52 protein-coding genes and 1 pseudogene are annotated in these 56,425 nt (G+C 65.5%); 26 read left to right on the top strand and 27 right to left on the bottom strand.

Annotated features, from left to right (window positions below):
• Nucleotides 1-161: 161 nt before the first annotated feature.
• Nucleotides 162-548 (bottom strand): annotated as a pseudogene (locus tag BI49514_RS11085) (CoA transferase); the annotation flags it as partial.
• Nucleotides 549-765: 217 nt separating this feature from the next.
• Between BI49514_RS11085 and BI49514_RS11090 the strand changes: the two are divergent.
• Together BI49514_RS11090 and BI49514_RS11095 are read left to right on the top strand one after the other, a co-directional pair.
• On the top strand, nucleotides 766-1,800 hold the full coding sequence (locus BI49514_RS11090) for an agmatine deiminase family protein (RefSeq protein WP_101546601.1): 1,035 nt from the start codon (nucleotides 766-768) through the stop codon (nucleotides 1,798-1,800).
• Between the two features lie 185 nt (nucleotides 1,801-1,985).
• On the top strand, nucleotides 1,986-2,426 hold the full coding sequence (locus tag BI49514_RS11095) for a hypothetical protein (protein ID WP_101546602.1): 441 nt from the start codon (nucleotides 1,986-1,988) through the stop codon (nucleotides 2,424-2,426).
• Nucleotides 2,427-2,633: 207 nt separating this feature from the next.
• Here BI49514_RS11095 and cls read toward each other — a convergent pair whose 3' ends face one another.
• On the bottom strand, nucleotides 2,634-4,130 hold the full coding sequence (gene cls, locus BI49514_RS11100; RefSeq protein WP_101546603.1) for a cardiolipin synthase: 1,497 nt from the start codon (nucleotides 4,128-4,130) through the stop codon (nucleotides 2,634-2,636).
• A 188-nt stretch (nucleotides 4,131-4,318) separates the two neighbouring features.
• On the opposite strand from cls, the gene BI49514_RS11105 reads away from it, so the two are divergent.
• Entirely contained in the window at nucleotides 4,319-5,020 is a 702-nt protein-coding gene (locus BI49514_RS11105) for an NUDIX hydrolase (protein ID WP_101546668.1), read from the top strand.
• 83 nt (nucleotides 5,021-5,103) lie between these two features.
• Here BI49514_RS11105 and BI49514_RS11110 read toward each other — a convergent pair whose 3' ends face one another.
• Both BI49514_RS11110 and BI49514_RS11115 read right to left on the bottom strand, forming a co-directional pair.
• Nucleotides 5,104-5,988 (bottom strand): enoyl-CoA hydratase-related protein, encoded by an 885-nt coding sequence (locus BI49514_RS11110; protein WP_101546604.1) that lies wholly within the window; start codon nucleotides 5,986-5,988, stop codon nucleotides 5,104-5,106.
• Nucleotides 5,989-6,095: 107 nt separating this feature from the next.
• Entirely contained in the window at nucleotides 6,096-7,487 is a 1,392-nt protein-coding gene (locus BI49514_RS11115; RefSeq protein WP_101546605.1) for an MFS transporter, read from the bottom strand.
• Between the two features lie 186 nt (nucleotides 7,488-7,673).
• Between BI49514_RS11115 and BI49514_RS11120 the strand changes: the two genes are divergently transcribed.
• The 3 genes from BI49514_RS11120 (at nucleotide 7,674) to BI49514_RS11130 (ending at nucleotide 10,467) form a co-directional block, all read left to right on the top strand.
• Nucleotides 7,674-8,153: a TM2 domain-containing protein gene (locus tag BI49514_RS11120; RefSeq protein WP_167443988.1), complete on the top strand. Its 480-nt coding sequence runs from the start codon at nucleotides 7,674-7,676 to the stop codon at nucleotides 8,151-8,153.
• Between the two features lie 146 nt (nucleotides 8,154-8,299).
• A complete protein-coding gene (locus BI49514_RS11125; protein ID WP_101546607.1) occupies nucleotides 8,300-9,883 on the top strand; it encodes an FMN-binding glutamate synthase family protein in 1,584 nt (527 codons plus the stop codon).
• Between the two features lie 14 nt (nucleotides 9,884-9,897).
• On the top strand, nucleotides 9,898-10,467 hold the full coding sequence (locus BI49514_RS11130; RefSeq protein ID WP_101546608.1) for a dienelactone hydrolase family protein: 570 nt from the start codon (nucleotides 9,898-9,900) through the stop codon (nucleotides 10,465-10,467).
• A gap of 104 nt (nucleotides 10,468-10,571) precedes the next feature.
• Here the strand turns inward: BI49514_RS11130 and BI49514_RS11135 are convergent, their stop codons facing one another.
• Nucleotides 10,572-11,375 (bottom strand): 3-oxoacyl-ACP reductase, encoded by an 804-nt coding sequence (locus tag BI49514_RS11135; protein WP_173155608.1) that lies wholly within the window; start codon nucleotides 11,373-11,375, stop codon nucleotides 10,572-10,574.
• Between the two features lie 344 nt (nucleotides 11,376-11,719).
• Between BI49514_RS11135 and BI49514_RS11140 the strand changes: the two genes are divergently transcribed.
• The 4 genes from BI49514_RS11140 to BI49514_RS11155 all read left to right on the top strand — a co-directional run bounded on the left by BI49514_RS11140 (nucleotide 11,720) and on the right by BI49514_RS11155 (nucleotide 17,759).
• On the top strand, nucleotides 11,720-12,742 hold the full coding sequence (locus BI49514_RS11140) for a hypothetical protein (protein ID WP_101546609.1): 1,023 nt from the start codon (nucleotides 11,720-11,722) through the stop codon (nucleotides 12,740-12,742).
• A gap of 124 nt (nucleotides 12,743-12,866) precedes the next feature.
• Nucleotides 12,867-13,895 carry a 3-oxoacyl-ACP synthase III gene (locus BI49514_RS11145; protein ID WP_101546610.1) on the top strand — a complete coding sequence of 343 codons (1,029 nt, stop codon included), beginning with the start codon at nucleotides 12,867-12,869 and terminating at the stop codon, nucleotides 13,893-13,895.
• A gap of 7 nt (nucleotides 13,896-13,902) precedes the next feature.
• On the top strand, nucleotides 13,903-16,731 hold the full coding sequence (locus BI49514_RS11150) for an alpha/beta fold hydrolase (protein WP_101546611.1): 2,829 nt from the start codon (nucleotides 13,903-13,905) through the stop codon (nucleotides 16,729-16,731).
• Between the two features lie 62 nt (nucleotides 16,732-16,793).
• Nucleotides 16,794-17,759: an NAD-dependent epimerase/dehydratase family protein gene (locus tag BI49514_RS11155; protein ID WP_101546612.1), complete on the top strand. Its 966-nt coding sequence runs from the start codon at nucleotides 16,794-16,796 to the stop codon at nucleotides 17,757-17,759.
• A 12-nt stretch (nucleotides 17,760-17,771) separates the two neighbouring features.
• On the opposite strand, the gene BI49514_RS11160 is transcribed toward BI49514_RS11155, so the two are convergent.
• Nucleotides 17,772-19,214 carry a hypothetical protein gene (locus tag BI49514_RS11160; RefSeq protein WP_101546613.1) on the bottom strand — a complete coding sequence of 481 codons (1,443 nt, stop codon included), beginning with the start codon at nucleotides 19,212-19,214 and terminating at the stop codon, nucleotides 17,772-17,774.
• Between the two features lie 122 nt (nucleotides 19,215-19,336).
• Here BI49514_RS11160 and BI49514_RS11165 point away from each other — a divergent pair, with 122 nt between their 5' ends.
• A complete protein-coding gene (locus BI49514_RS11165) occupies nucleotides 19,337-21,268 on the top strand; it encodes an acetate--CoA ligase (protein ID WP_101546614.1) in 1,932 nt (643 codons plus the stop codon).
• Nucleotides 21,269-21,478: 210 nt separating this feature from the next.
• On the opposite strand, the gene BI49514_RS11170 is transcribed toward BI49514_RS11165, so the two are convergent.
• On the bottom strand, nucleotides 21,479-22,426 hold the full coding sequence (locus tag BI49514_RS11170; protein ID WP_101546615.1) for a hypothetical protein: 948 nt from the start codon (nucleotides 22,424-22,426) through the stop codon (nucleotides 21,479-21,481).
• Between the two features lie 85 nt (nucleotides 22,427-22,511).
• Here BI49514_RS11170 and BI49514_RS17000 point away from each other — a divergent pair, with 85 nt between their 5' ends.
• Nucleotides 22,512-23,099: a MarR family winged helix-turn-helix transcriptional regulator gene (locus BI49514_RS17000; protein WP_244195247.1), complete on the top strand. Its 588-nt coding sequence runs from the start codon at nucleotides 22,512-22,514 to the stop codon at nucleotides 23,097-23,099.
• A gap of 101 nt (nucleotides 23,100-23,200) precedes the next feature.
• Here the strand turns inward: BI49514_RS17000 and BI49514_RS11180 are convergent, their stop codons facing one another.
• From BI49514_RS11180 to BI49514_RS17010, 4 genes are all read right to left on the bottom strand, one after another.
• A complete protein-coding gene (locus BI49514_RS11180; RefSeq protein ID WP_101546616.1) occupies nucleotides 23,201-23,686 on the bottom strand; it encodes an SRPBCC family protein in 486 nt (161 codons plus the stop codon).
• A 119-nt stretch (nucleotides 23,687-23,805) separates the two neighbouring features.
• On the bottom strand, nucleotides 23,806-24,696 hold the full coding sequence (locus BI49514_RS11185) for a MerR family transcriptional regulator (protein ID WP_101546617.1): 891 nt from the start codon (nucleotides 24,694-24,696) through the stop codon (nucleotides 23,806-23,808).
• Between the two features lie 176 nt (nucleotides 24,697-24,872).
• The gene (locus BI49514_RS17005) at nucleotides 24,873-25,079 is read right to left on the bottom strand and encodes a hypothetical protein (RefSeq protein ID WP_244195248.1); all 207 of its coding nucleotides are present in this window, start codon (nucleotides 25,077-25,079) and stop codon (nucleotides 24,873-24,875) included.
• Nucleotides 25,080-25,137: 58 nt separating this feature from the next.
• Nucleotides 25,138-25,506 carry a HEAT repeat domain-containing protein gene (locus BI49514_RS17010; RefSeq protein ID WP_244195249.1) on the bottom strand — a complete coding sequence of 123 codons (369 nt, stop codon included), beginning with the start codon at nucleotides 25,504-25,506 and terminating at the stop codon, nucleotides 25,138-25,140.
• A 98-nt stretch (nucleotides 25,507-25,604) separates the two neighbouring features.
• Between BI49514_RS17010 and BI49514_RS11195 the strand changes: the two genes are divergently transcribed.
• A complete protein-coding gene (locus BI49514_RS11195; RefSeq protein WP_101546618.1) occupies nucleotides 25,605-26,012 on the top strand; it encodes a GyrI-like domain-containing protein in 408 nt (135 codons plus the stop codon).
• A gap of 76 nt (nucleotides 26,013-26,088) precedes the next feature.
• Here BI49514_RS11195 and BI49514_RS11200 read toward each other — a convergent pair whose 3' ends face one another.
• The gene (locus BI49514_RS11200) at nucleotides 26,089-26,355 is read right to left on the bottom strand and encodes a hypothetical protein (protein ID WP_139469017.1); all 267 of its coding nucleotides are present in this window, start codon (nucleotides 26,353-26,355) and stop codon (nucleotides 26,089-26,091) included.
• 151 nt (nucleotides 26,356-26,506) lie between these two features.
• Here BI49514_RS11200 and BI49514_RS11205 point away from each other — a divergent pair, with 151 nt between their 5' ends.
• The gene (locus BI49514_RS11205; protein ID WP_244195250.1) at nucleotides 26,507-27,094 is read left to right on the top strand and encodes a peptidoglycan-binding protein; all 588 of its coding nucleotides are present in this window, start codon (nucleotides 26,507-26,509) and stop codon (nucleotides 27,092-27,094) included.
• 100 nt (nucleotides 27,095-27,194) lie between these two features.
• A complete protein-coding gene (locus tag BI49514_RS11210) occupies nucleotides 27,195-27,554 on the top strand; it encodes an ArsR/SmtB family transcription factor (protein ID WP_101546621.1) in 360 nt (119 codons plus the stop codon).
• A 97-nt stretch (nucleotides 27,555-27,651) separates the two neighbouring features.
• On the opposite strand, the gene BI49514_RS11215 is transcribed toward BI49514_RS11210, so the two are convergent.
• The 3 genes from BI49514_RS11215 to BI49514_RS11225 form a co-directional block, all read right to left on the bottom strand.
• Nucleotides 27,652-28,587 carry a DMT family transporter gene (locus BI49514_RS11215; protein WP_101546622.1) on the bottom strand — a complete coding sequence of 312 codons (936 nt, stop codon included), beginning with the start codon at nucleotides 28,585-28,587 and terminating at the stop codon, nucleotides 27,652-27,654.
• A gap of 40 nt (nucleotides 28,588-28,627) precedes the next feature.
• The gene (locus BI49514_RS11220) at nucleotides 28,628-29,761 is read right to left on the bottom strand and encodes a pyridoxal phosphate-dependent aminotransferase (protein WP_244195353.1); all 1,134 of its coding nucleotides are present in this window, start codon (nucleotides 29,759-29,761) and stop codon (nucleotides 28,628-28,630) included.
• Between the two features lie 133 nt (nucleotides 29,762-29,894).
• A complete protein-coding gene (locus BI49514_RS11225; protein ID WP_101546624.1) occupies nucleotides 29,895-30,467 on the bottom strand; it encodes a peroxidase-related enzyme in 573 nt (190 codons plus the stop codon).
• A 129-nt stretch (nucleotides 30,468-30,596) separates the two neighbouring features.
• Between BI49514_RS11225 and BI49514_RS11230 the strand changes: the two genes are divergently transcribed.
• Nucleotides 30,597-30,902 carry a cupin domain-containing protein gene (locus tag BI49514_RS11230; protein WP_101546625.1) on the top strand — a complete coding sequence of 102 codons (306 nt, stop codon included), beginning with the start codon at nucleotides 30,597-30,599 and terminating at the stop codon, nucleotides 30,900-30,902.
• Between the two features lie 141 nt (nucleotides 30,903-31,043).
• Here the strand turns inward: BI49514_RS11230 and BI49514_RS11235 are convergent, their stop codons facing one another.
• Nucleotides 31,044-32,525, bottom strand: a complete 1,482-nt coding sequence (locus BI49514_RS11235; protein ID WP_101546626.1) for a glutamate-cysteine ligase family protein — start codon at nucleotides 32,523-32,525, stop codon at nucleotides 31,044-31,046.
• Between the two features lie 104 nt (nucleotides 32,526-32,629).
• Here BI49514_RS11235 and BI49514_RS11240 point away from each other — a divergent pair, with 104 nt between their 5' ends.
• Nucleotides 32,630-33,802 carry a M20 family metallopeptidase gene (locus BI49514_RS11240; RefSeq protein ID WP_101546627.1) on the top strand — a complete coding sequence of 391 codons (1,173 nt, stop codon included), beginning with the start codon at nucleotides 32,630-32,632 and terminating at the stop codon, nucleotides 33,800-33,802.
• Nucleotides 33,803-33,978: 176 nt separating this feature from the next.
• Here the strand turns inward: BI49514_RS11240 and BI49514_RS11245 are convergent, their stop codons facing one another.
• Nucleotides 33,979-34,989 (bottom strand): FkbM family methyltransferase, encoded by a 1,011-nt coding sequence (locus BI49514_RS11245; RefSeq protein ID WP_244195251.1) that lies wholly within the window; start codon nucleotides 34,987-34,989, stop codon nucleotides 33,979-33,981.
• 172 nt (nucleotides 34,990-35,161) lie between these two features.
• On the opposite strand from BI49514_RS11245, the gene menC reads away from it, so the two are divergent.
• A complete protein-coding gene (gene menC, locus BI49514_RS11250; protein ID WP_101546628.1) occupies nucleotides 35,162-36,286 on the top strand; it encodes an o-succinylbenzoate synthase in 1,125 nt (374 codons plus the stop codon).
• Nucleotides 36,287-36,347: 61 nt separating this feature from the next.
• Here the strand turns inward: menC and BI49514_RS11255 are convergent, their stop codons facing one another.
• The 4 genes from BI49514_RS11255 to BI49514_RS11275 form a co-directional block, all read right to left on the bottom strand.
• Complete coding sequence (locus tag BI49514_RS11255) at nucleotides 36,348-37,256, bottom strand: cation diffusion facilitator family transporter (protein ID WP_101546629.1); 909 nt, start codon at nucleotides 37,254-37,256, stop codon at nucleotides 36,348-36,350.
• A gap of 276 nt (nucleotides 37,257-37,532) precedes the next feature.
• Nucleotides 37,533-39,374 (bottom strand): flotillin family protein, encoded by a 1,842-nt coding sequence (locus tag BI49514_RS11265; protein ID WP_101546631.1) that lies wholly within the window; start codon nucleotides 39,372-39,374, stop codon nucleotides 37,533-37,535.
• A gap of 196 nt (nucleotides 39,375-39,570) precedes the next feature.
• Nucleotides 39,571-40,032: a DUF3817 domain-containing protein gene (locus tag BI49514_RS11270; protein ID WP_101546632.1), complete on the bottom strand. Its 462-nt coding sequence runs from the start codon at nucleotides 40,030-40,032 to the stop codon at nucleotides 39,571-39,573.
• Between the two features lie 246 nt (nucleotides 40,033-40,278).
• Nucleotides 40,279-42,396, bottom strand: coding sequence for a M28 family peptidase (locus BI49514_RS11275; protein ID WP_101546633.1), 2,118 nt, complete (start codon nucleotides 42,394-42,396; stop codon nucleotides 40,279-40,281).
• 480 nt (nucleotides 42,397-42,876) lie between these two features.
• On the opposite strand from BI49514_RS11275, the gene BI49514_RS11280 reads away from it, so the two are divergent.
• A complete protein-coding gene (locus BI49514_RS11280) occupies nucleotides 42,877-43,980 on the top strand; it encodes a VIT1/CCC1 transporter family protein (protein WP_101546634.1) in 1,104 nt (367 codons plus the stop codon).
• Nucleotides 43,977-44,864 (top strand): aminotransferase class IV, encoded by an 888-nt coding sequence (locus BI49514_RS11285; protein ID WP_101546635.1) that lies wholly within the window; start codon nucleotides 43,977-43,979, stop codon nucleotides 44,862-44,864. The genes BI49514_RS11280 and BI49514_RS11285 overlap by 4 nt, the downstream gene beginning before the upstream one ends.
• 105 nt (nucleotides 44,865-44,969) lie before the next feature.
• Here BI49514_RS11285 and BI49514_RS11290 read toward each other — a convergent pair whose 3' ends face one another.
• Complete coding sequence (locus BI49514_RS11290; protein ID WP_101546636.1) at nucleotides 44,970-45,170, bottom strand: hypothetical protein; 201 nt, start codon at nucleotides 45,168-45,170, stop codon at nucleotides 44,970-44,972.
• Between the two features lie 247 nt (nucleotides 45,171-45,417).
• Between BI49514_RS11290 and BI49514_RS11295 the strand changes: the two genes are divergently transcribed.
• Entirely contained in the window at nucleotides 45,418-45,717 is a 300-nt protein-coding gene (locus BI49514_RS11295) for a DUF4235 domain-containing protein (protein ID WP_101546637.1), read from the top strand.
• Nucleotides 45,718-45,788: 71 nt separating this feature from the next.
• Here BI49514_RS11295 and BI49514_RS11300 read toward each other — a convergent pair whose 3' ends face one another.
• Nucleotides 45,789-46,691 carry a type I 3-dehydroquinate dehydratase gene (locus BI49514_RS11300; RefSeq protein ID WP_101546638.1) on the bottom strand — a complete coding sequence of 301 codons (903 nt, stop codon included), beginning with the start codon at nucleotides 46,689-46,691 and terminating at the stop codon, nucleotides 45,789-45,791.
• Between the two features lie 57 nt (nucleotides 46,692-46,748).
• On the opposite strand from BI49514_RS11300, the gene BI49514_RS11305 reads away from it, so the two are divergent.
• The 5 genes from BI49514_RS11305 to BI49514_RS11325 all read left to right on the top strand — a co-directional run bounded on the left by BI49514_RS11305 (nucleotide 46,749) and on the right by BI49514_RS11325 (nucleotide 52,388).
• A complete protein-coding gene (locus tag BI49514_RS11305; protein ID WP_101546672.1) occupies nucleotides 46,749-47,549 on the top strand; it encodes an alpha/beta fold hydrolase in 801 nt (266 codons plus the stop codon).
• Nucleotides 47,550-47,900: 351 nt separating this feature from the next.
• Nucleotides 47,901-49,319: a quaternary amine ABC transporter ATP-binding protein gene (locus tag BI49514_RS11310; protein WP_101546639.1), complete on the top strand. Its 1,419-nt coding sequence runs from the start codon at nucleotides 47,901-47,903 to the stop codon at nucleotides 49,317-49,319.
• Complete coding sequence (locus tag BI49514_RS11315) at nucleotides 49,319-50,185, top strand: ABC transporter permease (protein WP_101546640.1); 867 nt, start codon at nucleotides 49,319-49,321, stop codon at nucleotides 50,183-50,185. The genes BI49514_RS11310 and BI49514_RS11315 overlap by 1 nt, the downstream gene beginning before the upstream one ends.
• 38 nt (nucleotides 50,186-50,223) lie before the next feature.
• Complete coding sequence (locus tag BI49514_RS11320; RefSeq protein ID WP_101546641.1) at nucleotides 50,224-51,222, top strand: glycine betaine ABC transporter substrate-binding protein; 999 nt, start codon at nucleotides 50,224-50,226, stop codon at nucleotides 51,220-51,222.
• Nucleotides 51,223-51,392: 170 nt separating this feature from the next.
• A complete protein-coding gene (locus tag BI49514_RS11325) occupies nucleotides 51,393-52,388 on the top strand; it encodes a glycine betaine ABC transporter substrate-binding protein (protein WP_101546642.1) in 996 nt (331 codons plus the stop codon).
• Nucleotides 52,389-52,614: 226 nt separating this feature from the next.
• Here the strand turns inward: BI49514_RS11325 and BI49514_RS11330 are convergent, their stop codons facing one another.
• The 4 genes from BI49514_RS11330 to BI49514_RS11345 all read right to left on the bottom strand — a co-directional run bounded on the left by BI49514_RS11330 (nucleotide 52,615) and on the right by BI49514_RS11345 (nucleotide 56,258).
• A complete protein-coding gene (locus BI49514_RS11330) occupies nucleotides 52,615-53,925 on the bottom strand; it encodes a Dyp-type peroxidase (RefSeq protein WP_244195253.1) in 1,311 nt (436 codons plus the stop codon).
• Nucleotides 53,915-54,583: a copper chaperone PCu(A)C gene (locus BI49514_RS11335; protein WP_101546644.1), complete on the bottom strand. Its 669-nt coding sequence runs from the start codon at nucleotides 54,581-54,583 to the stop codon at nucleotides 53,915-53,917. The genes BI49514_RS11330 and BI49514_RS11335 overlap by 11 nt, the downstream gene beginning before the upstream one ends.
• A gap of 429 nt (nucleotides 54,584-55,012) precedes the next feature.
• A complete protein-coding gene (locus BI49514_RS11340) occupies nucleotides 55,013-55,708 on the bottom strand; it encodes a hypothetical protein (RefSeq protein ID WP_101546645.1) in 696 nt (231 codons plus the stop codon).
• 67 nt (nucleotides 55,709-55,775) lie between these two features.
• A complete protein-coding gene (locus BI49514_RS11345; protein WP_101546646.1) occupies nucleotides 55,776-56,258 on the bottom strand; it encodes a ferredoxin reductase domain-containing protein in 483 nt (160 codons plus the stop codon).
• Nucleotides 56,259-56,425: the final 167 nt, after the last annotated feature.

The raw sequence follows: 56,425 nt of genomic DNA on the forward strand, positions 1-56,425 counted from the left end.
CGGCAGAATGTCGTGAGGTCAGGGGTCGAGAAAGTAGGCTTGGCCACGTCGAGGTCTTTCGGATGGATTGTGTGAGAACTTCCATCATCGGAAGACCTCGACGTCTATCCGCGCAGCGACTCGCCGTGTCCTGGAATCACCGATCTACACTCTCAATTACGAAGAGCCGGATTGACGGCGCTGACCGTCTCATAGTCGAGGCCGTACTTCGCCAGTCCCCCGGCCTTGAAGTTCTCCACGAGCACGTCCGCGCGAGCCGCGAGCTGCTGAGCGAAGGCGAGGTCGTCGGAGTCCTTGAAATCGAGGACGACGGAGTGCTTGTTCCGGTTCGCCGTGAGGAAATACGTCGCATCTTCCCCTCGCCGAGGCGGCGCCCAGTGACGTGTATCGTCCCCGGTCTTCCCCTCCACCTTGATGACCGTGGCACCCAGATCCGCAAGCATCATCGTCGCGTAGGGGCCGGCGAGGACTCGGGAGAAGTCGGCCACGATGGTTCCGGCCAGAGGCCCCGTCCCCTGCCGTCCGAATGCTGCGTCTGCTGCTGACACTTGATGCCTCCTTTGGCACGTTCTACTTGCCTGTTCTTCCTACTTGCCTGTTCTTCGCCTGACTATACGGAATCGACATGGCCGCCCTGGCCTGTGGGGTGAGCGTCCGCGGAAACGAGCCGAGAGCCGGGCGGGCGGCAACGAAATCCGTCGACCGCCCCGGCGAGATTCTGGCTACACTCGGCTCAGCGACAGTCCACCAGCGAAGGGACGAACGATGACGTTGCACATGCCGCCGGAGACCGCCGCCCAGGACCGAGTCTGGATGGCGTTCCCATCCTCCGGCTACTCGCTCGGCGACACGGGACCCGAGGCCGAGGCGGCGCGCGCCACGTGGGCCGCCGTTGCCCGCGCCACCAGCGAATTCACCCCTGTCACGGTCGTCGTGACCGGTGCACAGACTGATCATGCCAAGCGCCACCTCGGCGAGGGGACCAACCACGCGATCACGATCGTCAACGCCGAACTCGACGATGCGTGGATGCGCGATATCGGGCCGAGCTTCGTCGTCGACGACGGCGGTGCCCTGCATGCGGTGGACTGGGTGTTCAACGGGTGGGGCGCCCAGGAGTGGGCGAGCTGGGATCACGATGAGCACATCGGAGAATTCGTCGCGGGCCTCGCCGGGACTCCCGTGGTGTCCTCGGATCTGCGCAACGAAGGCGGCGGATTCCACGTCGACGGTCGAGGCACGGTGCTCGCAACGCGCAGCGTCCAGCTCGATCCCGGCCGCAATCCGGGACTGACCGAAGCCGACGTGGAAGCCGAATTCGCGCGCACGATCGGGGCGAAGAAGGTCATCTGGCTCGACCGCGGACTCCACCGGGACAATCAGACTTTCGGCACCCGGGGACACGTCGACATCGTCGCCGCGATGCCGAGCCCCGGGGTCGTCCTCGTCCACGATCAACGCAATCCCGAACATCCGGACTACGAATTCAGTCGTGCGCTCAAGGAGCAGTTCGCGGCCGAGACCGCCGCCGACGGCACGCCCTTCGAAGTGGTGCCGATCCCGGCTCCCGAGGTGCTGCGCGACGAGGAAGGGTGGGTCGACTATTCGTATGTCAATCACCTTGTCACCAACGGCGGGGTCATCGCCTGCACCTTCGACGATCCGATGGACGCCGAGGCGGCAGCCGTGCTCGAGCGCGTCTACCCGGGGCGGAAGGTCGTCGGAGTCGACGCGCGTGAGCTCTTCGCCCGCGGCGGCGGAATCCACTGCATCACCCAGCAGCAGCCGAGTCTCGACTGAGCCGAGCCGCTGCCGTCGAGAATCTGCGATGACGGCGCGGGTGAATCCATACCCGTAAGAGCCCGACTCGGTATAAGCTGGATCTTGAGGGCACAGTGCCCGTGCGCTGCCACATCGCTGCTCGGACCTGTGCCGCACAGCAGAGCCGAATACGGTGACGTCGAGTTGCGAAGAGGAGCAAGACCATGAAGAAGAGATTGATTCTCCTGGCCGGTCTCGGAGTCGGATTCATTCTGGGATCACGCACCGGGCGTCAGAGCTACGAACGGCTGAAGGCCCAGGCTCAGGATCTGTGGACCGACCCGCGCGTCCAGGACACCGTTGAGAAGGCCAACCAGTCCATCCGCGACAAGTCGCCGGCCGTCGCCGATGCCGTTCAGACCGCGGCCGACAAGGTCAATGCCGCCGCTGCCACGAACACTCCAGTCTCCGAATTCGACGGTGACGAGGATTCGGCTGGTGCGAAGGCAGACACGACGGCGAAGAGCACCACGGCCGCGCAGGAAACAGCGAAGTCGAACACCACGGCGAAGCACAAGTCCTCGCCGAAGGCCCAGGACTCGATCACCGATCCCGAGCGTCACCTCGAGGACGAAGGTCCGGCCGGAGTCACCGACGACCACTGAGAGTCGGCGGACTGGCTGAGTCGCCGCGCACTTCGGTCAGCGCGACCCCGACCTAGTTCGCTACGGCCCAGAAATAGGCGTATAGCCCAGTTTTGAAACTGGGCTATACGCCTATTTCTGTGCTGTTCGCGGATCCCACCGCCTTCGACGTCCGCGGCTTCCACCCGCTCCCACCGGCAGCCACGACGACAGCGTCCCCTCGCGCCCTTACAGCAGCGAGCTCGTCAGGCGGGCGACGTTCTCCAGATACTTCTTCAGCAGCGGCCGCGCCTGCCACTCCTCCGCATTGAGCTCGACCGAATTCGGTGCATAGCGTTCGGCCTCGAGGTCGTACATGCGCTGCGTGAATTCCTTGTTGACGATGAAGAGCGTGACCTCGAGGTTCATCGCGAAGGACCGTTCGTCCATATTCGACGAGCCGATGATCGAGACGTCGTCATCGATGATGAGGAACTTCGAATGCAGCACCGTCGGCGCGTGGTACATGAAGATCCGCACTCCGGCCCGCACCAGGTCGTCGTAGTAGGACTGCTGTGCTTTGTGAGTGAGCGAATGGTCGCTCGTCTCACCGACGTAGAGGCGCACGTCGACACCCGAGCGCGCTTCGGTCGTCAGCGCATGCAGCAGGGACTCGTCGGGCACGAAATACGGCGAGCACACGACGATGCTCCGGTTCGCGTTGTAGATGAGGTGGTTGAACAGCCGCAGATTGTTCTCGTCTTCGAAGCCCGGACCCGAGGGCACGACCTGGGCTTGGATCCCGCCGGATTCGGGGGCGTCGAGTTCGAACCTGTCGGGTTCGTCGAGGATTTCGTCGGTCTCCGAATACCAGTCGGTGATGAACACCGCATCGAGCTCTTCGACGACCGGTCCACGACATTCGAGCGAGAGGTCCTTCCACTGGAAGCCCTTCCGCCGGTTGCGTGCTTTGTTGTAGGAGCGATCGATGATGTTCTGGGAACCGGTGAACGCGACGTCGCCGTCGACGATGAGGATCTTACGGTGATTGCGCAGGTCAGGCCGCTGGTACTCGCCCCTCCACGGCCGGATCGGCAGCGCCCTGCGCCAGCTCACCCCCGAGGAGTCGAGCCGCTTGACGAGTTCCGAATACCCGGGATAGCCGAGCGATCCGACGTGGTCGATGAGGATGCGCACACTCACACCGCGCCGGTGCGCAGCCAGCAGCGATTCGAGCAGCCGCCTCGTCGTGTCATCGATGGCGACGATGTAGAACTCGAAGTGCACGAACCGCTGTGCCCGGTCGACGGCCACGGCCATCGCATCCATGCAAGCATGGTTATCGACGTGGAGATCGAAGGAGTTGCCATGGGTCATCGGCAGGGCGCCGAGGTCGAAGTTGAGCTTCGCGGCGGTGCTCAGCGGTTCGGGCATATGGTCGTAGCGCCCGACGATCGCCTGCTGGCGGATCTGATCGCGGAAGAGGTCGTTCATCTTCGCCTGTTTGTCTCGCCGCCGCTTCGGCAGCTTCGATGACCCCAGCAGCAGGAACGCCGCAATGCCCACATACGGGATGAGGAAGATCGCGAGCAGCCACCCGAGTGCGACCGACGGCTTGCGGTTGTGCGGGATCCAGCCGAGCGCGATGATGCGGATGATCATGTCGACCAACAGCAGGATGATGATCAGCCAGTTCGGCCAAGCCTGGTTGATGTTGAAGAACGGATAGATCCCGAAACTGCTCATATAGTGCCCGTTCAGCCCCGCCCTGTTCGTCACCGGTTGGGTTAGCGGTCTCAGATGGAGGATGTCAGATTGTCACCCATCGTATCCTGCCCGCCCCGCGCGCACCCGCCCCACCCCCCGTCGGCCCTCTGCCCGAGCCCGGGCATACTGGAAGCAGACATCAATTGCTGAGAGCGAAGGTGCTGAACGTGATTCGAGACATCAACCCCGAAGGCTCCGACCGTTCGGATACCGCCGACAGCGCGAGCCGCGGTCCCGATATCGCCGACGCCGAGGCGGTCCCGATCAGGCCCGCCGTCAGCGTGCTCATGCTCCGTGACGGGGACGAGGGTATCGAGGTGTTCGTCCAGCACCGGGTGTCGACTATGGATTTCGCGGCCGGCGTCGTCGTCTTCCCCGGCGGTCGCGTCGACCCTGTCGATGCGACGACCGCACCGACCATCGCCGTTCCCGATCCGCAGGTGCACACCTCCGCTTGGTCCGATTCGACCATCGCCGAGGATGCCGAGGGTTGGCGCGTCCTGCTCGCCACCGCTGTGCGCGAAGTCGAGGAGGAGACGGGCGCGGTCCTCGACCCGGCCGGACTCAAGCCGTGGGCGAACTGGGTGACGCCGTTGGGTCGGCCCAAACGCTTCGATACGTACTTCTATACGATCGCGGCTCCCGAACTCGCCGCCGCCCAGCACCAGACGACGGAGGCGCACACGAGCGAGTGGCGCTCGGTGACCGGGATCCTCGCAGAGGAGGGAGCCGGACGGCTGAAGCTCATGCGCCCGACGTTCGTGCTGCTGCGTGAGCTCTCCGAATTCTCCACCGTCGCCGAGGCGATCACCGCAGACCGGATCATCGACCCCGTCCGCCCGGAGTTCCCCTCCAACCGCGGTTCTTAGGTCTCCTCATTCGACTGCGTCCTACTTCCCGCGCCTGAGTCCAGCATCCCGCTGTTCGCAGCAGGACCCCGGCGATCTCGACCTCAGCCTTTGGCACGTGCCTTCATCGCGGCCAGGCGAGTGGCGACGACCTGCTTCTGCTCGTCGGTGCCCAACAGCGCGGCGAGCGCTTCCTGTTCGGCGTCGAGACCGATGCTGAAATCGGAGTCATAGGACAGGTCGACGAGCCGCTTCGCCCACACCAGCGCCGACCGAGACTGGCCCGCGATCTGCCCGGCCAGTTCGAGAGCACGAGCCAGAGGGTCCTCGACGACCTCTTCGACGAGGCCGATGCGCAGAGCTTCTTCGGCACCGATCGTATCGGCGGTGACGATGAGCTTCTTCGCCTGAGCCGGTCCCACGAGTCGTGGCAGCAGCTGGGTGCCGCACATATCGGGGATGATCCCCCAATTGAGTTCCATGAGTGAGAGCTTCGCATCGGGTCCGGCCACACGCATGTCCGCGCCGAGTGCGATCTGCAGCCCCCCGCCGAGCGCCGCCCCACGCACCGCTGCGATGACCGGAACTTCGACGAGCGACCACACATGCACGGCTTTCTGCGCCAGTGCCCGGGCCGAACCGAGTCGCTCACCGATATCGACGGCGGTGGCCACGGAGTCCCCCGCTTCCGTTTCACCAGCACCGGCGTCCCGCTCGGCCGCTTCCTCAGCGGATGAGCGGGTCGCTGCTCCGGCCTCGGCGATCCGGGCCATCTCGGTGAAGTCGAGCCCGGCGCTGAAGGCACGACCGCGACCGGACAGGACCACGGCCTTGACTTCGCTCGAATCCTTCAGTGCCAGCCCCGCCTGAACGAGGTCTTCGAATACCTCGCGGGTGAGCGAATTGAGCTTGTCGGCACGGTCGATCTCGACGTGGGCGACGCCGTCGGTGATCGCGTAGACGACGGTCGAGTTGGTGGTCTCGGACATGAACTGGCCTTTCGACGACGATACCGGCGCGGAAGTCACCGGCGGATGAGGAGCACGACGCAGCCGCAGGCGACAGGCCGCCGACGCCGGCGACACTGAACGAGCGATCAGCTGCGTTTCCTGAAGCCTAGCGGAGCACCGGTCAAGGTCAAGACGAAGACCACGATGAGGGAGCTCGCGCACATGGCGACGACTCCCGGCCAAGCGAAGTCGGCGAAGAGGACCGCCGAGAGCCAGGCGCCGAGGCTCGTACCCAGGTAGTAGACGGTGAGGTAGATGGCTGCGGAACGGGTCGAGTCGACTCCCGGCCGGGCGGCACTCGCCGCCGCGGAAGCACCCGTATGTCCGAGGAAGAATCCGGCGGTGAGCAGCGACATGCCGATGATGATCACCACGAGCGCATCGACCAGAGTCAGCCCCGCACCGGCGAGCGCGATGACCATCCCCGCCAGGGTGATCCGAGTGCGTGCGTACTTCGTGGCCAAGCGGCCGTAATACGTGGTGACGACGGTGCCGACGAGGTAGATGAGGAAGAACAGGGCGACCGCGCCCTCGCTCAGGTGCCACGGATCCTGCTGCAGGCGGGTGCCGAGCATCGTGAACGATCCGCCGAAGACGATCATGCACAGGAACCCGGTGAGGTAGATCCGCCACAGACCTCCGCGCAGCGGAATCGCTCGCCGAGGCGGCTGCGCGCTCCCAGCCCCACCGACGTCGGCGGCGTCGCCGGCAGAGTCGGCATCGTCGTCGACGGACCCATCGGTGGCGGCCGCGACGTCATCACCGTCGGCGAGAGCATTGCTGGCACTGCCGTCACCTGCGGCGACAGCGTCAGGGTCGGCCGTCTCGGTGAGGGAGGGATCCGTATCGGACGGAGCGGAATCGTCCGAATCGAGGACGGCCCGGCTGCGGGCGGTGGAGAAGAGATCGTGGCGCAGCAGCCAGACGACGATGAGCCCGAAGATCAGTGACACGACCGCGGTGAACGCAAGCCCGCCGTGCCAGCCGAGGAATTCCGACGCCAGCCCGGTGAGCAGCCTCGAGCAGAGCCCGCCGATCGTGTTTCCGGCGATGTAGACCCCGATCGCTCCGGGCAGCGCGGCCGGCGGCAGACGCAAAGAGAGATAGGCCATGGCCGTGGCCGGCACCGAGGCGATCGCCAGGCCCTGGAGGAACCGGACGACGATGAGCAGCTCCGGGGTCGGAGTGAAAGGAAGGACGAGCGCGAGGATCGCTGCGACGATCACCCCCGCGCCGATCTGGCGGGCGTGGCCGATGCGCGGGGCGAGCATCGAGAACGGAATGAGGAAACAGGCCATGGCCACGTTCGTCGCGGACACGGTCAGGCTCGCCGTCGGACCGTCGATTCCGTAGGCGTCCCGGATCGCCGGCAGCAGGCCCTGGGTCTCGTAGAGGACGAGAAAGACGGAGACTCCCGCGAGGAAGACCGCGGCTACGGTACGCCGAGTGCTCGTCGGACTCGGCTCACCTGTGCTCATGAGCCCTACGCTATGCCTGACGACATTCGCGGCTCAAACGATTCCGGGACTCGGACCGTGTGAGTCCGGACACCGCGAGCGGCGGTGGGCGCGGGGATGCGGAGGATAACCCCATCGCCGAGGCGGCCCACCGCCTTCTAGGCTGAAGACCAGAAGTTCGACGAGCAGTGAATGGACGTGCCAGCGATGACGGCGACCAGCGAGATTCCCGCACTCAGCGCAGACCCCGCGAACCGCCGGGCCGCGCCCTCTGCCTCGCCCATTGCTCTACAGAACCCAGCAGCGCCCTCCCCCGGTGTCACCACCTCGTCCCTGGAATCCCTGGCCCCGCCCGAAAGCCAGCACACGGACGTTCTCGGCAACCGCTCCTTCGTCATCACCTGGCTGCTGTCGATGCTCTTCGGGGCCCTCGGTCTTGATCGTTTCTACACCGGCCGATACCTCACGAGCGCGCTCAAGCTGCTCAGCCTCGGCGGGTTGGGGATCTGGTGGCTCATCGATCTCGGCATCGTTCTCGCCGGCGGTCTGCGCTATCGGCGGGAGCCGCTTCGCGGTTACGCGCAGGACAAGGAGATCGCATGGATCGCCACCGGGTTCACCCTCATCGTCGCCTATTCGATGCAGGTCGACGAGCTCGTCACCACACTGCTCGGCGGTCTCTTCTGAGACGGTTCCGCCTCGTGTTCTGATGCATCTCGGCAGCCTCTTCTGAGACGGTTCGCCGACAGTCCACGACTGTCTCAGGTCTGCCTTTCCTGAAAACTGCACGATCTCGGTCTAGGCTCGAGAACAGGACAGTTCAAGGAGGCACAATGAAACGGCAATTCCCCATTGTCCGGATGGTCACCGGCGAATCGGCAGGCAAGCAGATCGCCGGAGCGGCGGCGGCCGCCTCGGCCCTCGGACTCGGCGCACTCGCCGCATGGGATCTCACGCAGAAGAAGCACTCGATCCTGCGTAACTATCCGATCGCCGGGCACGCCCGATTCCTGCTGGAGTCGATCCGGCCGGAGATCCAGCAGTACTTCATCGAACGCAACTGGGACGGACGCCCGTTCAATCGCGACACCCGCACCACCATCTACGAACGAGCCAACGGCACTCACTCCGAACACGCGTTCGGCACCGAGCACGATGTCGACCGCGCCGGCTACGAGGCGCTCATGCACTCGAACATGCCGATCCCCAATCCGCCCAGGCCACCGCGCGTGCGGGTCGGCGGTGACGAGTGCACTCAGCCCTACGACATCTCGCTGCTCAACGTCTCGGCGATGAGCTTCGGCTCGCTGAGCACCAACGCCATCCGAGCTCTGAACAAGGGTGCGGCGCTGGGCGGATTCGCCCACGACACCGGTGAGGGATCGATCTCGCCGTATCACCGTGAGCACGGCGGCGACCTCATCTGGGAGCTCGGCACCGGATACTTCGGCGCCCGCACCCCCGAAGGAGAATTCTCCCCCGAGACCTTCGCCGAGAAGGCGCAGGACCCGCAGGTGAAGATGGTCTCGCTCAAGCTCTCCCAGGGTGCGAAGCCGGGCATCGGCGGCGTGCTGCCTGGGCCGAAGGTCACCGAGGAGATCGCCGAGATCCGCGGCATCCCCGTCGGCCAGACCTGCATCAGCCCTCCCGGACACACGGTATTTTCGACCCCGATCGAACTGCTCGAGTTCATCCGGCAGATGCGTGAACTCTCCGGAGGCAAACCCGCCGGATTCAAACTGTGCGTCGGTTCGCGCACGGAGTTCCTTTCGATCGTCAAGGCCATGGTGGAGACCCAGATCCTGCCGGACTTCATCATCGTCGACGGCTCCGAGGGCGGCACGGGTGCCGCGCCGTTGGAGTTCGAGGACAATGTCGGTCTGCCTCTGACACAGGGACTGATGATCGTCCACAACGCGCTCGTCGGCGCAGGCCTGCGGAAGAAGATCAAGGTCGGCGCCTCGGGCAAGATCGCCACCGGCACAGATATCGTCAAACGCCTCATCCAGGGCGCGGACTTCACGAACTCCGCCCGCGCGATGATGATGGCCGTCGGCTGCATCCAGGCCCAGGCCTGCCACACGGGCAAATGCCCTGTCGGCGTCGCCACACAGGATCCGCGGCGAGCGCGCGCCATCGACGTGCCCACCAAGGCCGAACGTGTGCGCAACTACCACGATGGAGTCGTCGCCGAGGCGGCCCGCCTCATGGCATCGATGGGTGCGGCCGCACCCGACGAGCTGGAGCCGACGATGCTGCGACGCAATGTCTCGGCCTCCGAATCCTGGTCCTATGCTCGCCTCTACGACTGGCTGAAGCCCGGCGAGCTCCTCGATGACACCCCCTCGGAGTGGGCAGACGATTGGGCCACGGCCCGCGCGGACACGTTCACGATCCCCCGCGGACACAGCCGCTGAGTGAGAGGATTCCTATGACCACCCTTGTCCTTCTCCACTCGGCTCTGGGGCGGACGTCCGGGATGGATGCCATCGCCGAACGCTTCGCCCTGGCCGGATATGCCGTGCACACTCCCGACGTCTACGCGGGCAGGACCTTCGACGACGCAGAATCGGGAGTCGCCCACTCCCAGGAGGTCGGGTTCTCGACGCTGGTTGATCGGGTGAAGGACGCTTGCGAGGACCTCGGCGACGATCTCGTCTTCGGCGGATTCTCACTCGGTGCCGCGCTCGCTCAGCAGATGGGCAAGAACGATCCGCGGGCCCGCGGCGTCCTGCTCTTCCACGGCGGCGGCTTCCCCAAGCCGACGCGCTGGCAGGCGGTAGTGCCGGTGCAGGCTCATTTCGCCGTCGATGACTCCTGGCGCAGCCCGGGAACGATCGAGACGCTGATGGAGTCTGCGACGCAAGCGGGTGCGCAGGCGGAGTACTTCCTCTACCCGGGCAGCACCCACCTGTTCAGTGACCCGACCACTCCGGACTACCGCGAAGACAGCGCAGAACTGCTCTACGAACGGGCTTTGGCCTTCCTCGACCGGTTCTGAAATCCACTCCCCGGCTCCGGGGGCGCCCCTGCAGGCGAACCCGGCCTTCTGTCCACCCCGTCGACGTTGATGGGTGCAGCCCACCCATCTCACAGTCGGCCACTTCAACCCATGACGAGGCCGTTGTCGACGATGAGGTTCTGGCCGGTCACCGCACGCGAAGCGGGGGAGGCGAAGAACACCACCGCCGAGGCGAAGTCCTCCGGAGTCGTCACACGTCGCAGCGCACTGGCGGCCGCGATCTGGTCGAAGACCTCTTCGGGTGTCGCCGAGGACGCATCGGTGGTGCGCAGCAATCCGCCGGAGACCATGTTCACCCGTACCCCGGCCGGGCCGAGATCCTTCGCGAACGTCCTGGTCAGCGACAGCAGCGCCGCCTTGCCTGCCGTGTAGTCGTGGTACGGCACAACCGGGTCCTGGAACAGGTTGGTGCCGATGTTGATGACGCGGCCGGAACCGAGCTCTCGGAAACCATGCATCGCGGCTTGGATCGTGTTGACCGCGCCCTCGACGGAACCGCGGAACTGGTCGGCGAAATCAGAATAGTCGATCTCATCGGCCGGTTGGCGTTCATCGCCGTTGAACGAGAAGTCTGCGAGAGCGTTGTTGACCACAGTGGATACGGGAGTACCGAACTCGGCGGCCGCGGTTTCGAACATGGCGTCGACGGCGCGGGAGTCCGTGACATCGGCTTCGATGGCCACTGCACGTCCACCGCGAGCACGGACCGCCTCGGCGAGCTCTTCTGCAGTCTCGGCCGAGTATCGGTAGTTGATGACCAGCGCCGCACCTTCCGGTGCGAAGGCCTTCGCGATCGCAGCGCCCAGGCCGCGTCCGGACCCGGTGACGAGCACGACCTGCTCATCGAGAGGCAGGGCTTCGGAGGTGAATGCCTGTGGGTTGCTCATCGCGTGTCTCCTTCGAACGTCGGTGGGCGGATCCTGACCCCACCATACCCACGAACCACGCGTGCCGGGACGGAGCTGTGCCAGGACGGAGTCGTGCGCGACGGCGCTGCAGCGCGAAACCACCGTGGTACGTGGCGATTGTTGGGTCGATCCACGGTGATATCGCGGCTCAGAGCACCGTGGATCGACCTAACAATCGTGCGATGGCCGCGTCCGCACCCCGCTCAGCAAGGAGCAAATCGCTCCTAACCGCGCGCACATGGGCCACGGAACGTGCTCTGAGCGGCATGAGTCCATAGACTGAAAAGAAGACCACCGTTGTCCATCCCCAGGAAGTCACCCTTATGAACGAGCTCGGCGCCGGCATCTCCATCGGAGTCCTTGCGGCTCTCGTCGTCTTCGTCATCTACTTCATCGGAGCGAAGCTCGGACGATGGCAGCCCAGGGACCCCGCCAGCGGCGGCCCCCAGGGCGGCTACCCGCAGACTCAGTACGGTCAGAACCCCTACGGCCAGCCCGGCTACAACCAGTCCGGTCGCCCGTGGAGCAGCGAGGATGAGACCCGCGTTCTGCCCAGCAACGCACAGGGCTACGACGCACAGGGCTACGACGCCGACGCCGATCTGCCGCGGGCGACGAAGAACGAACTCGCCGCCAACATCCAGCACTCCGGCCAGATGATCGAGGCCAACCGACGAGCCGCCACCGCGGCCAACGGCGACACCGTCGCAGTGTTCACCTACATCCTGGGCGCCGCGCTCATCGCCGTCGTCGCCTTCGTGTTCTTCAACAATCTTCTGCTGCCGGCCACCATCGGCGCGCTGACGGGCGCGATCATCTGCGTGGCGCTGTCGGCGACCTATACGATCAAGCACCTGGACTTCTGGCCGGACAATGCGACGATCTCGATCATCAACCTGCTCGTCGCCCTGGCCGCGTCGATCTTCATGTACATCGGGTCCGTGCAGACGGTGCGCGACAACATCAGCCTGTCCACGATCACCGACTCGTTCGATGCCCTGCCCTTCGGCGACGGATTCTCCGCCTTCGCCGTGGCCATCGGCGACCGGGTAGTGACGTTCTTCAAGGACTTCGGCTTCTTCGGCTTCGTGTTCCTGCTGTTCATGGGCATCGGCTGCATCATCGTCTTCACCCTCGCCGCGAAGTCGCTCGTCGACGTGATGGATTGGCGGATCTTCGCCCAGTTCGGCCACAACGTCACCGATCGCCCCATGTCGTATTCGCGTGCCGTGCGCTTCCAGACGTCGAAGGTCTCGCACACTGTGACCTCGCTCGTTCTCGCCGTCATTGCTGTGCTCGCCGCCACAGGATTGCTCTATGACGGCTTCACCTGGTTCACACGCTGATGAACATCTCAGAAACCGGGCGGTAAGATAGGTCCGGAATTCCCCCGTGGTGACGCGTCAGGCGCGCGCCTCTGCGGACGATATCGACACCGACGAACGACCCGAAAAGGGATGAGTACTTCAATTGGCGAATGGCAACGCAACATTTCGGCACTCCAACGTGGCCCTGCTCGGCCTGACCGAGACCCTGGCCCCGAACGAAGTGACCTCGCAGGAATTCGACGACCGCCTCGCCGATACGCTGTTATCTCTCAAACTGCCGCAGGGTCTGCTCCAACGCGTCGCCGGTGTGTACGCCCGCCGAAACTGGGATGAGCCCCACCAGTTCGCCGATGGTGCGATCGCGGCCGGAAAGAAGGCCCTCGCCGAGGCGGGGGTCCCTCCCGACGCCATCGGACTGATGGTCAACACCTCCGTGACCCGTGAGCACCTGGAACCGTCCGTGGCCGTCGGCGTCCACGCCGGCATCGGGCTCGGCCCGCAGGCGATGAACTTCGACATCGCCAACGCCTGCCTCGGATTCGTCAACGGAATGACCCTGGCCGCGAACATGATCGACGCCGGGCAGATCGAGTACGCCCTCATCGTCGCCGGCGAAGACGCCTCCCGCGTCCAAGACGCGACGCTGCGTCGCCTCAACCGCCCGGAGATCACCCGCGAGGAGTACCTCAACGAATTCGCGTCCCTGACCCTGGGCTCCGGTGCTGCCGCCGCCGTCCTCGGCCCGGCCGACAGACATCCGGAGTGCCACCGCATCCTCGGCGGGATCACCCGTGCGGCCACCCAGCATCACGAGCTGTGCGTCGGCGACCACAACGGAATGTTCACCGACGCGAAGGGGCTGCTCTCCGGCGGCATGGAACTCGTCGTCGCCGCGTGGGAGGAAGCCCACGAGACCGGTTGGAACTGGCGGGAGATGGACCGCTACGTCATGCACCAGGTCTCCGATGTGCACACGAATTCGATCACGAAGGCCGCGAACCTCGACCCCGACCGGATCCCCGTGAGCTACCCGGAGCTGGGCAACGTCGGCCCCGCCTCCCTGCCCATCACCCTGTCCCGTGAGGCCGAGAACCTCAAACCCGGCGACCGCATCCTGTGCATGGGCGTCGGTTCCGGCCTCAACACCGCCATGACCGAGATCGAGTGGTAGAGACTTCATGAGATTTCCTGCACGGCCGGCCACGACTCCCCCGAAGCTGCCCGAGTGGGACCCCGCCTGGTCCCGAATCGTTGAGGCGGAAACCTCCGACGGGACCCATGCGTTCCATGTCCTCGACACACTGCCCGCCCTGGCTGCCGCCGGGGTGGAGCCGGCGGGCACGATCGTCGCTCTCCACGGCAACCCGACCTGGTCGTATCTGTGGCGCAGACTGGCGCGGGCCACCATCGATGCCGCGCAGTCGGGCGGCCGCGCCTGGCGGCTCATCGCCCCCGACCAGCTCGAGATGGGCTTCTCCGAACGGCTCGCCCACAAGACGATGCCGGCCCCGAAATCCGATGAGGTGCGTCGCATCGCCGATCGCATCAACGATTTCGATGCGGTCGTCTCCAACCTGTTCGCCGAGGTGGCCGCCACCGGATCCGCCACCCACCCGATCGTGACGATCGGTCACGACTGGGGCGGAGTCCTCTCACTCGGCTGGGCCGCCCGAAATACCGAACTGGTGTCCGCGGCGATCAGCCTCAACACGGCCGTCCACCAGCCCGAGGACGCCCCGGTGCCCGCACCGCTGCGCGCGACCTTGGCCGGGCCGATGCTGCCTGCAGCCACCGTGCTCACCGACTGGTTCCTGCGCGTGACCCTGGGCCTCGGCGATCTCGATGCCGAGACCAAGGACGCCTTCCATGCCCCATACCGGAGGGCAGAGGACCGGTGGGCGATCGGCAACTTCGTCGCCGATATCCCCGTCGATGACACTCATGCCTCCGATCCCGAACTCCAGCGCATCGGCCAGGACATCGCTGCGTTCGACAAACCGGCGCTGCTCGTCTGGGGCCCGAAGGATCCGGTGTTCCTCGAACGCTATCTGCGGGACCTGCGCCAGCGCCTGCCGCAGGCCGACGTGCACCGGTTCGAAACGGCCTCCCACCTCGTCAGCGAAGATCACGAGGTTCCCGGTCTCGTCCTCGACTGGCTGAGCGCCCAGTTCGATGCGCCCACCACCGCGAACACCCCCACCGAGGCGGCCCCCGCGAAAGGATCGTCCGAGCGGAAGGGCGCGGCCGCCTCGGCGACGGGAGCAGCGTCCGCGCGGTCGGGAACGCCCTCCTCGGCGAGTGGATCGACTTCCGATATCGCGGATGACTCCGCCACCGGCAACGGATCCGCGGAGGTCCGCGCGGTGACGGCGATCCTCGATGCCCGCCGTGACGACGAGGCGATCGCCTCGGTCGACTTCGCGCAGAATCCGGCGCAGCAGATCACCTGGCGCCATCTGTGGCACGTGACGACGTCGATCGCAAACGGGCTGCTCGACCTCGGCGTGAAGCCCGGGGATCGGGTGTCCATGCTGGTGCCTCCCGGCAACAATCTCACCGCCGCGCTCTATGCGTGTCTGAAGATCGGTGCGGTCGCCGTCGTCGCCGATGCCGGACTCGGCCCGAAGGGAATGACTCGGGCGATCACCTCGGCCGATCCGCAGTGGATCATCGGCGAGCTGCCCGGACTCGCTCTGGCCCGCGCCTTCGGCTGGCCCGGCCGGCGGATCTCCGTGCGTCCGCTCGGACCCGTGCGCTCGCGCGTGTTCAAGGCAGAGACGAGCCTGACGGAACTCTCCCGCACCCCGCACCGGGCCGAGCTGCCGACCCCGTCACCGGATGCCGACGCGGCGATCCTCTTCACCTCCGGGTCGACGGGACCGGCGAAGGGCGTGCGCTATACGCATGCGGACATCTCCGCGTTGGCGGCCGTGCTGACCAGGACCTTCAACGTCACCGAAGGCACTGGACTGGTGGCTGGGTTCCCACCGTTCGCCCTGTTGGGACCGGCCATCGGAGCCACCTCGGTGACACCGGACATGTCGGTGACGAAACCGAAGACGCTCACGGCCACTGCGATCGCCGATGCGATCATCGCCGGACGGGCCACCATGGTCTTCGCCTCCCCGGCCGCATACACGAATGTCGCCGCGACCGCTGGCGAGCTCGACGGGCAGCAGCGGGAAGCGTGCGCCGGGGTCGAACTCGTGCTCTCGGCGGGTGCGCCCGTGCCGCTGGAGCTCATGGATGCCATTGCCGAGGTGTTCCCGAACGCGTCCATCCACTCCCCCTATGGCATGACCGAGGGTCTCCTGCTCACCGACATCGACCGTGACGGCGTGGCCGCCGCCGATGCCACCGGTGGTCTCGGGGTCTGCGTGGGGCAGCCGATCGACGGCGTCGAACTCGCTCTGGCCCCCATCGATGAGTCGGGACGTTCGGCCGATGAGCTGCGGCAGGGCGCGACCGCGCAGGGCCGCCTCGGCGAATTCGTCGTCAGTGCCGCCCATATCAAGTCCGGCTACGACAATCTGTGGCACACGACTGCGGATTCGGCGCGTGATGATCTGCACGGTCTGACCTGGCATCGGACGAACGATATCGGCCACATCGATGAGAACGGTCGCGTGTGGCTCGAGGGACGTCTGCAGCATGTCGTCACGACCCCGCGCGGACCGGTCGGGCCCGGAGGCCTTGAAGCGCTCATCGACGCCGATGACCAGGTCAGCCGCAGCTCCGTCGTCGGCATCGGTCCCGTCGGCACCCAGGCGCTTGTGGCCGTGCTCGATGCCGAGGGCACCTCGCTGTCTCCCGGTCTCGCGCCCTTGGACCTGACGGCGCGCCTGCGGGAGAAGGTCGCCGAGGCGGTCGGTCATGATCTGAGCGCTGTGCTCGTGGCCCCCGAGTTCCCCACCGACATCCGCCACAATTCGAAGATCGACCGCTCCCGCCTCGCCGCCTGGGCCGACAGCGTCCTGGCTGGTGGGCCGGTGCGGGGAAGCGTCTAGAGGCATCGCCGATATCTGCGCCACCCCCGAATCTGCGTCGTCCCCGTTCATGAGGAGCTGAAGTGAGAATCACCGTCACCGGAGCCTCCGGGCTGCTCGGTTCGTCCGTCGCCCGTGCACTCGTCACCGCCGGTCACGCGGTCACGACCCTGCAGCGCCGCCCCTCAGGGGTCGACGGAGCTGTGGATGTCATCGGTTCGGTGACCGATGCGGCTGCCGTGGATCAGGCCGTCACCGACGCAGAGGCGGTCGTGCACTTGGCCGCGAAGGTGTCCATGATGGGCGATCCCAAAGAATTCGAGGCCGTGAACATCGGCGGCACCCGCACACTCGTCGATGCGGCACGGGCGGCCGGAGTGCAGCGCCTGGTCCATATCTCGTCGCCGTCGGTGGCACATACCGGTGAGTCGATCATCGGCGACGGTGCCGAACCGGCGTCTCCGGAGTCTGCGCGCGGCGAATATGCGCGGACGAAGGGCGCCGGTGAGCGGATTGCTCTGGGCGCGGACTCGTCCGACTTCCGGGTGCTCGTCCTGCGTCCGCACCTCATGTGGGGCCCGAGTGATACCCAGCTCACTGAACGGGTCATCGACCGTGCCCGATCGGGGCGAATGCCGGTGCTCGGTTCGGGAGCGGCGCTGGTCGACACCCTGTTCGTCGACAATGCGGTGGAGGCGATCGTCGCGGCGGTGACCGCGGTCGATTCCACCCATGGTGAGGCACTGGTGGTGACGAACGGTCAGCCGCGCCCCATCGGTGAGCTGATGTCACGCATCGCGATCGCCGGCGGAGCGGCGGAGCCGAAGCTGCGCATTCCGGTGGCCCCGGCGCTGGCAGCAGGGTCTGTGGTCGAAAAGGTGTGGGAGCTCGGAGAGCACGACGACGAACCACCGTTGACGAGGTTCCTCGCCGAACAGCTGTCGACCGCGCATTGGTTCGACCAGCGGCGAACGCAGGAAGTCCTCGGTTGGACTCCCCGCGTCAGCATCGAAGAGGGTCTGCAGATCCTCGCCGCGCACTATGCCTGAAGGTGTGCCGGATCAGAGCCGGTACTGGTTGTTCTCCTCGGCCGACGGTTCCTCGCTCTCACGTGCCCGGTCGTCCGCAGTCTCGTCTTCGGCAGGCTCTTCCTCGGCCGAGCCAGCGGACTCCTCGGCCTCATCGGGCATCTTGCCGGAGAGCGCGTCAGCCGACATTCCGGGTTCACCGGTCGGCGGTGCCTCGAGCGAGGAGCCGCTGGCGGATTCGTCGAATTCCTCCGGGTCGAGCGTCGCCGGGTCTTCGGCAGGTCCTTCGAGTTCGGGGTCGGACGCCGAGGCGGATCCGCTGTCACTGACATCGTCCTTGTTCAGCGACGGAGCCGCAGACATGGTCTCGTTCGTCGTATCCGCGGCTTGTGGTGCAGCGGTATCTGCAGCCTGTGGTGCGGCCGTGGGCTGAGCCGGGAATTCCGGTGGCCTCGGCGGCGGCGGAGGCAGTTCGGATGAATCCCCTGACCGCGCGGCCGGCTTCTCAGCGGGCCGAGCCGGTTCACCGTCGACAGCGGTTGTGCCGCCTGCCTCGGTGTCACTGGTGCGGGTGCCGGTCGTTTCGGTGTCTGCGACGCTGGCGTCGGCGGCTTCGGAGCCACCGGACGGTGCGGAGGCGGATGGCTGTGCGGAGGCGACCGGCGCTGCCGGCTGTGCGGGCTTCACCACCACTGCGGGCTTCGCAGACTCAGTGCGTCGCTCCTCGCCTTTCGAGGTCTCGTCGCCTTCGGCTCCGTCAGATTCCAGGGACGAGTCCGTCTCACTGTTCTGCTCAGCCGCGTGCTCGGTCGCGTCGGTCTCAGGCGCCTCGTCCGACCCAACGGTCGTCGCCTCGTTCGGCGAAGCGGTCGCCGCACCGTCGGCAGCGGCGCTGGTCTCAGCAGATTCCTCGCCCTCGGTCGTCTCCGCGGCCTCAGCCACGTCCGAGCCTTCAGCGGTCGCACTGCCAGCGGACTCGCTCGCAGTCGGAACCGTCTCTGTGGGTGTCGACTGAGCCGATGCACCCTCGGCGGGTGTCGCTTCCCCCGACGCCGCCTCGGCGGAATCGTCGGCTGCAGCCATCCCTTCGGCGGAACCCCCCTCGGCGGAAGCCTCCTCGGCTGACCCATCGGACGAGGCCACCTCCGACGATTGGGCGGTCGATCCCGGCAGGGCACCGTCGATGCCTTCGAGGCTCACTCCCGCCTCGGCGGCGAGTCGGGCACGTCGTTCGGCACGGGCCTTCGCCCGCTCGTCTTCGCTCTTCTGCGCCTTCGCCTTGGCCTTCGCCGATTCGCCCTTCGGCTGGGTCGGGCGCACGGCCTCCCAGATGAGCAGGACGACGAGCATTGTCAGCCCGACGATGACGCCCATGAGGATCGAACCCCACGGTCGTGCCATCGCGAAGAAGTCGAAGATGGCGTTCAGACCGAACATGACGGCGAGGCCGAGGATCAGTGCAACCAGGAATCTCATATCCCCATTGTGCCCTCTCCTGGTCCGAGTGCAGGGAAATGGGTCCACTTTCGTGCCGGTGGCGATCCCCGAGGATGTGCCCCACCTCGGCACGCAGCTGTGCCGTGCGCCACAATAGGAGCATGGACACGAAACCCGACACCACCACCCCCAGCTACGACGACATCGTCGCGCGCATCGATTCGGACCCCGACGGCTTCTGGCTCGAACAGGCCAAGAACCACATCGACTGGGTCACCGAACCGACGAAGGCCGTCGACGATTCGAATGCGCCGATCTATCGCTGGTTCCCCGACGGCGAGCTCAACGTCTGCTACAACGCGCTCGACCGACATGTCGCGAACGGCCGCGGCGACCAGGCCGCCATCATCTACGATTCACCGGTCACAGACACCGTCCGTTCGATCACCTACGCCGCGCTTCTCTACGAGGTCTCCCGCTTCGCTCGGGCTCTGGCGGACAGAGGGGTGACCAAGGGCGATCGCGTCGTCATCTACATGCCGATGATCCCCGAGGCAGCCGTGGCCATGCTCGCGTGCGCCCGCCTCGGCGCGATCCACTCGGTCGTCTTCGGCGGCTTCGCTCCGAACGAGCTCGCCGTGCGCATCGACGACACCGCCCCGAAGGCCGTCATCTCCACTTCCTGTGGAGTCGAGAAGAGCCGAGTCCTCGAATACAAGCCGATGCTCGATGAGGCCATCGAGATCGCTGAGAACAAACCTGACTTCACCGTCATCGTCCAACGCGACGAACATCGCTGCGAACTAGGCGAGAACGACCTCGACTACGCCGAACTGCTCGACCAGACGCCCGAGGGCATCGACCCGGTGACCGTGAAAGCCACCGACGAGCTCTACGTCCTCTACACCTCGGGCACCACCGGCAAACCGAAGGGAATCGTCCGCGACTCCGGCGGATATGCGGTGGCCGGAGCCTTCTCGATGCCGACTGTCTTCGGCCTCCACCCGGGCGACACGATGTTCACAGCCTCCGACGTCGGGTGGGTCGTCGGGCACACGTACATCATCTACGCACCCCTGCTGGCCGGCGTCACCTCGGTGCTCTATGAGGGCAAACCCGTGGGCACACCCGACGCCGGAGCCTTCTTCCGCGCCATCGAGCAGCACAAGGTCAACGTCCATTTCACCGCCCCGACCGCCATGCGCGTGGTGCGCAAGGAGGACCCGAACGGCGAGCTGATGAAGAAGTACGATCTGTCGAGTCTGCGTGCGGAATTCCTCGCCGGCGAGCGCCTCGATCCCGACACGTATGAGTGGACGACGAAGATCCTCGCCGAGGCGACCGGACGCGACGTCCCCGTCGTCGACAATTGGTGGCAGACGGAGACCGGCTGGCCGATCACCGCGAATCCGCTGGGACTGACCCGGTTCCCGCTCAAGGCGGGGTCCTCGACGAAGCCGACTCCCGGCTTCCACGTCGAGGTCGTCGACCCCGGCGGTCAGCCCGTTCCGTCCGGGGAGGAAGGACTCATCGTCATCCGGCTGCCGCTGCCTCCGGGCACCATGGCCACGGTGTGGGGTGACGACGAGCGGTTCATCTCTTCCTACCTCGCCGCCTTCGACGGCTATTACCTCACCGGCGATTCCGGCTATCTCGATGAGGATGGGTACGTCTTCGTCATGGGTCGCACCGACGATGTCATCAACGTCGCCGGGCACCGCCTGTCCACCGGCATCATCGAGGCGGTCGTCGCCTCCCACCCGGCCGTGGCCGAGGCCGCTGTAATCGGCGTCCACGATGACGTGAAGGGACAGATCCCACGTGCGCTGGTCGTGCTCGGGGATTCCGCCGAGGCGGCCGACCCGGACACCGTCATCGACGAACTCGTGGCGCTCGTCCGCAAAGAGATCGGACCGGTCGCCGCATTCAAACGCGTCGACATCGTCGCGGGTCTGCCGAAGACCCGGTCGGGCAAGATCCTGCGGAAGACGATGCGACAGATCGCCGATGGCGTCGACGATCCGGCAGTGCCGTCGACGATCGAGGATCGCAGCATGCTCGATGATCTCGGGGCGGTGCTATCCCGCGGCTGAGCGTTCAGCGGCCCGCGCTGCCGCGTGATCGCTGCGCCCGCGGCGATGTCGTGGACACACAAGCGCACCATGCCCGGAGTCTCGGCGCACAGACGCAGACGCGATCCGGTGCGAACCGTGGAGGTTCGCACCGGATCGCGTTCTCGGGTGGTCGGAGCCGCACTCCGCTCACCGTGCCTGCGGGATCAGCGGGCGGACCGGCGGAGCCGCTTACGAGTTGCGTCCCTGTTCGAAGCCCGCGGCGAATCCGCGCTCGAAGGCCTCTTGGACCTCCTTCTCGCGGCTGCGGTGCTCATCGGCCCAGCCGAAGGGGTCGAATCCTCGTCGGCCTGGTCCGAAGCCGGGACCGAAGTTCGGGCCGAACCCCCGCCGTCCGCGGCCTCCCCCGCGGCGGCGGTCGCGGACGCCGTTCCCACCACGGGGCCCATGAGCCTCGTGACGGTCAGGGCCGCCTCGGTGATCGTCATGGTCGTGGGGGTGTTCGCGGTCGTGCGGTTCGCTATGGCGGTCCGAGTCGTCGCCGCAGCGGTCGGGACCGAAGTTGTCGACGATCTTCGACAGCGAGGCCTTGAGGTTCTCGAACTCTTCGGAGGTGAGCACCTCTTCGATGCGATCACCGACTCCGTCGCGCATATCGCGGAAGCGCTGGCGCAGCTCTCCGGGATCGATGTTCTTGGACGGTCCCCATCCACCTCGGCCACGCGGCGGACCGTAGGTCACAGGCTCTTCCGGGTAGGCGGCACCGTCGGCGACGACCTCATCGGAATCCCAGCGGCGACGTCCTCGCCGCATACGCCCGAAATCGCGAGGGTCGAATCCGGAGTCGACCGCAGCCGAGCGGAATTCGCGACGCAGCACGTGGCTGAACTCGCGCAGCAGCTGCGGCAGATCGGTGTCGGTGTCATCGCCCTTGCCGTCGCCGGACTCGGCACCGTTCGCAGGCTCAGTGCGTGCGGCCGAGTCATTCTCCGCCGCATCGGTCTTGTCCGTGTCGCCCGGCTGTTCGCGATCGGAGCCGAGGCTCGAGGCGCTGCCGGCGACGGTGTTCTCGTCGGTGTTCGGCGAGTCCGTCCAGTCATCGGCACCTGCTGCGCCAGCTCCTCCGGTCGGGGTGGTGAAGTCATCGTTGTCATCGTTGAAGTCATTGTGTGCAGTCATGTCATCTCCTCAGTTGTCATCTGACATGTATATGTAGAATGACATGCAATTCGATTGCATGTCAAGTGGCATGTAAAATCGAATCATGAGCACGAACGATGACATTCAGGCGATCGCTGAGGCGCTCACCCGCCTGCAGTGGCGGCGCGGGCCCGGCGGTCCGCGCGGATTCGCCCCCTTCGGCGGGTTCGGTGAGGACGGCGGCCCTGGCCACCGCGGGGGCTTTGGTGAACGCGGTGGATTCGGAGACCGTGGTGGATTCGGCGGCGGTCGGAACTCAGTCGACTTCCCCCTCGGCGGCAAGCGTCATCCCGGCGGGCCGTTCGCCGCACATGGCCGTGGGCGTGCGCTCATCCGTCTGCTCGTCTCACTCGTCCAGGCGGGCACGGCGCTCGGAGTCAGCGCACTCGGCGATGCGATCGGCGTCGATCAGCCGCGCGCGTCCAGGCTCGTATCCCAAGGCGTCGAGCTCGGCCTCCTGCGTCGCGAGGCAGACCCGGATGATGCCCGGCGAACCCTCATCGCGCTGACGGACAAGGGCCGCGCGATCACCAACAGATTCCGCGGCGCCCAGCGTGACAACGTCGATCAGGCATTGAGCACATTCACCGATGACGAACGGGCACAGCTGGCATCGCTGCTCACGCGCCTCGCCGACGCCTGGCCGAGATGAGTGCCTCTGTCCGTCTGTTCTGACCGGACTGCTGTCCCGGCGGAACGGACACTCGGAAGCGGTAAGCAGTCAGGCCGCGGCTGTCTGTCAGGCGCCGGATCTCAGCCTTCGGCGAGATGCTTGAGTCTCTTGAGCGAGGCAAGCAGATTCGCCGCGGTCGTCGACTGCGCCCGCGACAGACGCTTCGGATCGCGCAGCTCGGTCCAGTCATAGGTGTGACGAACCAGGACCGAGTCGTCCCCGGTCGGTTCGATCTCCCACACCCACTTCTGACCGAACGGCTCTCCTCCCACTTCGGAGGGCTTCCAGGCGATGAGCCTGCCCTCGGCGAAGTCGACGATGTGGTTCTCCCGGTCCACGCCCTTGGTCAGAGTCGTGACGAACGAGCGCCCGGCCCCCTGCATTCGCTGGCCCTCGATGGCCGAGCCGAGGTTGTCATTGCCGTCCCATTCCGGCTGTCGCTGCGGGTCGGCGATGAGTTCGAAGACCGCCTCGGCGGGAGCTGAGATCTCGATCTCGGCGGTGACGACTTTGAGGACCGGGTCGATCGAATCGAAGACGGAAGCACCGGGGGTCTGGTCGGTCATGGAGTCCTGCCTTCGTGTGTGATTCAGCCTCGGCGGCGAGCTGAAGTGCGGAGTGGATCGGACACGGTCAGAATACACGGGCCCTCCGCCCCGATCCTTGCGGGTGGGAACCCGCCGCGTCAGTCCTCGAGGGCGCGGTCCTGTCGATCGGCACGCAGGGCTGCCGTGCTGAAGCGGGTGAACATTCGGGAGGAGTCGCTCGACAGCGCCAGCAGCACCGCCACCTGCATGGCGATGGTCGTCAGCGCATACATGTTCGTCGCCATGTCGCGGTCTCCGGTGAAGCAGTTCGTCATCGACACGATCACGGAGATCGTCGAGAGCGTGAGGATCCACAGCCTGGCCCGGTTGCTGCGGATATCAGGGCCGACATCGTCGAGTCCCTTGTCCAGCGCCTGCCGGATCATCGAAATCGAGCGTGAGTCGAGTTTCTCATCAGGTGTGGTCCTGCGGATCTCGTCGAGGGCCAGCAGTGCATTGCGACGCACTTCGGCAGATGCGTCGTCCATTCCGACCACCACATGAGGCACGGCCTCGGCACTGGCCTGGGCGAGTGCCCACCGCATGGCCCCGGCCGCGTTGAGCACGGTCTCCTGCAGGACCGCCTGCGACAGGGCCTCGATCGGCATTCCTCCGTCGACTCCGCTGCCGAGTGCGGCCTTGTGCCGTTGGATGACATCGCCGGACTCGAGAGAGCGCATGAGATCGATGGTGTACAAGAGCGACTCGCCGTCGGCTCGACCGAGCCGAGCGACGGACTGGAGGTGGTCGAGCAGACGCTGCTCGGCCGCGATCCGCTCACTTGCCTGGGCGATGAGGCCCCGGAGCACTGTGCCTGGGTCGAAGTCCGGCTCGGACAGCACCCGACCGACTTCAGTCAGAGACATCCCGAGTTTGCGCAGACCCTCGATGTGGAAGATCCGCCCGATATCGGCATCGGAGTACTCGCGATAGCCGCCAGGCGTCCGCTGGCCGGGCGAGACGAGGCCCAATGATTCGTTCGGGTGCATTGTTCCGAAGTTCTTCGATGCCTGGGACCTTTCGGACGTCGCTCAACGGCCGCAGGCGGACTTCGCGCAGGTGCTGGAACAGCGCCCTGAAGGAAGGGATCCGAGACCTCGGCCGTGTGCCGGCGGGCTTGCCCCACCCGTCGGCACACGCACGATCGGACCTTCCCTGTGCCGATCTAGACCGTGGCCTCGGACCCCAGTGCGACCACCCGCTTGGCTGCGTCCAAGGCGTGGGCGAAGCCGGCATCCGGGTCATCGAACATGTCCCGGGTCACCATGGCGTGAGCCCGCACTGTGTCGTCCTCTGCTTGAAGCCTCTCATCGACCACTGACACGAGATCCTCGCCGAGGGCCACAATCGCTCGGCTGAGGCTCTTCTGCATTTCGAGATCCCCTCGCCCCAACTGCGCCACCAGAGCGGATGCCAGCTCATCACGATCTTCACCGGGCACAAGGGCAACGGCGGCTCTCCACGCGCTGCGGGCCACCTCGGTGTCGGTATGGGCGATGAATGCAGTGCCGATCCGGGCCGGGTCCATGGCCGGCCAGGCGCACGTCACCGATCTTCGACAGGGTGTGCATGGATTGACTGATCGCCTGCGGCAGCGGCGAGTCGAGTTCGGCGATGAGGCGGGCAACGGTGTCGTCGGCGGGCAGCCGAGTGAGCGCCCAGGTGAGCATGTCGCGGACGAAGAAGTCCGGTTCGATGCGGCACCGGGCGATGAGCTTGGCGAGGTCACGGTGATCGGCCCGGGTGCCGATAGCCATCGCCGCCTGCAGGCGCTGGTGGCTGTTGAGTGGATGTGTCATGGTCTCCACCTCCTTGCCACCCAGTGAAGACCCTGACATCGTGTCAAGGTCAAGCAGATCAGACCCAACTCGTTCCCAACCCTGGAGCGGAACCTCGTATGGACAAGATCGATTTCAAGAGATCACTGCCGAGTTTCCGCGCGAAGCAGGGGCGATTCGACCTCATCGAGGTGCCGGAATCGCAGTACCTCATGATCGATGGCCAAGGGGGCCACGTCGACGGTGTCATGGACACGGTCCGGGCGAAGGGATCGGCGCCCCGCCTCGGCGAGATCCGATTCGACGCGCTGCGGGAGGGAACGTGCGTCCAGACCCTGCACATCGGTCCCTTCGATGACGAAGGGCCCGCCCTCGAGCGCATGCACACCGATGACGTTCCCGAGGCAGGCATGGCGACGGCGGGCAAGCTTCACGAGATCTATCTCAGCGATGTTCGCCGGACCGCGCCGGAGAAGCTGCGCACGATCCTCCGCCAGCCGGTGGCCCCTCAGGATCGCCAAGGCTGAACCGGATCGGTGATCTGGACGGGTTCCGACGATGCTGCTCGCCCGTCCTACCAGGGACTCAGCCGCGGCCCGAGACTCAGCCTCCGCTCGTCCAACCTCCGGACACCGGAGCAGTGGTGCTCGGACCGGGGCCGCCGTCCGAATCGGAATCGGAGGATGAGGATCCGATCGACGAGGAGTCCGAAGTCGGCGATGAACCTGTCGACGATGATTCCGCGGAGAGGAAGATGATGGCGACGAGGATGCCGGCAACGGTCAGGATGCCGACAGCGACGAAGGAGAAGACCACAATGAGGCAGGTCATCAGAGGTGGGCGGTTGTTGCGCCGAACGATTCTCACCATGGTTCAAGCCTAAGCTGTGCGGGGTCATCCGAAATCGGTCCGCACTCGGCTCCGCTCGCCCCCTCACCGCCGCCCGGCCGTGACCTGCCTGTGATAAAAACCTCGGCGTTGCCCCATGCACTCTTAAGTTTGTTGCATTATCGTTATATTCATGCCTCGTCTGACCTCATCTCGCAAGGACCGCCGGTCCGTGCTCACTGGTGCCCTCATCGGGCTCGGGGCAGCAGTGATGGCACTGGTCGTGGGCGCCGTCATCATCCTCAATTCCCCCATTTCGTTCGGGTCCACGAAGATCAGGCAGATGCAGATGGCTTCGGTCAACCAGCTCAGCGAACAGCAGATCGACAATGCTCGGCTCATCATCGGCGTCGGCCGCGGCGGCAACTTCGACGACCATGCGATCAGGATCGCCCTGATGACAGCGCTGCAGGAATCCTCGCTGCACAATCTGGATTCCGGCGATCGTGATTCGGTGGGCCTGTTCCAGCAGCGTCCTTCACAGGGCTGGGGTGAGCCCCATCAGCTCACCGATCCCATCTACGCGGCCAAGGCATTCTATGGGATCAATCCCGAGGTCGAGAACCCCGGTCTCAATCAGATCGACGGCTGGGATTCGATGTCACCGACCGAGGCGGCTCAGTCCGTGCAGCGGTCGGCACTTCCTGACGCCTACGGTCAGTGGGAGTCCTTGGCCGACGACCTCCTCGGATCGCAGGCCGACGTCGAAGCCCTCGACTGAGACGCGGGCAGCTCCGACCGCCCGAACCCCGCGACAGCCACGACCACCCCACGGTGCCGAATATCGCATGACGCCGCCGGTTGTCCGGTAATCTGCACTCATGGCTTCCGTTCCCGATTCCGTTCCCGTCAATGACGACGTCGAGCAGCTCCTGCTCAATCCCGAGGACCATCTCGAAGCCATCACCGAGACTGCCGACCTCTTCAAGGCACTTGCCACACCCTCCCGGCTGAAGATGCTGCTCGTCCTCACCCACGGCGAGGCCACTGTCACCCACATCGTCGAGGCGACCGGACTGTCCCAGCCTTTGGTGTCCCAGCACTTGAAGTTCCTCCGCGGGCTCCACCTCGTCGGGGTCAATCGGATCGGCCGTGAAGCCTACTATTCGCTCAAGGACGACCACGTTGCCCACATCATCGTCGACGCCATCGCCCACACGATCGAGGCCCACGAACACTGAGTTCCACCCGGGGCGCTGCTTCCGCAGCGATTCCTTCGCCGAGGCGGCCCACCGTTCCCAGCCCACAGCGGCGATCTTTCGCCGAGGCAGCCCACCCCTACCGACGTCGCCGACGTGTCAGGGCCTCGGGTCCTCCACCGACGATCCAGACGATGAGGGCCACGAGGACGGCACCGATCCACTGTCCCGCCTGCAGCCGCTCCCCGGCGATGAGAGATCCGAGCACCACCGCGGACAGCGGTTGGAGCAGCATGAGCGCCGCGGTCATCGGCACCGGCACCAGCGGGCTGGAGATGCTCAGCAGCACCCACGACAGGGCCTGACCGCAGACGGCCAGGGCGACCATCCAGCCCCATCCGGCCCAGCCGAGGTCGAAATCGAGGCCGCCGAGGGTCAGCCCGGCGACAGCGGTCATCACACCGGCCGCGATCGTGCCCACCTGGACCGGGGCGACGACGAAGTCTCCGGCGACCTTGCGGCTGTGGTGGATGCCGAAGATGTACACGCCGTAGAGCACACCGGACAGGACCCCGAAGATCGCTCCCCGCGTCGGATTCGCCGCCGTCTCGTCGGCGCCGAACACTCCCCCGGTGAGCAGCATGCCGATGATCATGATCGGCACACAGCAGATGAACAGCCATCCCGGCCTCGAACCGCCGAACGCCCACACCAGCGCCGGAAACACGATCACTTGAACGCTGATGAGGACCGTGGACACGCCCAGACCGGCGTCGAGCACGCTCTGCGCCCACAGCACATAGTCGATTCCGAGCGCCGCTCCGGAGACCGCGGCGATGAGGATCGCCTTCGGCGGGAAACGGCCGTGCCGGCGCAGCTCGAGCACCGCCAACGGGGCGAGCACAATGACCGCTATCCAACACCGCAGGAAGGCAGCGGTGGGAGCGGTAGCCTCGGCGAGGATGACGAACAATCCGGCCGATCCGAGCAGGACGGCGGCCAGGATGATGCCGAGCATCGGCAGGGCCTTCGGCGCCAGAGGCGGCCCTCCCGCCCGCACATCCTCGGCGCTCATCGGATCCCCTCGGAAGGGCTCATCTCACGACGTTCAGGACTCATCCCATGAAGTCGAGGATGCGGTCGATGGCTTCGGCCGTGCGGTCCGCGCCGACGGCCAGCGACAGGCGCACCGAACGGGGGCCGTCGACGGAGTCGAAGTCGTCACCGGGGGCGAGCGCAACGCCGGTGGCCTCGAGCACCTGCTCACACCACTGGCCGGCCGTGGCAATTCCCGCGCGGTCGAGGATGTCGTCAACGCGGGCATACATGTAGAAGGCGCCGTCGGGTGGGGCCATCTCGCCGAAGCCGAGGTCGGCAGCGGCACCCAGCACATGTTCGCGTGCACCGGCGAACGAAGCCACTGCGGCCTCGCATTCGGCATAGGACTCGTCCGTGAAAGCCGCGACCGCGGCGTACTGCGCCGGAACCGGGGCGCACAGGGAGAGGTTGCCGGTGACGTTCTGGGCCGGGGCGACGAGCGCTTCGGGCAGGATCGCCCAGCCGAGGCGCCACCCGGTCATGCCCCAGTATTTGGAGAACGAGGAGATGACGACGGCAGAGTCGTCGTGGGCGAGTGCGCATTCGCCGCGGGTGCCGATATAGCTGATGCCGTGGTAGATCTCATCGGAGATCACCTGCACCCCGTTGGCCCGGCACCAGTCGACGATCCGGCCGAGCGCCTCGGGGCCGATCATCGTGCCGGTCGGGTTCGCGGGTGAGGCGAGCATGAGCCCCTTGAGCGGGGCCTTCGCATGGGCGGCGGCCAAGAGGTCGACGGTGGGTTGGAACCCTTCGTCGGCACCGCAGTCGAGTTCGACGACCTCGCAGCCGAGTGCCGCGAGGATGTTCTTGTATGCCCCGTATCCGGGCCGGGCCAGAGCCACCCGGTCACCGACGTCGAAGCAGGTGAGGAACGTCGTCTGGAAGGCGCCGGAGGATCCGGTCGTCACGGCGATGCGGTCGGGCGCGATGTCGAGTCCGTACCAGTCGCGGTAGTGGGAGGCGATGGCTTCGCGCAGTTCGGGAATGCCGAAGATCGGCGAATAGCCGAGTCCAGTGCCGTCGCTCATGACCTCGGCGGCGCGGGCGAGCACGGGGCTGGGCGCGCCCTGGGTCGGTTCGCCCAGGCACATGGCGATGGTGTCGCGGCCGGCGCGCTGCATCTGCCCGACGGTGGCGACGATGCCCATCGCGGCGAACGGTTTGACGAGCCCGGATCGGGCGGAGGCGGCCGGGATGGTTTCGGCGGAGGCGGCCGGACCGGAAACGGCGGAGGCACGGGTGGTGGGGTCCGCCTCGGCGGGGGTGGATGAGGTCATCGGTTCACTTCCTCTCACGCGGGAAGCGGCCGAGGGTGTAGAACTCCGGGTTCGGGAGCATTCCGGAGATGTGGGCCATGCGGTTGGACAGGCCGAAGAAGCCGGTGATCGCGGCGATGTCCCAGGCATCTTCGGCGTCGAATCCGTGGTCGGCAAGCCTCTGGTGGTCGGCGTCTCCTACGGCCCACGGTTCTTCGCAGACTTTCACGGCGAAGTCGAGCATGGCCATCTGACGTGGGCTGATATCGGCCTGGCGGTAATTTGTGGCGACGACATCGGCGATGAGCGCGTCTTTCTGGAAGATCCGCAGCATCGCTCCGTGCGCGACGACGCAGTAGAGGCAGTGATTGATCGCCGAGGTGGCCACCACGATCATCTCCCGATCGGCCTTGGTCAGGTTCCCCGTCTCCTTCTCCATGAGCGCGTCGTAGTAGGCGAAGAAGGCGCGGAATTCGTCTGGACGGCGGGCCAGGGCGAGGAAGACGTTGGGCACGAAGCCCGACTTCTCGGCGACCTCGAGGATCTGGGCGCGGATGTCATCGTCGACGTTGTCGATGTCAGCAAGTGGGTATCGCATATCCCTCATGCTAGCCCGGGTGGATCGGTTCAAGTCGAGCCCGTTCAGGGCGATACAGTGAGGGCGTCAGGTCCGACCCGGCTTCCGCTCGATTCCACGGGAGTCGCTCGCGTATCGAAGGAGATCACCATGACCGCAGACAATGCAGCAGACACCGGTTCGACCAGCGAGGTCCAGCTCGACAACGGCGTGTTCCGGGTGACGAAGTGGACGATCCGCCCCGACGGCGTCATCCCGATGCACAAGCACGAGTACGAATACGTCGTCGTGCCGATGGTCACGGACACGATGCTCGTACGCAATTCGGACGGCACAGAGATACGCGCCGAACTCGAGGCCGGAGTCTCCTATACGCGCCCGGCAGGATCGGAACACGAGGTCTCGAACCCCGGAGGCAGCGCCGACGTCGTCTTCGTCGAGGTCGAACGCCTCTGAACCAAGTAGTTCATAAAGCACGTTCCCTGTGGGTGGACCCACCTCGATTTCTGCCGCGATATCGGTGTGGATCCACCCACAGGAGACATTTCAGCTCGAGTCACATCACTCGAGCGCCTCAGAGGCGACGAGAAATCAGCCTCAGCGGGTAGGGATCTCCCAGGTGTGGACGGGCTTCCCTGTCGCCTGGTTCGCGAGGTAGGCGTCCATCATCGCCGTGATGCCCTCGGCGCGTTCGGGCGAGTCCTGGCGGCTGCCGGGCGCGAGGGACTCGAGGGCCCTCAGCTGCCAGGTCGCACCGTTGACGCGGCTTTCGGCACGACCTTCGATGATCGACATATATTCGTCGATGACGTCCTCGTCGATGTTCAGCCGCGAGAGTCCGCGCCTGGCCTGCGGTGCGAGCACATCTGTGACGAGGTCGGCCACGCCGATGCGCCCGATCTTCGGCCAGGTCACCCGGGCCTCGATCCCGTCTTTGGCGCAGGCGTTGAAGTTCTCCTCCGCCTCGGCGAACGACATCCGCGACCACACGGGACGGTTCTCCCCGACGAGGAACTCGGCCAGACCGTAGTAGAAGGCCGCGTCGGCGACCATGTCGACCGGTGTTGGACCGGCCGGGAGCAGCCGGTTCTCGACCCGGATGTGCGCGCCTCCGTCACCGGAGTTGTAGATGGGGCGGTTCCAACGCCACACCGTGCCGTTGTGCAGATTGAGCTCGAAGAGCTTCGGAGCATCGGCGGCACGGAATTCGACGAAGTCCTTGATCTCGGGCAGCAGCGGCGGGAAGTAGCGGACGTTCTCCTCGAAGAGGTCGAAGACGCTGGTGATCCACCGTTCGCCGAACCATACGCGGGGACGCACGCCCTGGTTGACGAGTTCGGGTGTGCGGGTGTCGATGGACTGCGCGAAGATCGGAATCCGGGATTCGTGCCACAGCTTGCGGCCGACGAACAGCGGCGAGTTCGCAGCCATCGCCACCTGCGCCCCGGCGATCGCCTGCGAGGCGTTCCACGCGTCGGCGAACCGGTTCGGCGCCACCTGCAGGTGCAGCTGCATCGACGTGCAGGAGGATTCCGGAGCGATATCGGCGAACTCCGCCTTGTACCGCTCTTCACGGCCGAGTTCGATGCGGACGTACTCGCCGCGGGCGTCGATGACCGAGTTGCTCAGCGCCTCGTAGCGGTTCTCCTCGGTCATCCACTTCTCGTCGGTGAGGAATTCGGTGGTCAGGGTCGGCAGGGTGCCGATCGACACCACCTTGAGTCCGTCCTCCTCGGCGACCTTCTGCGCTTTCTCCAAACGGTGGGCGACACCAGCCTCCAAGGTCTTCAGCCCCCGCCCGGCCACTTGGAGCACCGGATGGTTGAGTTCGAGGTTGAAGCCGCCGATCTCGGACTGGTACTCGTCATCGAGGCGATCGAGCACCTCCTTGTTGCGCAGGCTCGGCTGATTGCCCTCGCCGACGAGGTTGAGCTCGAGCTCGAGCCCGATCGTGCCCGCCGATTTGAAATCCGCATGACGAAGGTAGGTATCGAAGAGCTCGAGGTTCTCCGCGAGCTTCTCCCGATACAGCGTGCGTTCCTCCGGCGTGTACCGCTTCGAGCTGACTGCCTCACCCATAGGACTAGCAAACCACAGACAGCAGGGTTTGTGCGCGGCCGCCGTCCACAGGCACCATTCGGACACCTGCGATGTCGGCAACCGGCCTTCCGTAGACTCGCCCTATGACTTCGACCACATCATCTTCGCCCCAGCCCGCTGACTTCGTCGAACAGGCGAAGCGACGTCTGCCCGACATGCTCGCCGACATCGAACGGGTCATCTCCATCGAGACCCCCTCACATGACCAGGCGGCCGTGGCCGCAGGAGCACGGGACTTCGCCGCGCTCCTGGGGGACCGCCTCGGCGCCGAGGCGGAACTGCTCGAGGTCGACGGCACCGCCCACCTCCGCCTGCGCTTCGGCACCGGGCCGGCCCGCGTCGTCCTGCTCAACCATCAGGACACGGTGTGGCCGCACGGCACCCTCGAACGCATCCCGTTCTCCACCGAGGACGGTATCCTGCGCGGGCCCGGCAGCTTCGACATGCTCACCGGGGCGATCATGAGCGTGCACGCGACCGCGATGGTGGCCGAGCACCTCGGCGAGGGCGGGCTGGACGGTCTGTCGATCCTCGTCACCGGTGATGAGGAGATCGGATCCGTGTCCTCGTCGGATCTCATTCGCGCCGAGGCGGCGGAGGCGAAGGCCGTGTTCGTCATGGAGGCGAGCGCCGGCGGAGCACTCAAACTCGAGCGCAAAGGCACGAGCAACTACGTGCTGAAGTTCACCGGCAAGGCCTCGCACGCAGGTCTCGAACCGGAGAAGGGCATCAACGCGGGGATGGCCCTGGCTCTGGCGCTGCCATTGGTGGCCGACCTGGCCGACGCCGCGGCCGGGACGACGGTGGTGCCGACCGTGATCAGCGCGGGGACCACGTCGAACACTGTGCCGGCCGAGGCGCGGGTGGACATCGATGTGCGCGCCCGCACCGCGGCCGAGCTCGAACGCGTCGATGCGCAGATTCGGAGACTGGCTGCGAAGCCGCAGGTGGAGGGCTCGACGATGGAGGTGCTCGGTGGAATCAACCGGCCTCCGTTCGAACGGGAGCAGTCGACTGCGCTCTTCGCCCGGGCGACAGCCCTCGCCGGCGAGCTCGGACTGCCTGCGCCGCAGGGAGTGTCGGTGGGCGGCGCCTCGGATGGGAACTTCACTGCCGGTGACGGCATCGCCACTCTTGACGGTCTCGGTGCTGTCGGCGATGGGGCACACGCCGAACACGAACACGCCGTCATCGACGAGATCGCCCCGCGCACCGCTCTGCTGGCCGCTCTCATCGCCGATCAGCTGCAGGGCTGAGGCGGGTCGGGCGGCTGCAAGGCTGAGGGAACTCGGCGGGCTGCCGCCGCCCAGTCCCGCTGCCAGTGCGCCGGGGCCTCCCATACGCTGTTAAGTGTGCGCAGATTGCCAGTTTCGAGCCGAGAATGTGCAATCTGCGCACAGTTAACTGTCGGTAACCGCGGTCAGCTCGGCGGCTAATCGACTGGGTATCCCGCCGCGCGCATCTGATCCGGTGATTTCAGCGTGAACAGCCAGTCGCGCAGCTGCGGATCCGGCCGAATCGCCCTCCGCGCCTTTAGCCGATCTTCGCCGACGAGGTAGTAGTGGTAGCCATGCTCGCCGAGGTGGCCCATGAGTTCGCGTGGTTTCGCGCGGTCATCGAGGACTTCGCAGAGGATGTCCGGGCGCAGCGCGGTGAGGAAGTCCTGCCCGTGAGCGAAGACGTCGTTCTCACCGCCTTCGACGTCGATCTTCACCGTCACGCGCGGTGCCCCGCCCCGACCTGAAACGTCGAGGACGTCTTCGCCGGCGTGCGACCGCACATCGCGACCCGACGTCTCTGCCAGCACCTCGGGCAGGAGTGCGTCGAGGGAGGTGAAGCGCACCTCGGCGTCGGAGTCGAAGTGCATAGCGGAGGAGTAGAACGACGGCAGCGCCGATCCTCCGTCCCCGATGGGCACCTGCATCCAGGTGTCGGGGCTGCCGACTCCGGTCGGGTGGACGGTCACGCGGCCGTTGAAGCCGTTGCGTTCGACGTTCTTCTCCACACCCGCGACGACTGCGGGAATGATCTCGAAGACATGGGCGCGCACATACTCGTTCGCGGCGAGGACGGCCATGGTGAACACCCCGGTGTAGGCGCCGATATCGAGGAAGACATCGGCATCGGCGCTGAGAGCGACCATGAGGTCCAGGGCGAACGCGTCTTCGGGTTCGGTGCGGCGGCCCCTCCCCCAGTAGAACTCCTTGGCGATCTCACAGCGGAAGGGCTCGACGAGGATGAACTCCGCTCCGCCTGCTCTTCCGCGGATCTCGGTGAGTTCGATGGGTGCGGGAAGGCGACCGATCTTCAGCCCTCTGATCCGGGGCGCGATCGTTCGCAGCAGCGGGTGGAACGCCGGTTGTGCGAGGGCGGTCTTGACCGGCAGCTTGAGGCCGAACCAGGACTGTCTGCGCGCGGTGAAAGTGCGCAGGTGATCGTTCACGACGGTGGCCCCCTTGCTGACAGGAAGACTTTTGTTCACACTATCAATCGCCGGCCCGCCGCTCCAGGGTTCTTCCGGACCTGATTCGCGATACTCGCCGCCTCTTCGCGGACCGCTGGCATAAGGTGGAAGCGAAGACCCATCCGCCCGTTGCGAAGCAGGAGCCCGGCATATGAAGCTCAAGTCAGTCACCCTCCACCAAGTCTCGATTCCTCTCGTCACCCCGTTCGAGACCTCGTTCATGCGGGAGACGGAGAAGGACTGCTACCTCGTCGAGGCTGTCTTCGACACCCCGCAGGGTGAGATCACCGGGTGGGGAGAGTCCGTGGCGATGATCTCCCCGCTCTACTCCTCCGAGTATGTGGCCGCCGGCATCGATGTCACTCGCCGCTGGTTGGCACCGCTGCTCTTCGACGTCGAAAATCTCACTGCGGAGACCGTCGGCTGGCACCTGCGTCATGTCATCGGCCACCCGATGGCGAAGTCGGCTCTGGAGATGGCCGTCATCGAGGCTCAGCTCAAGCTCAACAACCAGTCGTTCAAGGACTACCTCGGCGGAGTCGTCGACTCAGTGCCCTCAGGAGTGTCCGTCGGCATCCAGGATTCCGTCGAAGAGACCGTCAAGGTCATCGGCGGCTACCTTGAGGAGGGCTACGCGCGGATCAAGCTGAAGATCAAACCCGGCAAGGACATCGCCCCAGTGGCGGCCGTGCGCAAGGCCTTCGGCGACGATTTCGGCTTCCAAGTCGATGCCAACGCCGCTTACACCCTCGTCGATGCCGCACACCTGCGTCGCCTCGACGACTACGGTCTCCTGCTCATCGAACAGCCCCTCGGAGAAGCCGACATCCGCCAGCACGCCGAACTCGCCAAGCTCATGGACACCCCGATGTGCCTCGACGAGTCGATCGTCTCCGCCGAGGCCGCCGCGGACGCGATCATGCTCGGCGCCACCTCGGTGATCAACATCAAGCCCGGACGGGTCGGTGGGTTCATCGAGGCCAAGAAGATCCATGATCTCGCCGCTGCCCACGGCGTCGCCGTCTGGCACGGGGGAATGGTCGAAACCGGCCTGGGCCGGGCGGCGAATGCGGCTCTGGCCTCGCTGCCGGGCTTCACTCTGCCCGGCGATATCTCCGGTTCGAATCGGTTCTTCCACGAGGACATCACCGAGGAGATCGTCATGTACGACGGCAAGGTCGATGTTCCCACCGGCGTCGGCTTCGGCGTCTCCATCGACCCGGCCAAGCTCGAACGCTTCTGCACCGAATCAGTGGAGATCCTGCCCGGACAGTGAGCCGAACCCCCGCCGAGGCGGCCCTCCCCTCACCGGTCACCGACCGGCAAGTTGGGCCGCCTCAGTCGTGGGTGTGGGTCTCGTGGGCGGCGTCCTTCGCCCGGTCGAACTGGAACGTCGAGTGTTCGATCGCGATCTTGTGGTGCTCCGTCAGGCATTCCTGCAGAGCCTTGAGGATGCGCGGAGCATGCCCGTCATAGAAGCATTCGTCGGCGAGCACCACATGAGCGGTGAGCACCGGCAGATTCGAGTCGATGCGCGTGATGTGGAGGTCGTGAACTTCCTGCACATGCTCGACTGCCTCGAGATGCTCGCGAACCTTGTCGAGGTCGAGTTCCTTCGGCGCCGCTTCGAGCAGGATCGATCCGGTCTCGCGCAGGATGGCGAACGCTCTGGGGACGATGAGCGCCGCGATGACCAGAGCAGCGACCGCATCGGCGCGCTCCCAACCGAAGAGCCAGATCGCCAGAGCGGCGAAGATCACGGCCACCGAGCCGAGTGCATCGGCAATGACCTCGAGGAACGCGGCCTTGAGGTTGAGGGAGTCTTCCTTCGAAGAGCTGAGGATGACGATGGAGACGAGGTTGCCCACGAGGCCGATGGCGCCGAAGAGCAGCATGCCGGGGCCGGGCACCTCCGGCGGGACGAAGAATCTCCGGATGCCTTCGATGAGGCTGTAGATGCCGAGTCCCAACAGCAGTGTCGCCTGGGCACCGGCCGCGAGCACCTCCGCCCGACGGAACCCCCAGGTCTTCTGTCCGCCCGTCGGCTTGCTGACCAAGCTCGCTGCGAAGAGTGCGATGCCGATGCCGATGAGATCGACGGCGTTGTGGCCGGTGTCGATGAGCAGCGCGAGACTGCCCGTGACGACCGAGCCGATGAGCTGAAACACGAAGATCGTCGCGACGATGCCGAAGACGATCCGCAGCTGCCGCCGCGAACCCGAACCATGCGCATGATCGTGAGCCATAGATACCTCCTCGACTCAACACATTAACATATGCACATTTATTTATGCATCTAGTCGACCTCGACGCAGAATCGGAGCACATCAGACCCCGACTGCGTCTCCTGCGGGTGGATCCACCTCGAAATCGTTCGGGAAATCGAGGTGGATCCACCCGCAGGGCACATCACCGCTCGGTCGGTCGGCACCTCGGCGTGCCCGACGAAAGAAGCGGCCGCCGAGGATGTCCTCGGCGGCCGCTGCCTGCGTGAGCTGGGCGCCCCTCACCTGGGGCGGCGGTCAGCCCTGAGCGCCCTTGCCGTCGTCGTCCTGTTCGTCGCCGGACTCATCGCCGTCGGGCGAGGCGTTGCCTTCGCCCGAGTTCGAAGCCGAGCCCCGACCCGCCTCCGAGCCGGCCCCGGACGCGCCCGCACCGCTCTCGTCGAGGCGGCGCTTCGCCTCATCGATATAGGACTGCACATCGAAGCCGGCGGCCTTCTTCACCTCGTCGCCGATCCGGTCGAGGTCGACGCCGCTGTCATCGAGGAAAGCCTTCGGGTCGAACCCCGTGCCTGTCGATCGCGGTCTGGCAGACGCATCGTCTGCGACGACTCCGTCGACGACCTCGCCCGAGGCGTGGCCCGTCCCGGACGAACCACCGGAAGCGGGCCCTCCGGAACCGCCAGTCCCGCCAGAACCACCGGGCCCGCCCGAGCCGCCGTTTCCGCCGGACTCGCCCGAGCCGCCGTTTCCGCCGGACTCGCCCGAGCCATCGCCCGCCGCGCCGTCAGAACCCGAGCCCTTCGCCTTGGCCACGAGGTCGGTGAGGTCGACACCGGTCGTTCCGCGCACGACTTCGAGGACCTGCGAGAGGTTGTTCGACACGGAGTTCGCGAGCTTCGACTCACCGTCGGTGGACACGATCGAGAGATCTTTGATGTTCGCATACGGCGCCACCAGTTCCCCGGCGACCGAAGGCAGCACCTCGAGCACCTTCGACAGCACGGCCGCATCGTTGAACTGCTTGTAGGCCTCGGCCTGCGCGCGCAGCGCCTCGGCTTCGGCTTCACCGCGGGCTCGAATCGCATCGGCCTCGGCTTCACCTTCGAGGCGGATCGCCTCGGCGTCCTTCGAGCGACGGTGGAGCTCAGCGGCGGCCTCGGCTCGGCCCTGCGCCTCGATCTCATAGGCCCGGGCATCGGCCGCGGCCTGCTGCCGGTAGCGTTCGGCGTCGGCCGGGCGGCGCACCTCAGCGTCGAGCTGTTCGGCGCGCAGCTCCGCGGCCTCCTTCGCAACGATCCGGTCCTTCTCGAGCAGCTTCTGCTTCTCGGCCGCTGCGGCCAGCGGGCCGGCGTTGTCGGCGGTCGCCTGGCGCTGATCGGCCTCTTCCTTCAGCGCGGCCCGGCGCAGCGCCAACTGCTGCTGCTGTTCGGCGATCGCCTGATCGGTCAGCGCCTGCTGTTTCTGAGTCTCCTCATTCTGCTGCGCCTGCTCGACAGCCGAAGCACGGCCGGCGTTCGCCTCGGCGATGGCGGCGTTCTTCGCCACCTCTGCGGCCTGCGGACGACCCCAGTCGCGCAGATAGCTGCCTTCGTCCTCGACGGCAGAGATCTGGAAGGTGTCGATGATGAGGCCCTGGTTGTTCATCGAGTGCGCGGATTCCTCCTGCACCTGTGCGGCGAAGGAAGCGCGGTCCTGGATGATCTGCTCGACGGTGAGGGTGCCGACCACGGCGCGCAGGGTGCCGGAGAGGATCTCCTTCGAGTAGTGGTCGATCTGGTCCTGTTGATCGAGGAAGCGCTGTGCGGCCTTGCGCACGTCATCCTCCGTGCCGCCGACCTTGACCTGGGCGACGCCGCGCAGACGCAGGGCGATGCCGTTGATGGAGATGCCGTCGATCTTGACGGAGATCTGCCGCGAGGACAGTGAAAGGATGAACGCCTTCTGCACGATCGGATAGACGACCGAGCGGCCCCCGATGACGATGCGCCCGGTGCCCGAGGCCCCCGAGGCGTTCCTGCCGGTGATGATGAGCGCCTCGGACGGTGAGGCGATCTTGTAGGAGCGCAGGATCACGAACAGCGCGATCAGGATGATGATCACGAGGACGCCGATTCCTCCGGCGCCTAAGAGCAGGTCCATCAGTGGGCCTTTCATCGCAGTGGGATGTGCCGACCGACCGATCACCGGCCGGCCCCTTTCATCCTAGGCCAGCCCACGGGCAGGCAACAGGGTGGAAACCCTCGCACTCAAGGGCAGAATCTCGCCGAGGCGGCCCACCCGACCGCTGATCGCGCGGTGGAAGCCTTCCCTCACACCACCGGCTCAGTGATCAAGTTCACTTGCCCCATTCCCATGGCGGTCCGGCGATGAGCAGACCCGAGAATAAGAGGACGACGAAGATGATGCCGATGCCGATGGCCGCCCACGGGAAGCGGATGCACCAAGAGGTGAGCTTCTCGAACCAGGTCTGCGGGGTGCGGCCGTTGCGACCCAGACCCCAGTCGCCTTCGAGTGATCCGGTCTTCTTGACGGAGCGTTCGAAGGGAATCGTGGCGTAGGGAATGATCGCCGATCCGAGACCCGTGGCGATGCGACGCTTGCTCCACTGCTGCGAGGTGCCGACGCCGATGACGGCGATGACGAAGCAGATGAAGATGAAGCCGTGGATGCCTCCGCCGATCCGCACCCCCACCTCGGTGGTGTGGGTGACGTATTTGAGGAACATGCCGATCAGCAGCAGAGTCCAGGTGACGGTCTCGGCGATGGCGAAGAAGGTGAAGAAGCGTTTGGGAGTCACGGAAGACCATTGTGCCCGGGCAAGGTGAACGCCCCCTGAGGAGCGCCGCCAGGTGAGTCGCTCGATCTCAGATCTGGGTCAGTGCCGACTCAGCTGCGCCATCCGAGCTGCGCCGCCGGATTCGAACCGCGGCCATCGTCATCTTCGCAGACGAGAACGGCCCGATACGCGCCGGTGACCGTTACCAGTCACCGACCCGCATCGGGCCGTCCGTGCCGATCAGGGCACGTTGTCTCGGCTCCCCGCTCAGCTGCGGCGGCGTGAACCCAGAGTCATCGCCAGGCCGAGCACGATGAGCGCTCCGGCCGACAGAATCAGCGGCAGGGCTTCGTTACCGGTGCGCGGCAGATCTCCTCCGCCGCCACCGTTGCCGCCGTCACCGGCCCCCGGTCCGTCACCTTCGGCGACGACCTCGAAGGATCCGGTCAGCGGATCCCCGCCTTCGCAGTCGACCGTGACGTCGTAGGTTCCGATGTAGCTGTCGACCATCGACGCATCGAGTCCGCGGACTCCGAATCGAGCGGTGCCGTCGGCGCCGACCTCGGCAGTCTGTTCGAACGTCTCGATCTTCCCGTTGTTCGGGGTCACCGTCATCGTCGCCGTGGTGTCGGCGACGCAGCCGGTGGCCGCGACCTGGACGCCCTTCTCGCTGACGAAGTCCGGTGCCTCGATCGTCTTCGGATCGATGCTCAGGGTCCGTTCGTCAGGAGCCTCGGTCGGCGTCTCCGTGGGCGGATCAGTGGGATCCGTGGGCGGAGTCGTCGGATCGGTCGGAGGATCCGTCGGCGCGTCGGCCAGCTCATAGGCCAGCGTGTGGACGGCGAAGCCGATGGCGGGAGCGAAGATGTCGATGGATTTCTTGCTCACGTTCTCGATCGTGTCCGTGGACTGGTGGTAGTTCGTGTCGTGCTTCGCACCGACGGTGCCGCCGAACATCTCGGCTTCCTCGGCGGTCTTCGTACCGTCGGCGCCGGAGAACAGGCCGCTGGCCGGGATGCCGTTGTCGATGAACGCCTGGTAGTCCGAGCGTCCGGAGAAGTCGGTGCCGACGTTGGGCTGGTCGATATCGGCGAAGTAGTCGGTGAAGACCTTTTCAAGCTCGGCCGAGCCTTCGGGGACGTTGACGCCGTCGGGAATCGGCACATCGGAGCCGTCGGAGTCGAGTGTGCCGACGATGTAGTTGTCGGAACCGATCATGTCGAAGTTCATGTAGGACTTGATCTTGCCCAGCTCGGCATCGTCGAGGCTCGCGACATACTCCGTCGAGCCTACGAGTCCGACCTCTTCCGCGCCCCACCAGCCGAAGCGGACGGCATTGTCGACCTCGGTCGGCTGCTCGGCGAGCGCTTCGGCCGAAGCGAGCAGTGCAGCGGATCCCGAGCCGTTGTCGTTGACTCCAGGGCCTTCTTCGACACCGTCAAGGTGGGCGCCGAACATCTGGACGTTGTCGTGGTCGCCGGCCTTGGTTTCGGCGATGACATTCCAGGTCTTCTCGGTGACGAACTCGGTCTCGAGTGTGAAGTCGGCAGTCAGGGCCGCAGCCTCGGCTGCCGCGTTGTCTTCGGCGGCCTCATCGGCCTGGTCGGTTTCTTGGCCGAGGCCCGCCTCGGCGTCAGTCTGGCTGCCGGCTTCTGCGCCGGCCTCGGCACCTGCGGCTTCGACCTTCTCGAGGAGGTCGGTGCCGACGTTGTAGGTGACCGTCACCGTCGGGGCACTGCCCTCCATCCGCTCATCCAGGGTGGCGTTGAGCTCCTCGTCCGGGTTGTCCTTGTCGTTGTTGTAGATGATGACTGCTGCGGCACCGGCTTCGGTAGCGGCCTTAGTCTTCTCACCGAAGGCGCATTCGCCGCGGGACACGAGCACAAGCGCACCTTCGGCGCTGGCGTCGAAGTCACTGGCCTGACAGCCGAGCTGTCCGCCGGCCAGGTCGCTGTTGTCGTCATCGACCGGCAACACCACTGGCAGATCGGTCAGCGGCTCCGTGGTTCCCTCTGTGTATGAGGCGGTCGCAACCTTGACTGCATCTCCGTCGACCTTGACGTCGACGGTGCCGAAGTCCTGGCTTTCGACGTCGAAGGCCTGACGCTTCACGTCGAAGGCACCGGTCGCCTCGAGGCTGGATTCGACATATTCCACGGCTTCTTCGTAGCCGGGCGTGCCCAGCGCGCGGAATCCTTCGTCCGCGTGCGAGGTGGAGATGTCGGAGATCTTCTGCAGATGCTCCATCACGGCGTCGCCGGTGACGCCCATATCGGTGTGTTCAGTCGGTCCCGCGGTGCCGGCCGCCAGTGCCGGGCTCACCCCGCCGAGGACCAGTCCGGCCGTGGCGGTGACCGCCAGCCAGCTCTTCGTGCGCAACTTCATGGAGTTCCTTTCGCTCCTTTGACTGTGTCCAGAGGAATCGCACATGACGGCGCACCGGAACCGACCGGCACGGCATGACTCCTCGGTCATACCGGCGCCGGCCCATCTACGGCTGCACTTGCGGGGAAGCTCGATTCTGACGCTTCGCCATGATTCGTCGTTGGTAACGAATCACATGCTTCTATAACGAAACGGTGACACAACTCACATTGGTCATTAATCTAACGCATCACAACAGGCTTTCATGTTACGAATTGATAACAACCGGTCACTGATTGATTTCGCACGCGCGGACTGTCTGCGGTTCACATGCGGATTCTCTGCGGCGACTGCGGCCGCACCACTGGGCACTCCCACGACGCCCCGACCTCACCTGCTGCCTGCCCACGCATCGCACCGCGCAACTCGGCCCGACCTCTCAGCCCCCTTACCGCCGCCCACCCAGTGCCGGAACCAGACCGCACGACTAGACTTGGACCAGTGACGACCAATGACTCTGCGGGATCGACTCCGCCCGCCTCCCCCGACAGGCGGACCATTCGCCGCTGGCAGCGCTACCTCGCCAACGAACGGCTCGAGGAACGGGTATATCGCAACCTCGCCGAACGCCGCAAGGGCGAGGACCGCGAGATCCTGCTCAGTCTCGCCGCAGCGGAATCCCGGCATCAGGAGCATTGGATCTCCCTCCTCGGTGAACACGCCCAGAAGCGCCGCTCCGCCGATCTCGTCACCCGCTGCCTGGCGTTCCTCGGCCGCATGTTCGGTTCCGTGTTCGTCCTCGCTCTGGCTCAGCAGTCCGAGACGAGCTCGCCGTACGACGAAGACGAAGCCGCCTCGGCCGAGATGGCCGCCGATGAACGCATCCACGCCGAGGTGGTCCGTGCCCTGGCCGCCCGTTCCCGCGCCCGCCTGTCGGGGAACTTCCGCGCCGCCGTCTTCGGTGCCAACGACGGCTTGGTCTCGAACCTCGCACTTGTCCTCGGTGTCGGCGCAGCTGGAGTCTCGAACACCGTCATCCTGCTCACCGGCGTGTCCGGACTGCTCGCCGGAGCCCTGTCGATGGGAGCCGGCGAATACATCTCGGTGCGCTCCCAGCGCGAACTCCTCGACGCCTCCACCCCCGACCCCGAATCCCGGCACGCTCTGGCCGATCTCAACATCGACGCCAACGAGCTCGCCCTCGTCTTCCGCGCCCGCGGAATGGAAGCCCGCGAGGCCGAGGCCCGCGCCAACCGCACGATCGCGGCGGCGAAGAACAAACAGGCACCGAGGCTGCCGAACCTCGACTCCGAAGTCGACCGCGACGAACTGGGCACCGGCCTCGGCGCCGCCCTTTCGAGCTTCTGCTTCTTCTCCTCCGGCGCGCTCATCCCGATCCTGCCGTATATCTTCGGCATGTCCGGACTGCCCGCCGTGTTCCTGTCCGCCGGCCTCGTCGGCATCGCGCTGCTGTTCACCGGCGGCATCGTCGGCCTGCTCTCCGGCAAATCGCCCGGCCCCCGCGCCCTGCGCCAACTCGGCATCGGCTTCGGTGCCGCTGCCGTGACCTACGCCCTCGGCCTGCTCTTCGGAGGTACCGCATGACCGATCCGCTCATCCTCGTCAACCCCGCCACCGGCACGTTCGAACTCACTGACCTGCGTTCCGCGCAACTGCCCGTCACGGACCTCTCCGCTCATCGCGGGGACGGGATCTTCGAAACCGTACTGGTGAGCGTGGGTGCGCACGGTGCCACCGTGGTGTCACGGGAACGGCACTTCACCCGGTTCCGCGCATCCGCCTCGGCGCTGGATCTGCCCGATCCTGACCAAGGACTGTGGGATCGGGTCATCGATTCCCTCATCGCCGAGGTGGCCGCCGCCGATCCCGAGAATGTCGAGTTCGGGATCCGCTACGCTCTCTCCCGCGGGGAGCAGGACGCGAACGGCGCATTCCGGGGCCGCGGGTGGGCCTTTCCCGTGCCCGTGGACGACCACATCCGTACAGCTCGCGAGCAAGGTGTCACCGCCGTCAGCCTCGACCGCGGATTCGACGCCTATATCGGCAGCAAGGCCCCGTGGCTGCTCATCGGTGCGAAGACTCTGTCCTATGCGGTCAATCAGGCCGCCGGCCGCTATGCCGCGGCCAACGACGCCGATGAGGCGCTTTTCGTCTCCCATGACGGAATCGTGCTCGAAGGACCGACCGCGAATCTCATCATCCGCCGAGGCGACCACCTGCTCACTCCGAATCCGGAGGCGGGTCTGCTGTCGGGAACGACGCAGCGCCTCATCTTCGATCATGCGGAGGATCTTGGTCTGCGCGCCGAATATGCCGACCTGAGCCTCGACGACGTCAAGGCGGCGGATGGGGCTTGGTACGTCTCGTCGATGCGCACTGCGGTCGCGCTGCGCGAACTCGACGGGAACGCGATCTCAATTGATCAGACTCTGACCGACAGGTTCCAGGAGATCATCCGCGGACGGTGAGGCCGTGGGAGCCGCCGGCTCCGAGCGACGGCAGGCGCCTTGGGGGATGCGCTGCCCCGGGTGGCCGGACTCTGGGCGCCTTGGGGGATGCTCTGCCCCGAGCCCTCAGGCTCGGGGCAGAGCGTCGGCGGGTTTCGCCGAGGGGAGAGTGAAGGCGAGAACGAGCCCGAGGATGCAGGCGGCGCAGCTGATCAGCCACACCGGCCAGAAGACGCCGGACATTCCCGGCAGCAGCGCAAGCAGGAATCCGAGGGCGCCACAGACGAACAGTCCGGTGACGTCGCGCGTCTTCCACTTCCTCAGCATCGTGTGCCTTTCTCTTCACGTTTCGACCCAGACCTTCCCTTGCCCGATCGAAGCGTGCTCTCACGCTATCTCCGTCGATCTGCCCGGCACATCCCCCAAAAGTATGAAATGAGCGAATTTTCTCGGCATCGTTCAACCGCGGGTGACCTTGCGCGCATCGTCCTGCGTTAGTGTTGACTTCGACGGAATACGTTCCCGCGGCTCGTGAGAGTCGTGGGACTCAATATTCAAAGGAAAGGACACGAGCATGGGAAAGCTCGCTTGGCAGATCATCGGCGTGGGAGCGCCCATCGCAGCTGCATTCGTCGCTCGCAAGACCCTGACCTTCGCGTGGGAGAAGTCGACGAAGCGCCCGGCGCCGTCGAACCCCGTCGATGACGAGATCTCGATGTCCGAGGCCCTGGCCTGGACGATCGTCTCCGGCGTCGGTGTGGCCGTGGCTCAGCTCGTGGTTCAGCGCATCGCCGCGAACACCGTGCGCAACAACTTCGGCGAGGAGGCCCTGCCGAAGAAGTTCCGCAAGCAGATCGAAGAGACCACCGACTGATCCTCTGCTGACTTCCACCAGCGAAACGGCCCGCGAAGCTCATGCTTCGCGGGTCGCTTTCTCTCTGGCGTTCAGCCGGTGATGCGGTCGAGGATCTCGGCGAGGACCGATGCCTCGATCTGCCCCGGCGCCGAAGCCTGACCGATCTGCGCGAATGTGGCGCAGCTGCCGAAGTCGGCGCCCATGATCCTGCTCGACCGCCCCAACGATCCCATCGAGATTCCGAGCACGGGCACCGGCAGCGAGGCATCCGCCGCGGCGGTCGCTTCCAGGAGACGCAGAACATCGGCCGGCGCCTGCGGCATCATCGCCACCTTGGCCACATCAGCTCCGGCCTCGCTCATCGCAGCGAACGTCTTCAGCAGGCGCTCGGAAGAGTCCGTGGACTCGAAATTGTGGTGTGAAGCTACGATGGGCACGCCCGCTTCCCGCGCCGAGGCGATGAGGGAGCGCGATTCTGCCCGGTCGATCTCGATGTCGACGGCGACAGGAACGCCCCATGATGCGTTGCTGGGAACGCCCGAGGCGGCGGTGCCGGTGGGACCGGTACCGGCAGCAGTTCCGGCGTCCGCCTCGACGTCGGCGACCCCGGCGATGAGTTCCCGCACCACCTCGGCGTAGTCGTCCTCCGTGATCTCCACCTGCCCGCCCTCGAAACCGGTGCGTACGGTCAGGAGGATCGACAACCCCGCTGAGAGTGCACCCGGGAGCAGACGAAGGGCCGCCTCGGCGAGGCTGTGCACACTCCTGTGCACCCCACCCTGCGCGGAACCGGAGGCGACGACGAGCAGCGGATCGATGCGCCATTCGACGGCGTCGACGATTCCGGTCGCGGCGGCCGCGGCGGCCGCGGCGCATTCGGCAGCGAGTTCATCGGCATCGATCGCCTGCGTCGGCACGATGACGGCAGGTCGCCAGGAATTGCGCACCGCGGGCGTTCCTGCGGCAGGATTGAGGAACGGCAATGATTTCATTTCTCAAGCGTAGGCGGTGACCAGGCGCGCGCGGGCAGGAGGACACGGGTGGAGACGATGCGGGTGGACAGGATCAGCGCACGCGATGGCTTCCCCCTCGAGTTCCAGGTCAGCGGGCCGGAGGACGCTCCTGCACTGCTCCTCCTGCAGGGCCAGTCGAATTCGCACGAGTGGTGGGACGATCTGCGCGGGGACTTCGAACCGGACTTCCGCACGATCACGTTCGACTATCGCGGAACGGGCGGCAGCCGGGGTGAGCTCGGGGAACTGTCGACAGCGAGCTTCGCCGATGATGCCGTGGACGTGCTCGACCACCTCGGCGCGGATCGGGCCGCGATCTACGGCACGTCCATGGGCGGGCGGATCTCGCAGATGCTGGCACTCAACCGTCCGGAGCGGGTGAGCGCTCTGGTCCTCGGGTGCACCTCGCCCGGCGGGCCGCATGCCGTCAAGCGTCCGCGTGAGGTCGGCCAAGCTCTGGCGAGGCTGCGCGGCGATGAGCACACTCAGTACCTCTTCGACCTCTTCTACACCCCCGAATGGACGGTATCGGCGGAGTACAGCAAGATGCTCGGCGACGACACGATGACGGCGGCCGCGTCATCCGCCCATCTGCGCGTGAGCGCCAATCACAATGCCTGGGACCGGCTGCCCGAGATCTCCGCCCCGACGCTGATCATGCACGGCGATGCCGATCGGATGAACCCGGTCGGGAATGCCCGAATCCTCCACGAGCGCATCCCCGGATCTCAGCTGCTGATTCTGCCGGAAGGTCGACACGGATTCTTCGAAGAATTCGCCGAGGTGGTCACTCCTGCCGTGCTCCGCTTCCTGACGGAATCGCTGCGGAAATCCTGAGGGCAGGAATCCTGAAGGCAAGGACGCCTACTGCATCAAAATCCCACATCCGGTAGCAAATCCGTTAACGGCATAGCTACAAGCTCCAATCGGCGATTATAACAATCAAGTAACGCACGAATATGTGTTTGCCCAGGTCAGAGGGGTAGTCAAGGGTGACGCGCCGGAGACTCGGGACAAAATCTCTGCCGAAAACCCTGAACAAAACTACAATGGTGGATCAGATATCCGTGTGCGGTGAGGCGCGTGCGCAATTGAGCTATTCGGATCTGATCTGCGAGCACCGAACCGTGTAAACGGGGGTGAAGCCTCTCGTTCTTGCGGACTGCCAAGAATGCAAGGAGGAAGCACGTGAGCGTTGTCAAAGCGTCACACGTCTACAAAGTTTTCGGAAAGCGGCCGAATGAAGTCATCAAACGCCTCGAAGAGGGCGCCGATCGCAAGGATCTCACCAAGCTGGGAACCGCTGCCGTCATCGACGCGAGCTTTGAGGTCGAAGAGGGCGAGATCTTCGTCGTCATGGGCCTCTCCGGCTCTGGAAAATCGACGCTGATCCGCACACTCAACGGACTCTGGGCTCCGACGGCCGGCTCGGTCGAGGTGCTCGGCACCGACATCTCGAAGGCCGATGCATCAACGCTGCGGAAGGTCCGCGGCAAGCACGTGTCAATGGTGTTCCAACACTTTGCCCTGCTGCCGCACCGTACGGTGCGCGAAAACGCTGCCTATTCCCTCGAGATCCAGGGCGTTCCGAAGAACGAACGCGCCGATAAAGCAGAGGAATGGCTCAAGACCGTGGGGCTCGACGGCTGGGGCGACAAGTACCCGCAGCAGCTCTCGGGCGGTATGCAGCAGCGTGTCGGGCTGGCCCGTGCGCTTGCGGCAGAGACCGACATCCTGCTCATGGACGAAGCCTTCTCCGCCCTCGACCCGCTCATCCGGCGCGAGATGCAGGAACAGCTCGTCGAACTGCAGCGGGAGCTGAAGAAGACCATCATCTTCATCACCCACGACCTCAATGAGGCGATGTTCCTCGGCGATCGCATCGCGGTGATGCGCGATGGCCGCATCGTTCAGATCGGCACCTCCGAGGAGATCCTCACGCAGCCGGCCGACGACTACATCGCTGAGTTCGTCCAAGATGTCGACCGCACCCGCGTTCTCACCGCATCGTCGATCATGCGCGAGACCAATGCCACGATCAGCATCGAGGCCGGCCCGCGACTGGCCATGCGGACTCTCGAGGACAGCAACTCCTCAGGCCTGCTCGTCCTCGACGAGAACCGCACCGTCGTCGGCATGGTCAGCGACCGCAATGTGGTCAAGGCCGCCCGCGAAGGTCAGCACACGATCGCCGACATCGTGGAGAAGACAGACCTATTCACAGTGCGCCCCGAGACCCCGATCTCCGAACTCTTCGCACCGAGCTCGACGGCCAAGGTGCCGTTGACCGTCGTTGACGACAATCAGCGCCTGCTCGGCATCGTGCCCCGAGTGGCACTGCTCAATTCAATGGCCGATCCGGGGCCCGCGACAGGCGAGATCCCGCCAGTCAGAGAGGAGTCCGAGCCCGTGGTCGTCTCACCCGGTGCGGCCGAGGCCGACAGCGAGAACGGTGCCGCCTTCACGGAAGAGCAGGTGGCCCCGACGGAAGTCGCTGCGGCGACCAACGGTGCGAGCGCTGACGCGACTGCCGCTGAAGACGGACTCGGAAAGGACACCGGATCGCCTGTCCGAGGCGCCGATGACGTTGATGGAGGTAAGCACTGATGGACTTCATGAATCCGCGTCTGCCGCTCGGTGATTGGGTCAATGACTTCCTCACCTGGTTCACTTCGGCCTTCCAGTGGCTGCTCGACTTCATCAACCTGATCCTGGGCGGTCTCTACGACATCCTCTACCTGGTGTTCTCGTCGCCGATCTACCTCATTATGATCGTCATCTTGGCTGCGATCGCATTCTTTGCCGCCGGCTGGAAGGTCGCAGTGTTCACCCTCATCGGGTTCTACCTCGTGCGGGCCCTCGACCAGTGGGACAACACGATGTCGACACTGGCCCTGGTTCTCGTCGCCGTCATCGTGGCTCTGATCATCGCCATTCCGCTCGGCATCCTCGCCGCGAAGGTGAGTTGGGTGTCGACAGTCGTCAAGCCGATCCTCGACTTCATGCAGTCGATGCCTGCTCTGGCGTATCTGGTGCCTGCGATCCTCATGTTCGGCATCGGTCAGACTCCGGGTGCAATTGCGACGATCATCTTCGCCTTGCCCCCCGGCGTGCGACTGACCGAGCTCGCCATCCGCCAGGTGAACACAGAAGTCGTCGAGGCCGGCCAAGCCTTCGGCGCGAGCTCCGGACACATCCTGTCGAAGATCCAGATCCCCCTGGCCATGCCGACCATCATGGCGGGCATCAACCAGGTCATCATGCTTGCGCTGTCGATGGTCGTCCTCGCAGGCATGGTCGGCGCCGGCGGCCTTGGTGGTGCCGTCGTCGGCGGCATCAGCTCCCTCGATGTCCCTCTGGCAGTTGAGGCCGGCCTGGCCGTCGTCGTGGTAGCGATCTTCCTTGACCGAGTCACAGCGGCTCTGGGCAAGAAGACGCCGATCGAACGGGCCCGCAAGGCCGCAGCCGCCTGATCCGAAACCCAACCATCCGAGTACCAAAGGAGAGTCAGATGAAAAAGACAACCTTGACAAAGCTGGGAGGCATCCTCGCGGCCAGTGCGCTGGCCCTTTCGGCTTGTGGAGCGTCGAACTCCGGCGGCGGTTCTGCCGGTGCCGACGAAGACACGAGCGCTGAGGGCAAGGACTGGTCCTCATGCAAGCCCGGGGAAGGCTCGAAGGACGTCGCCGACACTGAGGACGACGAGAAGAAGGTCTCTCTCGGAATCTTCAACGGCTGGGACGAGTCCTACGCCACCGTCTACCTCGTCAAGAATGTTCTCGAAGAGGACGGCTACGAAGTCGAAACCAAGGAACTCGACGCCGGGCCGATGTTCACCGGCGTGGCCAAGGGAGATATCGACTTCTTCACCGACGGTTGGCTGCCGCTGACCCACGAGAGCTACATCGAGCAGTTCGGTGACAAGATGGTCGATCACGGCTGCTGGTACGACAATGCGAAGCTGACCATCGCCGTCAACGAGGATTCGCCGGCCAAGACCATCGGCGACCTCAAGGACATGGGCGACGAGTACAACAACACGCTGTACGGCATCGACGCAGGCGCTGGTCTGACGAAGACGACGAAGGAGGCGGCAATCCCCGACTACGAGCTCGACAACCTCGAGTTCAAGATCTCCTCGACCCCGGCGATGCTCGCTCAGCTGCAGAAGTCGACTGATGCAGATGAGAATGTCGCAGTGACCCTGTGGCGTCCGCACTGGGCCTACGATGCGTTCCCGGTCCGCGACCTTGAGGACCCGAAGGGTGCAATGGGCGAAGCCGAGCGCATCTTCAGCTTCTCCGGCAAGGACGCAGCGGAAGAGCACCCCTACGTCTCCCAGCTGCTGCAGAACCTCGTCCTCGACGACGACCACCTCGCCAGCCTGGAAAACCTCATGTTCTCCGACGATAACTACGGCGGAGACAACCACGAGAAGGCCGTCGCCGAATGGCTGGAGGACAACCCGGACTTCGTCGACCAGTGGAAGAAGGGCGAACTCGCAAAGTAATCCGCTGACCTACAACACCAGCCGCCAGAAATTGCTCGCCACAGAGTGAAATCGCAATAGCGGCCGGACACGAACGGGGCAGGTTCACAAGCTCATGAGTTTGCGATCCTGCCCCGCTTCCATGCGACGACCGCGCACCAATACGATCACATCTGAATAGAGGAAACATCATGATATCGACACGCAGCACCCGTCTCGGCGCGATCCTCACCTGCGCTGCTCTTGCCCTCTCAGCCTGCGGGGCATCGAACTCCGGCGGAGAAGACAACGACAACGCTCAGGGCAGTGGAGACAAAGATTGGTCCAACTGCACTCCGGGTGAAGGATCGAAGGATACCGCCGAGGTGACTGATGACGACAAGGATGTCTCCTTCGTCATGTTCAACGGCTGGGACGAGTCCTACGCCACCACCTACCTCATCAAGAACGTGCTCGAAGAAGACGGATACACGGTGGAGACGCAAGAACTCGATGCCGGGCCCGCATACACCGGGCTGACCAAAGGCGACGTCGACTTCGTCACCGACACCTGGCTGCCGCTGACTCACGCGAGCTACCTCGAGCAGTTCGGTGACAAGATGGTCGATCACGGCTGCTGGTACGACAACGCGAAGCTGACCATCGCCGTCAACGAGGATTCGCCGGCCAAGACCATCGGCGACCTCAAGGACATGGGCGACGAGTACAACAACACGCTGTACGGCATCGAAGCCGGTGCCGGTCTGACGAAGACGACGAAGGAGGCGGCAATCCCCGACTACGAGCTTGATGAGCTTGATTACAAGATCTCGTCGACCCCGGCGATGCTCGCTCAGCTGCAGAAGTCGACTGATGCAGATGAGAATGTCGCAGTGACCCTGTGGCGTCCGCACTGGGCCTACGATGCGTTCCCGGTCCGCGACCTTGAGGACCCGAAGGGTGCAATGGGCGAAGCCGAGCGCATCTTCAGCTTCTCCGGCAAGGACGCAGCGGAAGAGCACCCCTACGTCTCCCAGCTGCTGCAGAACCTCGTCCTCGACGACGACCACCTCGCCAGCCTGGAAAACCTCATGTTCTCCGACGATAACTACGGCGGAGACAACCACGAGAAGGCCGTCGCCGAATGGCTGGAGGACAACCCGGACTTCGTCGACCAATGGAAGAAGGGCAAACTCGCCGAGTCCTGATGATGGCCCTGTGCAGCGCCCATAGCTCTGCAGCACACCACGGCCGCAGCAGGCATTCGGACGGTCTACCCGGGCAGGGCCTGGCAACCAAGCGCCATCTGCTCGAAGTCGAGAACACGCTCCCCCAGAAGCTGTTCTGAGGCACGGCATCGATGTTCGCCAGCAGCGCCACTTTTCCGGCGGCGAAACAAACCCTGCCCGCGAGACTACATTCCGCACCATGCTCTCACCCCTCGAACAGCCCCTGTCCGACGTATCCGCCCTCGGTCGCCCCGGGCGGAATCGCCCATACGGTCGATCCGATCGGGGTCGTCCATTCGTTGAGCAGGTCCACCTCGGCGAGGCGGCGCTGGATCGGCAGGAACTGCCGCTCGATATCGGCCTGGAAGGATGCGAACAGCAGCCCGGAATCCCCGCCCGCGCCGGTCTCGTAGTTGAACGTGCGCCGGTGGATCTGCACCTCCGGGCCCAGTCCGTCGCGGGCGCGAGCGATATGCGCGGCCTGAGAGATCGTCGTCAGCCCCCGTTCATCGACGGCGGTGAAGTCCGGGACGTCGAACTCGTCCTTCCCCGACAGGGGTGCCCCGTTGTCCACGGTCCGCCCGACCGAGAACTCCCGCGCCGGGCGATCGGCCTGATCCCAGGTGTCGAGGTTCATCGCGATATCGCGCAGAACCAGCGTCGTGCCCCCGCGCATCCACACCGGCAGATGCGCCCCAAGGTCGACCGGCGGCTCCCCGCGAGCAGAGAACACCGGGTTCGCGGTCTCGGTGCCCTGTCCCCAGATGATCCGAGCGAAGTCCTCGGATCCGGGACCGGGATTCGCGGTGCCGTCGAGCTGGCCGAAGAGGTTCCGTTGGGTCTTCCCTTCCCCCGTGCTGCCGTAGGCGCGTCGGAATCCGTCCCGCTGCCAGGCCACCTCGGCGAACGATCGCGAGTCCTTGAACAGCATGCGCCTGGCATGTGCCAAGGTCAGCGGGTCGTCGCCGCAGATCTGCAGGAGCAGGTCGCCCTTGCATCGATCCTGATCGAGGCGATCGATCGAGAACGCCTCCAGAGGCTGCAGCCAGTCCGGGACGTGCTTCTTTCCGGCGAGCGCCACCAGCTCGGCACCGAATCCGAAGGTCACGGTCAGCCGGGCAGGGTCGACGGCGAGCTCGGATTCGGAGTCGGCCAACGGCGCCTGCCCCTGCGTCAGCGCGGCCGCATCCGCGGTGAGCAGCCGCAGCCAGCGCACCGCCTCGGCGGCCTTGATCCCGGGCCTCAGCGTGAACGCGATGAAGTGCGCATAGGCCTGCGGCGGGGTCTCGACCCCGGATTGATGAGTGCCGTAGAACGGCTCGGTCTGCGGCCCGTTCGCCCCGTCCAGATCTCGCCGAGGTGGCCCGCCGTCATCGGCTGACGTGTTCTGAGAGCCGGTGCCGCGGCCGAGTGCGAACCCGGTCGTGGCGCCGACGAGTCCTGCGCCGCCGGCCGCGGCCGCCGAGGTCAGGAGACCTCGGCGGCTGAAGCCGGTGCGACCGGGCTCAGTGGTCACCGTGGTCTCCGTGATCGGAGTCCTCGTGATCGTCGCTGTCAGCACCGGCGTGCTCGCCGTCGTCGCCGTGCTCACCATGATCGCTGTGGTCGTCGCTGGAGCCTTCGGCTTCCCCGGGCGCGTATTCTTCCTGCGCTCCGGAGTACTCCTTCGCTACGGCAGTGGCCCCGACGGTCTCGCCGTCGGCGGTGACGAGATCGAGGCTGATCTCCTCGCCCGGCTTGATAGCCTTCTTCAGGCCCATGATCATGATGTGATCGCCGCCGGGCTCGAAGTCCAGGCTCTCCCCGGCCGGGATGGTGAAGCCGCCCTTCTTCTCCTGCATCTTCATTCCACCCGAACCGTCGCTTTCGGTCTCGTGGAGCTCGACCATCTCCGCGTCCGGGTATTTCGCTTCGACGAGATTGATGTCCTTGTCTGTGTTGTTCTGCAGCTTTCCGAAGACTGCGGTCATTCCGTCGTCGGCAGCCTTAACCCAGGCTCCGTCGAGGCTGAGCGCCTCCGCGTCGACCTGAGTGGCTTCCGGTTTCGCCGAGGCGGAGCTGCTGTCACCGGTCTGTGCCGGATCGGCGGCCTTGCTGTCGTTCTGGCCGCAGGCCGCCAGGCCGATGGCGACCGCGATGGGCAGGGCAAGGGCCAGGGTGATGTTCTTTCGCATGATGTCTGCACTTTCGTGGTTGGGGTGCAGCCGAGCACATGTCGGCGCGCGCCGCGGTCGCCTGCAGGCGCAGGCAGCCCGCGTGCTCCGCGTCGTCAGACGACGAGGATCTTCGGTCGCAGAGTCTCTGCTGCCCGAAGCTGCAGGCGCTCAGCCGCATCGCGTTCGTACGCCTGTGTGCAGGGAACGCGGCTGACCGGCAGCGCTTTCGTAAGCCTCTGCGCCGGTCACGGTTGCCTGCGCGCAGCTCGTGCGAGTGCAAGTGCGCAGGGCACGTGCGGGGTACGTGTCCTCTGCTCGCAGCGGTGTGCGCGGACGTGTTCGACTGTCACCGAGGGGCGGCCCGCCGCTGTCTGGGCGGTCGCCCGAAGATGGATGGTCACCCGGGAATCCAGGTGTGGGTCGGCGCTGCAAACGCCGATTGCGATGTCAGACGAGCGCGGGCGGGCCGCGGCGGTAGTTCGGGCCGACGACCGCCGATGTGACCGGCTGAGGCACCCGGAACGAAGCGCAGAGCTTGCGGAACGGTTCGTCAGCCAGGACTCCGGCCGCCTCGGCGAGGGCTCGCAGTGCACCGATCACCGGGCCCAGGGCCAGCTGCAGAATACTGAGGACGATGTCCTCACCGCGCTTGAGGATCACGGCGGTGACGAGGACCGCGACGGCGTGGGCGATGATCATCCCCACCGAGGTTGCCCCGTGGCTCGCCTGTCCGAGCGCGGTTGTGGCAGGACCGAGGTCAAGGGAGCCGGAGGCTGGGACGATGTGTCCGGCGTGGGTGTGGAGGGCCGCCTCGGCGGAGGTGGATCCGGTACCTGCAGCTCCGGCCTGCCCGCTTCCGGATTGAGCGGTTCCCGCGTGGGCCCCCGCATGGGCGAAGGTGTGCGAGGACCAGCTCATCGTCAGGTGCATGAGCACCTGTCCGAGACCGAGCAGGCCCGCCAGAGTCAGGTAGCCCAGGCGCCTGCCGGCGACGATCATCGCCGCCCAGAGGACGAGAACGAAGACGACCGCAGTGCCCGGAATCGAGACGCCGCCACCGGCACCGAGGTGCATGAGCAGAGCAAGGAGAGTCGTGAAGAGGGCAGCGAAGAGCGCACGTACGGATTTCGTCCATCCGGTCATGGGCCCTCCTCTCAGCTCGCTCCCACATTCTACTCAATGTAGAACAATTTCGGGAAGGCGACTGAGCCTACATCCGCAGCCAGGTATCGGCGGTCTTCTTGACCATGGCACCGGCATCAGCGGCAGCATCGTCCCAGGCGACGAGGCTGCCATCAGGGTCAGTGGTGGAGTCGGAGAGGACGACGACGTCGAAGTTGCACACAAGACCCGCCATCGCCGAGGCGTAGACGGCTCCGGGTGTGCCCGCCGAGGACGCGTCGGCGCCGGCGATGATGATCCGGTCGACGGAGAGGTCATGCAGACCTGCGGCCAGATCGTCGACGCCCTCGAAGACATCCGGGCTCTCGGATCGGAGTACGAGATCCTCCTCATCGGGGACGAAGATGCTCAGCTCCTCATCGGGAGTGTCGGCGAGATCGGCTTTCGTCGACGCGAAGATGAGCACACCGCCCACAGCGCGGGTGCGGGTGACGATATCGCCGAGGGTCTCCATGGCGTCATCGCTGGGGTAGCTGGCGTCGTCGGTGTCAATGAGGAGCAGGGCATCCATACTCCAATCGTGCCACGACCGACTGACACATTCGAAGCCGGTTCGCCTCGGCCGCAGCCGACACCACCCTTGACCTGCATGAACTCAACGAGGCTTGTCATCTTCCTCGAACTGCGGCGAACACCATATTTGTGTTCGAAACTTTTTTAGATCACCTATGGCATTCC

It is taken from the genome of Brevibacterium iodinum ATCC 49514 (assembly GCF_900169265.1).
Classification (GTDB): Bacteria; Actinomycetota; Actinomycetes; order Actinomycetales; family Brevibacteriaceae; genus Brevibacterium; species Brevibacterium iodinum.

Bases quoted from the DNA above. Each gene is read 5' to 3' on its own strand.
- BI49514_RS11090 (WP_101546601.1), top strand. From the start codon at position 766: ATGACGTTGCACATGCCGCCGGAGACCGCCGCCCAGGACCGAGTCTGG.
- BI49514_RS11200 (WP_139469017.1), bottom strand. From the start codon at position 26,355: ATGGTGAGAATCGTTCGGCGCAACAACCGCCCACCTCTGATGACCTGC.
- BI49514_RS11180 (WP_101546616.1), bottom strand. From the start codon at position 23,686: ATGACCGACCAGACCCCCGGTGCTTCCGTCTTCGATTCGATCGACCCG.
- BI49514_RS11170 (WP_101546615.1), bottom strand. From the start codon at position 22,426: ATGACTGCACACAATGACTTCAACGATGACAACGATGACTTCACCACC.
- BI49514_RS11230 (WP_101546625.1), top strand. From the start codon at position 30,597: ATGACCGCAGACAATGCAGCAGACACCGGTTCGACCAGCGAGGTCCAG.
- BI49514_RS11125 (WP_101546607.1), top strand. From the start codon at position 8,300: ATGAAACGGCAATTCCCCATTGTCCGGATGGTCACCGGCGAATCGGCA.
- BI49514_RS11295 (WP_101546637.1), top strand. From the start codon at position 45,418: ATGGGAAAGCTCGCTTGGCAGATCATCGGCGTGGGAGCGCCCATCGCA.
- BI49514_RS11255 (WP_101546629.1), bottom strand. From the start codon at position 37,256: ATGGCTCACGATCATGCGCATGGTTCGGGTTCGCGGCGGCAGCTGCGG.
- BI49514_RS11135 (WP_173155608.1), bottom strand. From the start codon at position 11,375: ATGAGCAACCCACAGGCATTCACCTCCGAAGCCCTGCCTCTCGATGAG.
- BI49514_RS11140 (WP_101546609.1), top strand. From the start codon at position 11,720: ATGAACGAGCTCGGCGCCGGCATCTCCATCGGAGTCCTTGCGGCTCTC.
- BI49514_RS11225 (WP_101546624.1), bottom strand. From the start codon at position 30,467: ATGCGATACCCACTTGCTGACATCGACAACGTCGACGATGACATCCGC.
- BI49514_RS17005 (WP_244195248.1), bottom strand. From the start codon at position 25,079: ATGCAGAAGAGCCTCAGCCGAGCGATTGTGGCCCTCGGCGAGGATCTC.
- BI49514_RS11240 (WP_101546627.1), top strand. From the start codon at position 32,630: ATGACTTCGACCACATCATCTTCGCCCCAGCCCGCTGACTTCGTCGAA.
- BI49514_RS11290 (WP_101546636.1), bottom strand. From the start codon at position 45,170: ATGCTGAGGAAGTGGAAGACGCGCGACGTCACCGGACTGTTCGTCTGT.
- BI49514_RS11110 (WP_101546604.1), bottom strand. From the start codon at position 5,988: ATGTCCGAGACCACCAACTCGACCGTCGTCTACGCGATCACCGACGGC.
- BI49514_RS11195 (WP_101546618.1), top strand. From the start codon at position 25,605: ATGGACAAGATCGATTTCAAGAGATCACTGCCGAGTTTCCGCGCGAAG.
- BI49514_RS11205 (WP_244195250.1), top strand. From the start codon at position 26,507: ATGCCTCGTCTGACCTCATCTCGCAAGGACCGCCGGTCCGTGCTCACT.
- BI49514_RS11215 (WP_101546622.1), bottom strand. From the start codon at position 28,587: ATGAGCGCCGAGGATGTGCGGGCGGGAGGGCCGCCTCTGGCGCCGAAG.
- BI49514_RS11185 (WP_101546617.1), bottom strand. From the start codon at position 24,696: ATGCACCCGAACGAATCATTGGGCCTCGTCTCGCCCGGCCAGCGGACG.
- BI49514_RS11235 (WP_101546626.1), bottom strand. From the start codon at position 32,525: ATGGGTGAGGCAGTCAGCTCGAAGCGGTACACGCCGGAGGAACGCACG.
- BI49514_RS11160 (WP_101546613.1), bottom strand. From the start codon at position 19,214: ATGAGATTCCTGGTTGCACTGATCCTCGGCCTCGCCGTCATGTTCGGT.
- BI49514_RS11320 (WP_101546641.1), top strand. From the start codon at position 50,224: ATGAAAAAGACAACCTTGACAAAGCTGGGAGGCATCCTCGCGGCCAGT.
- BI49514_RS11275 (WP_101546633.1), bottom strand. From the start codon at position 42,396: ATGAAGTTGCGCACGAAGAGCTGGCTGGCGGTCACCGCCACGGCCGGA.
- BI49514_RS11335 (WP_101546644.1), bottom strand. From the start codon at position 54,583: ATGCGAAAGAACATCACCCTGGCCCTTGCCCTGCCCATCGCGGTCGCC.
- BI49514_RS11095 (WP_101546602.1), top strand. From the start codon at position 1,986: ATGAAGAAGAGATTGATTCTCCTGGCCGGTCTCGGAGTCGGATTCATT.
- cls (WP_101546603.1), bottom strand. From the start codon at position 4,130: ATGAGCAGTTTCGGGATCTATCCGTTCTTCAACATCAACCAGGCTTGG.
- BI49514_RS11130 (WP_101546608.1), top strand. From the start codon at position 9,898: ATGACCACCCTTGTCCTTCTCCACTCGGCTCTGGGGCGGACGTCCGGG.
- BI49514_RS11285 (WP_101546635.1), top strand. From the start codon at position 43,977: ATGACCGATCCGCTCATCCTCGTCAACCCCGCCACCGGCACGTTCGAA.
- BI49514_RS11265 (WP_101546631.1), bottom strand. From the start codon at position 39,374: ATGGACCTGCTCTTAGGCGCCGGAGGAATCGGCGTCCTCGTGATCATC.
- BI49514_RS17000 (WP_244195247.1), top strand. From the start codon at position 22,512: ATGAGCACGAACGATGACATTCAGGCGATCGCTGAGGCGCTCACCCGC.
- BI49514_RS11305 (WP_101546672.1), top strand. From the start codon at position 46,749: ATGCGGGTGGACAGGATCAGCGCACGCGATGGCTTCCCCCTCGAGTTC.
- menC (WP_101546628.1), top strand. From the start codon at position 35,162: ATGAAGCTCAAGTCAGTCACCCTCCACCAAGTCTCGATTCCTCTCGTC.
- BI49514_RS11345 (WP_101546646.1), bottom strand. From the start codon at position 56,258: ATGGATGCCCTGCTCCTCATTGACACCGACGACGCCAGCTACCCCAGC.
- BI49514_RS11315 (WP_101546640.1), top strand. From the start codon at position 49,319: ATGGACTTCATGAATCCGCGTCTGCCGCTCGGTGATTGGGTCAATGAC.
- BI49514_RS11340 (WP_101546645.1), bottom strand. From the start codon at position 55,708: ATGACCGGATGGACGAAATCCGTACGTGCGCTCTTCGCTGCCCTCTTC.
- BI49514_RS11115 (WP_101546605.1), bottom strand. From the start codon at position 7,487: ATGAGCACAGGTGAGCCGAGTCCGACGAGCACTCGGCGTACCGTAGCC.
- BI49514_RS17010 (WP_244195249.1), bottom strand. From the start codon at position 25,506: ATGACACATCCACTCAACAGCCACCAGCGCCTGCAGGCGGCGATGGCT.
- BI49514_RS11325 (WP_101546642.1), top strand. From the start codon at position 51,393: ATGATATCGACACGCAGCACCCGTCTCGGCGCGATCCTCACCTGCGCT.
- BI49514_RS11210 (WP_101546621.1), top strand. From the start codon at position 27,195: ATGGCTTCCGTTCCCGATTCCGTTCCCGTCAATGACGACGTCGAGCAG.
- BI49514_RS11220 (WP_244195353.1), bottom strand. From the start codon at position 29,761: ATGGGCATCGTCGCCACCGTCGGGCAGATGCAGCGCGCCGGCCGCGAC.
- BI49514_RS11300 (WP_101546638.1), bottom strand. From the start codon at position 46,691: ATGAAATCATTGCCGTTCCTCAATCCTGCCGCAGGAACGCCCGCGGTG.
- BI49514_RS11165 (WP_101546614.1), top strand. From the start codon at position 19,337: ATGGACACGAAACCCGACACCACCACCCCCAGCTACGACGACATCGTC.
- BI49514_RS11120 (WP_167443988.1), top strand. From the start codon at position 7,674: ATGACGGCGACCAGCGAGATTCCCGCACTCAGCGCAGACCCCGCGAAC.
- BI49514_RS11150 (WP_101546611.1), top strand. From the start codon at position 13,903: ATGAGATTTCCTGCACGGCCGGCCACGACTCCCCCGAAGCTGCCCGAG.